This is a genomic window from Desulfovibrio sp. GTC20076, assembly GCF_055385905.1.
Genome location: NZ_AP039366.1, coordinates 1,032,501 through 1,088,504, shown reverse-complemented (window position 1 = coordinate 1,088,504; position 56,004 = coordinate 1,032,501). Strand labels below are relative to the sequence as shown.

55 protein-coding genes, 2 tRNA genes, 2 rRNA genes, 1 other RNA gene and 2 pseudogenes (2 of these 62 running past the window's edge) are annotated in these 56,004 nt (G+C 53.1%); 45 read left to right on the top strand and 17 right to left on the bottom strand.

All coding sequences use genetic code 11. The annotated features are described in order from the left end of the window. Window positions 1-684: the 3' portion of an AAA family ATPase gene (locus ACZ495_RS04780; protein WP_464262736.1), read on the top strand. Its footprint begins 3,381 nt before the window's first position; 684 of the gene's 4,065 nt are visible here — the last part of the coding sequence; its start codon lies beyond the left edge, outside the window; its stop codon occupies window positions 682-684. 242 nt (window positions 685-926) lie between these two features. Here the strand turns inward: ACZ495_RS04780 and ACZ495_RS04775 are convergent, their stop codons facing one another. Continuing rightward, window positions 927-1,370 (bottom strand): hypothetical protein, encoded by a 444-nt coding sequence (locus ACZ495_RS04775; RefSeq protein ID WP_464262735.1) that lies wholly within the window; start codon window positions 1,368-1,370, stop codon window positions 927-929. Window positions 1,371-1,534: 164 nt separating this feature from the next. On the opposite strand from ACZ495_RS04775, the gene ACZ495_RS04770 reads away from it, so the two are divergent. From ACZ495_RS04770 to ACZ495_RS04670, 21 genes are all read left to right on the top strand, one after another. Next, window positions 1,535-3,163: an outer membrane homotrimeric porin gene (locus ACZ495_RS04770; RefSeq protein WP_464262734.1), complete on the top strand. Its 1,629-nt coding sequence runs from the start codon at window positions 1,535-1,537 to the stop codon at window positions 3,161-3,163. Window positions 3,164-3,390: 227 nt separating this feature from the next. Beyond that, window positions 3,391-3,467, top strand: a tRNA-Arg gene (locus ACZ495_RS04765). Between the two features lie 584 nt (window positions 3,468-4,051). Further along, on the top strand, window positions 4,052-4,543 hold the full coding sequence (locus ACZ495_RS04760) for a nucleoside deaminase (RefSeq protein WP_296985581.1): 492 nt from the start codon (window positions 4,052-4,054) through the stop codon (window positions 4,541-4,543). Window positions 4,544-4,902: 359 nt separating this feature from the next. Then, entirely contained in the window at window positions 4,903-5,697 is a 795-nt protein-coding gene (locus ACZ495_RS04755) for a Nif3-like dinuclear metal center hexameric protein (protein WP_464262733.1), read from the top strand. Window positions 5,698-5,718: 21 nt separating this feature from the next. Further along, window positions 5,719-6,489 carry a zinc ribbon domain-containing protein gene (locus ACZ495_RS04750; RefSeq protein ID WP_012624879.1) on the top strand — a complete coding sequence of 257 codons (771 nt, stop codon included), beginning with the start codon at window positions 5,719-5,721 and terminating at the stop codon, window positions 6,487-6,489. Between the two features lie 94 nt (window positions 6,490-6,583). Beyond that, window positions 6,584-6,943: RNase P RNA component class A (rnpB, locus tag ACZ495_RS04745), an RNA gene on the top strand. 23 nt (window positions 6,944-6,966) lie between these two features. Further along, a complete protein-coding gene (ispD, locus tag ACZ495_RS04740; RefSeq protein WP_464262732.1) occupies window positions 6,967-8,229 on the top strand; it encodes a 2-C-methyl-D-erythritol 4-phosphate cytidylyltransferase in 1,263 nt (420 codons plus the stop codon). Between the two features lie 15 nt (window positions 8,230-8,244). Beyond that, window positions 8,245-10,002 carry a long-chain-fatty-acid--CoA ligase gene (locus ACZ495_RS04735; RefSeq protein WP_407844395.1) on the top strand — a complete coding sequence of 586 codons (1,758 nt, stop codon included), beginning with the start codon at window positions 8,245-8,247 and terminating at the stop codon, window positions 10,000-10,002. Continuing rightward, entirely contained in the window at window positions 10,002-10,484 is a 483-nt protein-coding gene (gene dtd / locus ACZ495_RS04730; RefSeq protein WP_012624882.1) for a D-aminoacyl-tRNA deacylase, read from the top strand. The genes ACZ495_RS04735 and dtd overlap by 1 nt, the downstream gene beginning before the upstream one ends. A 28-nt stretch (window positions 10,485-10,512) precedes the next feature. Next, complete coding sequence (locus tag ACZ495_RS04725) at window positions 10,513-10,866, top strand: STAS domain-containing protein (RefSeq protein ID WP_012624883.1); 354 nt, start codon at window positions 10,513-10,515, stop codon at window positions 10,864-10,866. A 43-nt stretch (window positions 10,867-10,909) separates the two neighbouring features. Beyond that, entirely contained in the window at window positions 10,910-12,046 is a 1,137-nt protein-coding gene (locus ACZ495_RS04720) for a FapA family protein (protein WP_012624884.1), read from the top strand. Further along, window positions 12,043-13,818 (top strand): CgeB family protein, encoded by a 1,776-nt coding sequence (locus tag ACZ495_RS04715; protein WP_464262731.1) that lies wholly within the window; start codon window positions 12,043-12,045, stop codon window positions 13,816-13,818. The genes ACZ495_RS04720 and ACZ495_RS04715 overlap by 4 nt, the downstream gene beginning before the upstream one ends. Next, a complete protein-coding gene (locus ACZ495_RS04710) occupies window positions 13,815-15,230 on the top strand; it encodes a glycosyltransferase family 9 protein (RefSeq protein ID WP_012624886.1) in 1,416 nt (471 codons plus the stop codon). The genes ACZ495_RS04715 and ACZ495_RS04710 overlap by 4 nt, the downstream gene beginning before the upstream one ends. Window positions 15,231-15,389: 159 nt before the next feature. Beyond that, a complete protein-coding gene (locus tag ACZ495_RS04705) occupies window positions 15,390-17,252 on the top strand; it encodes a flagellar hook-length control protein FliK (RefSeq protein WP_464262730.1) in 1,863 nt (620 codons plus the stop codon). A gap of 25 nt (window positions 17,253-17,277) precedes the next feature. Next, window positions 17,278-18,132: a flagellar hook assembly protein FlgD gene (locus ACZ495_RS04700; RefSeq protein WP_407844390.1), complete on the top strand. Its 855-nt coding sequence runs from the start codon at window positions 17,278-17,280 to the stop codon at window positions 18,130-18,132. A gap of 104 nt (window positions 18,133-18,236) precedes the next feature. Next, a complete protein-coding gene (locus ACZ495_RS04695; protein ID WP_464262729.1) occupies window positions 18,237-20,660 on the top strand; it encodes a flagellar hook-basal body complex protein in 2,424 nt (807 codons plus the stop codon). 397 nt (window positions 20,661-21,057) lie between these two features. Then, a tRNA-Glu gene (locus ACZ495_RS04690) sits at window positions 21,058-21,134 on the top strand. A 242-nt stretch (window positions 21,135-21,376) separates the two neighbouring features. After that, complete coding sequence (locus ACZ495_RS04685) at window positions 21,377-22,564, top strand: tyrosine-type recombinase/integrase (RefSeq protein ID WP_394027451.1); 1,188 nt, start codon at window positions 21,377-21,379, stop codon at window positions 22,562-22,564. A 38-nt stretch (window positions 22,565-22,602) separates the two neighbouring features. Further along, window positions 22,603-22,881: a BrnT family toxin gene (locus tag ACZ495_RS04680; RefSeq protein ID WP_291435802.1), complete on the top strand. Its 279-nt coding sequence runs from the start codon at window positions 22,603-22,605 to the stop codon at window positions 22,879-22,881. Further along, window positions 22,862-23,209: a BrnA antitoxin family protein gene (locus tag ACZ495_RS04675; RefSeq protein WP_394027450.1), complete on the top strand. Its 348-nt coding sequence runs from the start codon at window positions 22,862-22,864 to the stop codon at window positions 23,207-23,209. Before ACZ495_RS04680 ends, ACZ495_RS04675 begins: the two co-directional genes overlap by 20 nt. Window positions 23,210-23,477: 268 nt before the next feature. Then, window positions 23,478-23,684, top strand: a complete 207-nt coding sequence (locus tag ACZ495_RS04670) for a helix-turn-helix transcriptional regulator (RefSeq protein WP_394027449.1) — start codon at window positions 23,478-23,480, stop codon at window positions 23,682-23,684. A gap of 133 nt (window positions 23,685-23,817) precedes the next feature. On the opposite strand, the gene ACZ495_RS04665 is transcribed toward ACZ495_RS04670, so the two are convergent. The 6 genes from ACZ495_RS04665 to ACZ495_RS04640 all read right to left on the bottom strand — a co-directional run bounded on the left by ACZ495_RS04665 (window position 23,818) and on the right by ACZ495_RS04640 (window position 30,336). Next, window positions 23,818-25,686, bottom strand: a complete 1,869-nt coding sequence (locus ACZ495_RS04665) for a hypothetical protein (protein ID WP_464262728.1) — start codon at window positions 25,684-25,686, stop codon at window positions 23,818-23,820. Beyond that, a complete protein-coding gene (locus tag ACZ495_RS04660) occupies window positions 25,680-27,629 on the bottom strand; it encodes a hypothetical protein (RefSeq protein WP_464262727.1) in 1,950 nt (649 codons plus the stop codon). Before ACZ495_RS04660 ends, ACZ495_RS04665 begins: the two co-directional genes overlap by 7 nt. A gap of 15 nt (window positions 27,630-27,644) precedes the next feature. Beyond that, window positions 27,645-28,256 (bottom strand): hypothetical protein, encoded by a 612-nt coding sequence (locus ACZ495_RS04655; protein ID WP_464262726.1) that lies wholly within the window; start codon window positions 28,254-28,256, stop codon window positions 27,645-27,647. A gap of 217 nt (window positions 28,257-28,473) precedes the next feature. Next, window positions 28,474-29,637, bottom strand: coding sequence for a DUF3800 domain-containing protein (locus ACZ495_RS04650; protein WP_464262725.1), 1,164 nt, complete (start codon window positions 29,635-29,637; stop codon window positions 28,474-28,476). 31 nt (window positions 29,638-29,668) lie between these two features. After that, entirely contained in the window at window positions 29,669-29,968 is a 300-nt protein-coding gene (locus ACZ495_RS04645) for a helix-turn-helix domain-containing protein (protein WP_464262724.1), read from the bottom strand. Between the two features lie 68 nt (window positions 29,969-30,036). Continuing rightward, window positions 30,037-30,336, bottom strand: coding sequence for an immunity protein (locus tag ACZ495_RS04640; RefSeq protein ID WP_464262723.1), 300 nt, complete (start codon window positions 30,334-30,336; stop codon window positions 30,037-30,039). Between the two features lie 147 nt (window positions 30,337-30,483). On the opposite strand from ACZ495_RS04640, the gene ACZ495_RS04635 reads away from it, so the two are divergent. The 18 genes from ACZ495_RS04635 to ACZ495_RS04550 all read left to right on the top strand — a co-directional run bounded on the left by ACZ495_RS04635 (window position 30,484) and on the right by ACZ495_RS04550 (window position 43,433). Then, a complete protein-coding gene (locus ACZ495_RS04635) occupies window positions 30,484-30,915 on the top strand; it encodes a hypothetical protein (protein ID WP_464262722.1) in 432 nt (143 codons plus the stop codon). An 18-nt stretch (window positions 30,916-30,933) separates the two neighbouring features. Further along, window positions 30,934-31,659: a nucleotide-binding protein gene (locus ACZ495_RS04630; RefSeq protein ID WP_464262721.1), complete on the top strand. Its 726-nt coding sequence runs from the start codon at window positions 30,934-30,936 to the stop codon at window positions 31,657-31,659. Between the two features lie 9 nt (window positions 31,660-31,668). Beyond that, on the top strand, window positions 31,669-32,130 hold the full coding sequence (locus ACZ495_RS04625; protein ID WP_464262720.1) for a hypothetical protein: 462 nt from the start codon (window positions 31,669-31,671) through the stop codon (window positions 32,128-32,130). Continuing rightward, window positions 32,130-33,107, top strand: a complete 978-nt coding sequence (trbB, locus tag ACZ495_RS04620) for a P-type conjugative transfer ATPase TrbB (protein ID WP_464262719.1) — start codon at window positions 32,130-32,132, stop codon at window positions 33,105-33,107. The genes ACZ495_RS04625 and trbB overlap by 1 nt, the downstream gene beginning before the upstream one ends. Window positions 33,108-33,125: 18 nt before the next feature. Further along, window positions 33,126-33,338, top strand: coding sequence for a Com family DNA-binding transcriptional regulator (locus ACZ495_RS04615; protein WP_464262718.1), 213 nt, complete (start codon window positions 33,126-33,128; stop codon window positions 33,336-33,338). Then, window positions 33,307-33,660, top strand: coding sequence for a TrbC/VirB2 family type IV secretion system protein (locus ACZ495_RS04610; protein WP_464262717.1), 354 nt, complete (start codon window positions 33,307-33,309; stop codon window positions 33,658-33,660). The genes ACZ495_RS04615 and ACZ495_RS04610 overlap by 32 nt, the downstream gene beginning before the upstream one ends. Further along, window positions 33,657-33,953, top strand: coding sequence for a conjugal transfer protein TrbD (trbD, locus tag ACZ495_RS04605; RefSeq protein WP_464262716.1), 297 nt, complete (start codon window positions 33,657-33,659; stop codon window positions 33,951-33,953). Before ACZ495_RS04610 ends, trbD begins: the two co-directional genes overlap by 4 nt. Next, on the top strand, window positions 33,947-36,361 hold the full coding sequence (locus tag ACZ495_RS04600; RefSeq protein WP_464262715.1) for a VirB4 family type IV secretion/conjugal transfer ATPase: 2,415 nt from the start codon (window positions 33,947-33,949) through the stop codon (window positions 36,359-36,361). Before trbD ends, ACZ495_RS04600 begins: the two co-directional genes overlap by 7 nt. 49 nt (window positions 36,362-36,410) lie before the next feature. Then, window positions 36,411-37,211, top strand: a complete 801-nt coding sequence (gene trbJ / locus ACZ495_RS04595) for a P-type conjugative transfer protein TrbJ (protein WP_464262714.1) — start codon at window positions 36,411-36,413, stop codon at window positions 37,209-37,211. A 9-nt stretch (window positions 37,212-37,220) separates the two neighbouring features. Next, entirely contained in the window at window positions 37,221-38,354 is a 1,134-nt protein-coding gene (gene trbL / locus ACZ495_RS04590; protein ID WP_464262713.1) for a P-type conjugative transfer protein TrbL, read from the top strand. Window positions 38,355-38,369: 15 nt separating this feature from the next. Then, window positions 38,370-39,110 carry a VirB8/TrbF family protein gene (locus tag ACZ495_RS04585; protein ID WP_464262712.1) on the top strand — a complete coding sequence of 247 codons (741 nt, stop codon included), beginning with the start codon at window positions 38,370-38,372 and terminating at the stop codon, window positions 39,108-39,110. An 8-nt stretch (window positions 39,111-39,118) separates the two neighbouring features. Then, on the top strand, window positions 39,119-40,048 hold the full coding sequence (trbG, locus tag ACZ495_RS04580; RefSeq protein ID WP_464262711.1) for a P-type conjugative transfer protein TrbG: 930 nt from the start codon (window positions 39,119-39,121) through the stop codon (window positions 40,046-40,048). Beyond that, window positions 40,048-40,551, top strand: coding sequence for a hypothetical protein (locus ACZ495_RS04575; protein WP_464262710.1), 504 nt, complete (start codon window positions 40,048-40,050; stop codon window positions 40,549-40,551). Before trbG ends, ACZ495_RS04575 begins: the two co-directional genes overlap by 1 nt. A gap of 9 nt (window positions 40,552-40,560) precedes the next feature. Further along, complete coding sequence (locus ACZ495_RS04570) at window positions 40,561-41,790, top strand: TrbI/VirB10 family protein (protein ID WP_464262709.1); 1,230 nt, start codon at window positions 40,561-40,563, stop codon at window positions 41,788-41,790. Continuing rightward, window positions 41,781-42,185, top strand: a complete 405-nt coding sequence (gene thpR / locus ACZ495_RS04565; RefSeq protein WP_464262708.1) for an RNA 2',3'-cyclic phosphodiesterase — start codon at window positions 41,781-41,783, stop codon at window positions 42,183-42,185. The genes ACZ495_RS04570 and thpR overlap by 10 nt, the downstream gene beginning before the upstream one ends. A 1-nt stretch (window position 42,186) precedes the next feature. Further along, on the top strand, window positions 42,187-42,612 hold the full coding sequence (locus ACZ495_RS04560; RefSeq protein ID WP_464262707.1) for a GNAT family N-acetyltransferase: 426 nt from the start codon (window positions 42,187-42,189) through the stop codon (window positions 42,610-42,612). A 109-nt stretch (window positions 42,613-42,721) separates the two neighbouring features. Beyond that, the gene (locus ACZ495_RS04555; RefSeq protein ID WP_464262706.1) at window positions 42,722-43,087 is read left to right on the top strand and encodes an N-acetyltransferase family protein; all 366 of its coding nucleotides are present in this window, start codon (window positions 42,722-42,724) and stop codon (window positions 43,085-43,087) included. 13 nt (window positions 43,088-43,100) lie between these two features. After that, entirely contained in the window at window positions 43,101-43,433 is a 333-nt protein-coding gene (locus ACZ495_RS04550) for a YnfA family protein (protein ID WP_464262705.1), read from the top strand. A 187-nt stretch (window positions 43,434-43,620) separates the two neighbouring features. On the opposite strand, the gene ACZ495_RS04545 is transcribed toward ACZ495_RS04550, so the two are convergent. Together ACZ495_RS04545 and ACZ495_RS04540 are read right to left on the bottom strand one after the other, a co-directional pair. Beyond that, window positions 43,621-44,418 (bottom strand): hypothetical protein, encoded by a 798-nt coding sequence (locus ACZ495_RS04545; RefSeq protein ID WP_464262704.1) that lies wholly within the window; start codon window positions 44,416-44,418, stop codon window positions 43,621-43,623. 6 nt (window positions 44,419-44,424) lie between these two features. Further along, complete coding sequence (locus ACZ495_RS04540) at window positions 44,425-44,643, bottom strand: helix-turn-helix domain-containing protein (protein ID WP_464262703.1); 219 nt, start codon at window positions 44,641-44,643, stop codon at window positions 44,425-44,427. 251 nt (window positions 44,644-44,894) lie between these two features. Here ACZ495_RS04540 and ACZ495_RS04535 point away from each other — a divergent pair, with 251 nt between their 5' ends. Further along, entirely contained in the window at window positions 44,895-46,172 is a 1,278-nt protein-coding gene (locus tag ACZ495_RS04535; protein ID WP_464262702.1) for an ATP-binding protein, read from the top strand. Beyond that, window positions 46,172-46,525 carry a nuclear transport factor 2 family protein gene (locus ACZ495_RS04530; RefSeq protein ID WP_464262701.1) on the top strand — a complete coding sequence of 118 codons (354 nt, stop codon included), beginning with the start codon at window positions 46,172-46,174 and terminating at the stop codon, window positions 46,523-46,525. Before ACZ495_RS04535 ends, ACZ495_RS04530 begins: the two co-directional genes overlap by 1 nt. A gap of 184 nt (window positions 46,526-46,709) precedes the next feature. On the opposite strand, the gene ACZ495_RS04525 is transcribed toward ACZ495_RS04530, so the two are convergent. The 4 genes from ACZ495_RS04525 to ACZ495_RS04510 form a co-directional block, all read right to left on the bottom strand. Then, window positions 46,710-47,903, bottom strand: a complete 1,194-nt coding sequence (locus tag ACZ495_RS04525) for a type II toxin-antitoxin system HipA family toxin (RefSeq protein WP_464262700.1) — start codon at window positions 47,901-47,903, stop codon at window positions 46,710-46,712. Beyond that, entirely contained in the window at window positions 47,884-48,204 is a 321-nt protein-coding gene (locus tag ACZ495_RS04520) for a helix-turn-helix domain-containing protein (RefSeq protein WP_464262699.1), read from the bottom strand. The genes ACZ495_RS04525 and ACZ495_RS04520 overlap by 20 nt, the downstream gene beginning before the upstream one ends. Window positions 48,205-48,385: 181 nt before the next feature. After that, window positions 48,386-48,733: a DUF3024 domain-containing protein gene (locus ACZ495_RS04515; RefSeq protein WP_464262698.1), complete on the bottom strand. Its 348-nt coding sequence runs from the start codon at window positions 48,731-48,733 to the stop codon at window positions 48,386-48,388. Beyond that, window positions 48,733-50,091 carry an ATP-binding protein gene (locus ACZ495_RS04510; protein ID WP_464262697.1) on the bottom strand — a complete coding sequence of 453 codons (1,359 nt, stop codon included), beginning with the start codon at window positions 50,089-50,091 and terminating at the stop codon, window positions 48,733-48,735. The genes ACZ495_RS04515 and ACZ495_RS04510 overlap by 1 nt, the downstream gene beginning before the upstream one ends. Window positions 50,092-50,954: 863 nt before the next feature. On the opposite strand from ACZ495_RS04510, the pseudogene ACZ495_RS04505 reads away from it, so the two are divergent. After that, a pseudogene (locus ACZ495_RS04505) lies at window positions 50,955-51,334 on the top strand (transposase family protein); the annotation flags it as partial. A 23-nt stretch (window positions 51,335-51,357) separates the two neighbouring features. Here ACZ495_RS04505 and ACZ495_RS04500 read toward each other — a convergent pair. After that, window positions 51,358-52,272, bottom strand: coding sequence for an IS481 family transposase (locus ACZ495_RS04500; protein ID WP_096152641.1), 915 nt, complete (start codon window positions 52,270-52,272; stop codon window positions 51,358-51,360). Between the two features lie 101 nt (window positions 52,273-52,373). Between ACZ495_RS04500 and ACZ495_RS04495 the strand changes: the two are divergent. Next, a pseudogene (locus ACZ495_RS04495) lies at window positions 52,374-52,517 on the top strand (IS481 family transposase); the annotation flags it as partial. Between the two features lie 90 nt (window positions 52,518-52,607). On the opposite strand, the gene ACZ495_RS04490 reads toward ACZ495_RS04495, so the two are convergent. Next, window positions 52,608-52,817 (bottom strand): tautomerase family protein, encoded by a 210-nt coding sequence (locus ACZ495_RS04490; RefSeq protein ID WP_464262696.1) that lies wholly within the window; start codon window positions 52,815-52,817, stop codon window positions 52,608-52,610. 599 nt (window positions 52,818-53,416) lie between these two features. Between ACZ495_RS04490 and ACZ495_RS04485 the strand changes: the two genes are divergently transcribed. Further along, window positions 53,417-53,704: a transposase gene (locus ACZ495_RS04485; protein WP_464262695.1), complete on the top strand. Its 288-nt coding sequence runs from the start codon at window positions 53,417-53,419 to the stop codon at window positions 53,702-53,704. 615 nt (window positions 53,705-54,319) lie between these two features. On the opposite strand, the gene rrf is transcribed toward ACZ495_RS04485, so the two are convergent. Then, window positions 54,320-54,434, bottom strand: a 5S ribosomal RNA gene (rrf, locus tag ACZ495_RS04480). 45 nt (window positions 54,435-54,479) lie between these two features. Then, window positions 54,480-56,004 (bottom strand): 23S ribosomal RNA (locus ACZ495_RS04475) (it continues 1,408 nt past the right edge of the window).

The following is a 56,004-nucleotide window of genomic DNA, read 5'->3' as shown; positions in this document are numbered from 1 at the left end:
GAAAACCGTTGCGCCGAAATTACGGCGGAACTTGCCCAACTTCAGGAAAAAGAACAGGAACTGGCCGACCGAGTCAGCAGTTTACGCGCCAGGGTGGAAACCCTGTCGCATGATGACGAGCTGGCAAGGTTGCAGCAACAGGCTGCCACGCTTGAGGAAAGCATGCAACGCATGGCGTATGAATGGAGCCGTAGGGCGCTTGCCCGCGGTATTCTTGAGGCCGCTAAAAATACCTTTGAGCGCGAACGCCAGCCAGAGGTCATTCGCCTTGCATCGGAAATATTTGCGCGTATTACTGGGCGTAGATGGAAGGCCATCAATGCCTCTCTTGAGGACAAAACTTTAAGCATTCTGCCAGCTCAAGGCGAAGCACTTGCTCCTGAAAATCTCAGTAGAGGTGCGCGCGAGCAGGCATATCTGGCCCTGCGGCTGGCCTACATCAAAAACCATGCGGCCCATGCCACTCCCTTGCCTGTCATTATGGATGATGTGCTGGTCAACTTCGACCCACAGAGGGCCGAACGCACAGCCCGCGCTTTTGTAGACCTGACTACTGAAGGAAACGGCAAGGGACATCAGATACTTTACTTCACCTGCCAGCCTCATATGGTTGACCTGCTGCGCAAGGCAGACCCTGCTGCCGCGCTTTTTCATGTGGAACACGGAGATATCAGAGCAGCCTGACCTCACCTTTTACATTGCGCAAAACCAGAATGCCGTCGTCCTTTGTGGACGACGGCATTCTGGTTTTGCTGCGTCAGAAACGGAATCCAGCCAGAACGTGCCTCCTTGCATTATAACGTACCGGCGCAGAACCATACCTCCTTTACGTAGATATGCATTATTTGCTTTTAGCCGACCTGCCTGATTGTTCGCCGTAAAGTTTTTTGAAAAAGAATTTCAATTCTATTGACATCACTTTTCAACTATGCAAAGGTGCGCCAAGCAATCACGTACAGCGGAGGCAAAGCATGGTTTATAATGGTGATTCTGCACCGGTTTCTGACGTTACCCACCGCTTCAGTCAAGATAATCTTCACATTTGCCTCAATGACCAATTCGGCCCGCACCAGGCTGATGCTGTCATTGATCTTTTGCGCATCAATCATATGAACTGCAAACGTATTTTTATTGACGTGCGCCAGGTGAACCAACCTGTCCCTTCGGCCATCAGCACATTTAAGGATTCGCTGATCCTTGGTGGTCTCGGCACAGAGCGAGTTATTTTTAAAGGAAAAGCCGGTTTTGTTATGGCGGTTGACGGCAATCGTGTGCTTATCCAGCAAGAGAAAAAGCACATCTGCAAAGGCAACTGTGCCAACTGCAAGTGCGGGCACCATAAGAAGGAACACACGCACGATCACGAGCATGAGCACCATAATTAAATAGTTCGCGTATGCTACGCAATAAGTGAATGTTCTTAATGGTTGCGGCATTGCTCACCCCTGCCTGAACGATATCGTTATGCAGCCCATAACGCGGAAGTGCAGAAATATTTCTGCGTAAACCGCGCAAACCATATGGAGGAAAAGGTATGAGCATCAAGGAAAGGAAGCTTCTGCAACGCTTCAAAAAAAGCTGCATGGTGGCGCTGCTTGCTGCCGGCATGCTGATGGGTGCGGCCGGGGGGACCAAAGCCATCGAATTTAAGGCACAGGGCGAATGGCTCATGGGCTTCGGCGTGGCTGACGCCCCCTTGGCGTCCCATGCGCGGACCCCGCAGGGCGGTTACGCAAAGGAAAAAGTTAACGACAACGATATGTTCGGCGCTGCGCAGCGTCTGCGTCTGCAGTTGGACGCCGTTGCTTCCGAAAATCTGTCCGGTACTGTTTTCTTTGAAATCGGCACCCAGAACTGGGGCAAAGCCGATGAAGGCGGCGCTCTTGGTGCGGACGGCAGTAACGTCATCAAACTGAAAAACGCCTACCTTGACTGGATCATCCCCCAGACTGATGCCCGCGTCCGTATGGGTATCCAGGGCTTGGCCCTGCCTGACATGGCTGGCGGCTCTGCCGTGCTCGACGGTGACGTCGCTGCTATTGTCGGCAACTACAAATTTAATGAAAATGTCGGCCTGACCGCTTTCTGGGCGCGTCCGGTCAATGACAACTTTGATGCGGGAAAATACGGCAGCGGCGATCACAAGGCGAAGAACAACTATCTGGATAACATTGATCTTTTTGCCATAACCGTGCCTGTAACCTTTGATGGCGTGGAAGTAACGCCCTGGGCCATGTACGGCATGCTGGGCCGTAACGCCCTGCGCGGCCTGAGTGAAATTAATGATAACGAACCCTGGGAAACCAGCGACGGTATCCTTGGGCAGAGCCTGCCCGGCCTGACCGAAGGATTCAACTTTGCTGGTGCTACTCCGCTTGATTCCCGTGCAACCAGCAAGCAGTACGGCAACATGTTCTGGGTCGGTCTGCCCATCGGCATTACCATGTTCGACCCGCTCAATATCGAATTCGACATCAACTACGGCTATGTGGAAAGCATGGGCCGCTACGATGTGGTGAAGCGCGGCAACGATAGTGATGTGGTTCGCGGCAGTACCGAACGCCAGGGTTTTGTTGCCAAGGCTCTGGTAGAATACAAGATGGACTGGGCCACCCCCGGCATCTTTGGTTGGTACGGCTCCGGTGACGATGGCGACATCAAGAACGGCTCCAAGCGCATGCCCTCCATTGCAGGTGCGGGCAATTTCACTTCTTTTGTGGGTGACGGCAACCTTGCCTGGGGTGCCGGTCCGGGCGACATCTGCGACTGGAATATGACGTATGCCGGTACCTGGGGTATTGGCGGCCAGTTGAAAGACATGAGCTTCATGGAAGATCTCAAACATACACTGCGCGTGGCCTACTGGGGAGGCACCAACGCTCCCTCCATGGTCAAGTATATGGAATCTGCCTCTTCCTGGAACAGTGGCTTCGGCGTGGATGGTCCTTACCTGACCACCAACGATGGCTTGCTGGAATTCAACCTGATCAACCAGTGGCAGATCTACGAAAATCTGGAAGCCAACTTTGAACTGGGCTATGTTGTCAATATGATTGATAAGGATACCTGGAAGAAGGACGGCTACTACAGCGGCAGCGGCAACGGCTCGTTTGAAAAGCAGGACGCCTGGAAAGCGCAGCTCGTTTTTGCCTACAGCTTCTAATTTCTGTTGAACAGACCGGGGCCTGAATCAGGCCCCGGCTAGTAAGGCCCACAACCGCGCGCGTCCCCTTCCCGTGCGCGTATTGATCCGCTGTCTTCAACAGAAGACGGCGGATTTTACCATAGCTTTCCCTTTCGGGATGATAGGGTCACTTCCGAAAACCAAAGCCGCAACGACTTCAAACGACTTGACACTGTATGAAAGGATAAATATAACAACAAGATTGCGCGCTCGTAGCTCAGTTGGATAGAGCGACAGCCTCCTAAGCTGTAGGCCACAAGTTCGATTCTTGTCGGGCGCACCATTATATTTCAAAGGGATACGTGATTTACTCACGCATCCCTTTTGTCGTTTTTGCTTGAATTTTGAACTTGGTTGCCACCCGCCTTACTTAGGGGAAAAAATTTTTCCCGGGGGGACTGCGTAATACTTACCAGCGACGGCTGCTTTCTTTTTTGGGTACATGCTCTGCGGGTACGTCAAAGCATGTTAAGCCACAAGCAGTTAAGCGTGAAAAAAAATAAAATACATATGAGTTGCTGGTAGATGATTTTTGCAAATATCGAGCTATACCCTACGTTCTCCAGGCCTGCTATATTTGTCTTTCAGGCATGTATCCTTTTTTGCGCCTTCTGCATCAAGCTGGGCAGACGAAGCAAGTTTTTCTGCTTGTTTTTCGTTAAACTGGCAGGCCCCGATACATCGGATACCCCCGCAATGAGGACACGCATTCCTCGGTTGAGGCAAAAAAAGATCTCGAAAAATCCCCAAAAAAGTTTTTATGTTCATAACAAAATCCTACGTTGCATATACAGTTGCCGCAACAGGACTCGCGAGCCGCTCCATTGGTTGCCGTCTTTTGTGTAAACGGATAAGAACAATACAAGCATGAAAAATAATTCGGGAGTCGGCATGGAAAGCAGGCGTTTTATGGAAAGGGCCATTGAACTCTCCAAACAAAGCATGGCAGCCGGAGGGGGACCGTTTGGAGCGGTGATCGTGCGGGACGGGAAAATCATAGGTGAGGGGACAAATAACGTTACCCCCCATAACGATCCTACAGCACATGCCGAAGTGGAGGCCATCCGGAATGCCTGTCGTGCGCTTGAAACGTTCGACCTCTCAGGCTCTGCAATATTTACAAGTTGCGAGCCTTGTCCTATGTGTCTCAGCGCCATATGGTGGGCGCGCATTGGGAAAATATACTTTTCCAATACTAAAGAAGACGCTGCTGATGCCGGTTTTGACGATGCAGCCATATATTGTGAAATCTCCAAAAAACTGAATGAGCGCACACTGCCTATCGAACAGCTTTATTGCAAAACCAGTTCCGAAGTTTTCCGGCAGTGGCAGTCTTGCGAAGGGAAAACAGCGTACTGAGTCGCGAAAGTCCCCACCGTGGACCTTTTTCACGTTGTGCTGCAAAAATATTTTGCCTGGTCGCCCCGCTGTCTTTCCCAATATACCTGGACGGCAGAGGCCCGCTCTGCATGATTGGCATTGGTAGTGAACTTTTTCTTCTGTGGCCTGGATCTTGACAATATCCTTTATGCCAGCTATGAAATCCAGATTCATAACCTGAGGCGCAGTTTGTTTTCGCGCAGAGTCAATGCGACGCGCCAATAGAGTAGGTACAAAAACATCTTGTTGGTATCGATCAATTTTCTTTTCACGCCGGTGTTTTTAGGCGCTTTCTCTGCAGAGCAAGAAAGTGCCTTTTTTTATGGTGAGGAGCATTCATGCAACTAGCTGAATTAATTAAATCCATAGAAGAAATCGCTCCTCTGCAGACTGCAGCCTCGTGGGACATTTCCGGCCCTCAGGTAGCGGCTCTGCGTCAGGACATCAGCAGTATTGCCGTCTGCCTTGATCCTACGCCCGAATCTGTCAGGCAGGCTCTTGACCTTGGCGCACAATTTGTTCTGAGCCATCACCCGCTTTCCCTCAAACCTGCCCTGCCATCGCAACTTGACACATACCATGAAGTTTTGCGTTTGCTCATACGCGCAGATGTTCCCCTCTACGCCGCCCATACTTCGCTGGATGTGAACCCTCAAGGTCCCGCAGGATGGCTCGCTGCAGATCTTGGCCTTGCAAACACAACAGTGCTTGAGCCGGTAAGCCAGCAGCAGACTGATAGAAAACCAATGCTCGGCTATGGCCTCATCGGCGACCTGCCGCAAGCTCTGGCTATCAGCGATATTATTCACGTCCTTGAAAGCGTGCTTGACCTTTCCACAGCGACCCTCAGTGGGCCGCCTCCCGGAAAAATCCACCGGCTGGCCTATTGCACCGGCTCCGGTTCATCATTGCTGTCTGCGGCCCACAAGGCCGGGGCGCAACTGTTTATTACCGGCGATGTAAAATACCATACTGCGCTTGAGGCGGAAATCCCCCTGCTGGACGTGGGTCACCACAGTCTTGAAGAGGAAATGATGCGCCGCATGTGCCGTTTGCTCCAGCAACAGCTTCAGGGTGTTGCCGTTCACTTCGTGCCCTCGGCATCGCCTTTTCGCGCTGTTGCCCTGTCATGACTATCAGGAGGTCTTTTTATAATGAGTAATGCCGTTTACTTTGATCAGATAAAGCAGCTTGTGGAGCTGCAAAAGGTTGATGACGCCATTTATGCGGTACGGCAGGACATGGAGCGTGCCCCCAATGAGCTGAACTCGCTTGAGCAGCGTTTCAATGCCAGCGAGACGCAGCGTAACTATATTGTGGACAAGCTGACCCATCTTCAGGAACAGCAAAAACGCCTTTCACTTGAAATCGATGATGATGCCGCCCGTATTAAAAAGAGCAAAAACAAGCTCATGCAGGTAGAAAATACACGTGAGTATCATGCAATGATGCGCGAAATGGACGGCATGGAAAAAGTGAACCGCTCCCGTGAAGAGGAAAAAATGACTCTCATGGAAGAGCTGCAGTTCCAAAAAGACGCTTTGGCCGAACTTGATCTTACGCACTCTGCCGTCAAGGCCGAACTTGAAGTCAAACGCGACGGTCTTGAAGAAAAACTGCAAAAATGTACTGCCGCCCTTGCGGAACTCAATGCAAAACGGGCCCAGGTCAGCAAGCACATCCCCCAGCCTGTGTTCATGCGCTATGAGTTTATCCGCGAACGGCTGGAGCACCCGGTTATCGTGGCTGTCAGGGAAGGTATCTGCTCGGGCTGCCACATTGCCGTTCCGCCGCAGTCTTTTATCGAACTGCAGCGCGGCCAGCAGATTTTAAGTTGCCCCAACTGCCAGCGCCTCATATTCTGGTGCGAACATTTCACCGTTGCTGAGGCGCCTCAGTGTGCGCCCAAGCCGCTGACTGATTAATACTTTTTGGTGCATGAAAAAAGGCCGGACCGCATTGAAAAACACGCGGCCCGGTCTTGTGTGACGTGCTTCACCCATGTGCCTCCATATTGCGGGAGTCGGACGGATCGTCGCCGCGGGGGCAACTCCGGGGAGGAAAGTCCGGGCTCCAAAGGGCAGAACGCTGGATAACATCCAGGGAGGGCAACCTCCGGACAGCGCCACAGAAAGCAAACCGCCCGGCCTCGGCCGGGTAAGGGTGAAACGGTGGTGTAAGAGACCACCAGATGCCGTGGTGACACGGCATGCTCGGCATACCCCGTTCGGAGCAAGACCAAATAGGGAAGGCGGCCGGCCCGGCCGAAGCCTTCCGGGTAGGTTGCTTGAGGGTGTGGGCAACCGCACTCCTAGAGGAATGACGGTCACACGCGGGCAACCGTGTGGACAGAACCCGGCTTACAGTCCGACTCCCGCATACTGTCAGCCAGAGGCCTAGCCATGCCAGAAACTTCCGTGCCCCCCAGAGGGCAGCCCGTAAAGCCATGGGCCATACTGCTGGCCGCCGGACAGGGCCGTCGCCTTGCCGCCGCCACGGGCGGGCTTGCCAAGCAGTTTCTGCACTGGCAGGGAATGCCCCTGTATTGGCACGCCGCCAAAGCCATGAGCCGCAGCGCGGCGGTGGCGGGCATTGTTTTTGTTTTTCCCCCTGCCGATTATGACGCACATGCAGAAAATCTGCGCGCTCTTTATGCTGCTGGTGATTTGGGGTTGCCCTGCCTTACAGCAGTCGGCGGAGCACTGCGCCAGGACTCCGTACGTCACGGGCTGGCCGCTTTGCCCGCAGATGTGCGCCATGTGCTTATTCATGATGCGGCCCGGCCTTTTGTCAGCCCGGCGTTGATACGCAAGATATGTGCGTCCCTTGAATCCGGTGTACCGGGAGCAATCCCGGCCCTGCCGGTAACAGATACCATAAAGACCGTGTCACATGACCTGGTTACAGGCACCTTGCCTCGCCATACGCTCAGGGCAGTCCAGACGCCTCAGGGCTTCCGTCTTGACCTTCTGCTTCAGGCCCATTGCCATGCGGAAAAACAGAAACTGAACGTCACTGACGATGCTTCCCTGCTGGAAGAGATGGGGTGTGAGATCCACGTGGTTGAAGGAGAAGCCGCCAACGTGAAAATTACCAACCCAGAGGATATGGATCTTTTGCGCCCCCCCCATGCCCTGCCCCGCCCTTGCACGGGCATGGGCTACGATGTTCATCGCTACGCTCCGGGCGGCCGCCCCATGCGGCTTGGCGGCGTGCTCATTCCCGCCGGGCCTGAGGTGGCCGCACATTCCGATGGCGATGTGCTGCTGCATGCTCTGACCGATGCAATACTCGGCTGTGCCGGTCTCGGCGATATAGGTCAGCACTTTTCTGATAAAGATCCCCGCTTTGATAATATTTCTTCAGCGCTCCTGCTGGACGAAGCTCTGGATATGGTACGCAAAAAAGGTGTGCAGTTGTGTCACGCCGACCTTACCCTAATTGCCCAGACGCCCCGTCTCGCGCCACACCGCGAAGAAATCAGAAAAAACATAGCCCGCCTGCTGGCTTTGCCCGCCAACTGCGTCAACCTTAAAGCCAGCACAGAGGAAGGGCTTGGATTCACAGGCCGCGCCGAAGGCATCAAGGCATACGCCGTTGTCACAGCGTGGGCAGGCGCCCGCGCCGCCTTTGCGCCGCCGTCTTTTTTGCAACGCGACATCTGATTCACAAGGATCGCCATGAACACAGAACTGTACCGTCCCTGGTTCGCTCACTACGATGCCTTTGTGCCGCGCATCACAGAAGCATGGGATAAACCCCTCTATGCCATGCTGGACGAAGCGGCGGACAAATACCCAAACCGCCCGGCGGTCATCTTTCAGAACACCCGTATTTCTTACAAAAAACTGCGTGAAAAGGCAGAACTCTTCGCTGGAGCGCTCAAACGCCTCGGCGTCAAGACTGGGCAGCGCGTGGCACTCATGATGCCCAACATGCCTCAGACCGTGGTGGCCTTCTGGGGCATCATCAAGGCAGGCGGCGTGGTTGTCATGACCAACCCCCTGTATATGGAAAAAGAGATCATTGCCAACATGCAGGATTCCGGGGCAGAACATATTGTCATGCTCGACCTGCTCTGGCCCCGCGTATCTGCTCTGCGTGACCGCCTGCCGTTGCGCAGTTTCATCGTCACTGGTGCGGCGGACGCGTTATCTTTTCCGCTTAACTTGCTGTATCGGCTTAAAAAGTCCCGTGGCAAAAAAACTTCCATACCGTATGACGGCAAAAGCGTTTTTGAATGGAAAAAGGTATTCAAGGGTGCAGAGCGGTATTCTGCCCCCATTGCCGATCCTCACACTGCCCCCATCATGCTCCAGTACACGGGCGGCACTACGGGCTTGCCCAAGGGCGTCACGCTGACGCATACCAACCTTGGCACCAACTGCCGCCAGGTTCTCGACATTATCAATGTCAAGGCGGAAGATCACCACACCTTCATCTCGATTCTGCCTTTTTTTCACGTGTATGGCCTCACTACCGGCCTGATTATTCCTATCGCGCTGGCTGCCACTACCCTGCCTTTGCCGCGCTATGTTCCCCAGGACGTGCTGCGCCTGATCGGCAAACATAAGCCGAGCATCTTTCCCGGCGCGCCTTCGGTGTATATTTCGCTTTTGCAGCAAAAAAATCTTGCCCAGTATGACCTGCGCTGCATCAAGATATGCGTTTCAGGCTCAGCTCCCCTGCCGCGAGAAATTTTCCGGCAGTTTCAGGACACCACGGGCGCTTCCATTCTCGAAGGTTACGGCCTTACCGAAGCCTCGCCGATTACCCACTGCAACCCATTGGGCAAACAGGGACAAAAACCCAACTCCATCGGCATGCCTCTGCCCGGAACTGATGCCCGCATTGTGGATATGGAAGGAGGCTCCCTCACCCTGCCGCCAGGCAAGATGGGCGAACTTATCGTTTCCGGCCCGCAGGTCATGAGTGGCTACTGGCGGCGCCCGGACGAGTCTGCCAGTGCGCTGCGCAACGGCTGGCTGTACACCGGCGATCTGGCCACAATGGATGAAGACGGTTATTTTTATATTGTGGACAGAAAAAAAGACATGGTGATTGTCAACGGCTACAACGTCTACCCGCGTGAGGTGGATGAAGTGCTGCTGGAGCATCCCAAGGTACAGGAAGCCGTGAGTGTGGGCATTCGTGATGACGTGCGCGGCGAAGTGCTCAAGGCTTACGTGGTCACCCAGGACGGCGAAGAACTCACCAAGGCCGACATCGTTGCCTGGTGTCGCCAAAAGCTGGCCGGATATAAAGTTCCGCGCCTTGTGGAATTTCGCAAAGAACTGCCCAAAACTATTGTAGGTAAGGTGCTTAGGCGCGCCCTGCGCGAAGAAGAAGAAAGCAAGGCCGCCAGTCGCAAGCAGCGCAAGGCAAAAAATGTGACGACTGCAGAAAACGGCCAGGAACAACCTCAAGAGAATGCCTGATGCGCATACTGGTGCAAAGAGTTACTGAAGCTTCCGTGAACGTCGATGGCCGTCAGGTGGCGGCCATCGGCCCCGGCATCATGGCTCTGGTGGGCTTCGGCCAGGAAGACGGCCCGGACTTTCACAACAGACCGGCTTTTCGGGGTATGGCCCAAAAACTGGCCGGTTTGCGGATTTTTCCCGGCCAGGGAGAACTTGCCAACAAATTTCATACATCACTTGAAGAGTTCGGCGGGCAGCTTTTACTCGTACCGCAGTTTACCCTGTATGCAGACTGCCGCAAGGGCCGCCGTCCGTCCTTTACAGATGCAGGTAATCCGGCATGGGCGGAACCAATGTTTGAACATTTCGTGAAGATAGTTGACGAATCTTGCAGCGTCAGCGTATCTTCAGGTATCTTCGGCGCCGACATGGCGGTGCGCCTTTGCAATTGGGGTCCTGTCACCATCTGGCTTGACTCGCTCAGCCTGTTCGGCAGTTGACGCCCGCCCACCCAGGAGGCCCGGCCCCGTGTTTACCCTGCAAGCGGAGTCTCATAAAAACGTTACAGTCCTGCGCTATCTGGGCGATATGCTGTTGCCTGATGTGCCTCAGTTCAGCCGCCAGCTCGAAGCCTATCTTCTGGCTCCGGGTATCAGACAGGTTGTGCTGGACCTGAGCCATGTAAACAGGGTGGACACATCCGGCCTTGGGGTGCTCGTCAGCGCCAGCACCAAAAGCCGGGGCCACGGCAGAAGGCTCGTGCTGCTCACACCGGCTCCACACGTTGTTGAGCTTTTGAAAAAAGTGGAAATCGAAGGTTTTTTTCCCACCTTTGACAGCGAAGAGGAATTGAAGGGTTTTATTCCCGACACTGCGGACTGACCACGCCTGACCGTTCAGTTGCGCAGGTCATTACGGATGGTGCATGGTGCAATACTATCTGCGGCATTACTTCAATCCCGATTTTGACTACCTCCACCTGAAGCCCGGTGGAGAGAATGGCTCTTCTGACGTTTACAGCCTGGGCTACGTACAGAACGCCATCAACGGGCAAGTGCTGGCCGAGATCATCCCACTGGAGGATGCGGGGCCGGAACCGGACCCGCGTTTTATATTGGATAAACCCCGTTTTCCTACCGGTTCAAACACGCGCATCGATCCCCATTATCCCAACTATCTGCTGGCCGCTGCCAACGGCTATGTTTTCTATCTCGACGGCAAGATTACGGTCAAATGCCTGCTCAATGTGCGGCAGGACGTAAGCTTTCAGACAGGAAACATTTTCTTTGTGGGCGATATGGCCATTCACGGCTCCGTGCGTGCAGGTTTTTCCGTACAGGCCAACAACGTGCGCATCATGGGCATGGTTGAGGGCGGCGTGGTACGCGCCCGGCGCAACCTGCTGATTGACGGCGGCGTACGCGGTGGCGCTGGGCAGCACAGCCTAGTAGACGCCGGAGGCAAGTTGTTGTCTCCTTTTCTTGAAAAGGTGGAAGCACGCGCCCGTGACAACATCGTTATAGAAAAAAGCTGTCTCTACTCCACTGTGTACGCCGGAGCCAGCATGGTAGTGCGGGAACAGGCCTACGGCGGCATTATCAATGCCTATGGCAGCATGTATGTGGGCAGGCAGCTCGGCAACAAGGCGGGTATCCCTACCAAGATATACCTTGGGTATGACCCGCTGAGCATACGCCAGCTTGAAAAGATTGACCATATCATTGCCCAGCAGTCGCAGACTATCACCCACCTCAACGCAGTAGCCGGACATCTGCCACCGGATACCAATGATGTGAGCCGAAAGCTGCAGGCCCTGCGGGAACAGCGTAAACAGCTGATCCGGCGGCGTGACGAGCTGTGGGCACGCCTGTCTATGGATGAAAGCTACATGCACAATTGCCGTCTTTTGGTTCCGGGCCGTATCTATCCCGGCGTAGAAATTTCCATTGGCCGGGCCTTCCTGACCATCGACCGTGTTTATGAAAAAATTACATGCCGCCTGGTGGAACACGATATAGTTATTGAGCACATGCAGCACTCGCATCTGGGCACTTCTCGATGACTCAGACACAACAGCCCGTCTTTCAAGCCGTCTTTTCTACAAAAACAGATTCCGGAAATGATGTCGCGCCGATTCTTTGCGACATTGAAGCCAGAATCAACGGTCGCCGCTTTGCCATGCTGGCCCCCGGCGGACCGGAAAGAGAAAAGGCGGTCATTACGGCTCTGCACAGCGACCAGTTAAACAGTTCCCTTCCTGTTCTTCTCGGTTGCGGCATGGGATACGCCTTGCGCCTTTTGCTGCAACGCTGCCCCGGGCCGATGGCTGTAGTGGAAAAAGAGCAGGAACTGCAGAAGATCAGTGGGGTTCTTGCAGGCTTGCCTGCTGAAGAACGTCAACGTATTCACCTGATCTTCGCAAAAGAAGCGGATGAAACCCTGAGACAGCTGACCCGCTGGCAGATGCGCCACAGTGGACTGCGCCTGCTGCCTGTGGCCCTGCCCTTTTATCTGCGGCTTGACCGTGCCTATTACGGCTCCCTGCAAAAAGAACTTATAGCCAGCACCCGCTTCGACTTCTGGGGTCGTGCCGCCGGCCCCCGCTTCACGGGTGGCCAACCGCGCGTCCTTCTGCTTACAAGCAAATATTTTCTTATGGGCGAACTGGAAGGAGCTTGCCGTAAACTCGGCATTGAACACAGGCTGGTTCGTATCGAAGATAATAGCGTTGCCTGTACAGATTTTGTGGAACAGCTGCTTGAGGCTGTTATTTCCTTCCGGCCGGACTGCTGCATAACGCTTAACCATATGGGCGTTGATGTGGAAGGCATCCTCATGGATCTTCTCGCACAGCTGCAATTGCCTCTGGCCTCTTGGTTTGTGGACAATCCCCACCTCATTATCCATCTCTATTCACGTTGCATCAGCCCCTGGACAGCCCTGTTCACCTGGGATGCGGACAATATTGAAAGCCTGCGTGACACAGGCTTCAAACATGTTTTTTATCTGCCCCTCGGTACGGACCCCGACCGTTTTCACCCCGGGCGCGGTGCAGAAGCCCCGGATTCGTGGCAGGCTGACATTTCTTTTGTGGGCAATTCCATGCTGTACAAAGTGGGCGGCCGCCTGAAGCACGGTCGTTTCCCCCGCCAGTTGCTGCTGCCTTTTCTTGAGGTATCCCACGCCTTCATGAAAAGCGACCAGCGCTCTGTAGCAGATTTTCTGCACGATTCTTTCCCTGCCGTTTTTGCACACTATCAGGCCCTGCCCGACAATGAGGCACGACTGGCCTACGAGACCGCCATTACATGGCAAGCCACACGCCTGTACCGTAATGGTTGTGTGCGCCGCCTGCTGCCCCTGCACCCGCTTATTGTGGGCGACAACGGCTGGCGGTCCGAATTCAGGCGCGAAGTTGTTCAGCCGCGCTATATGGACGCCCTGAGTTATTATACGGATTTGCCACGTTTTTATTGTCGCTCGAACATTAACTTCAACTGTACCAGCAAGCAGATGAAGGGAGCAGTAAACCAGAGAGTCTTCGATGTTCCCGCAGCCGGAGCCTTTGTGCTGACCGACTGGCGGCCACAGATGGAACAATTGTTCGATCCGGACGAAATGGTCTGCTACCGCGACCCGGATGAAGCTCCGGAACTGGCTCGTTATTATCTGGCCCATCCGCAAAAGCGCCGCCACATAGCCCAGCGGGCCAGGCGGCGTGTGCTGGCCTGCCATACCTGGGCCCACAGGCTGCAGAGCCTGCTTGAACAGATGCGCCAGGTCTATGGAACACCCGTGACAAAAAAAATCGCAGAGCGCGGACCAGACGCATGAGCGCGGACCCTGTTCTGGTTCTCCAGATGCACCGCATGGGAGACCTGATTCTCACCATGCCCCTGCTTCGCCTTCTTCTACGCCACTGGGCCGGACACGAGGTGTGGGTTGCGGCTGAACCGCACTTTTTTCAGGATATCATGCCACTGGCCCCCAATGTTGTTTTTTTTCCTCCTACCCACTGTCACGCCCTGGGACAACGCCATTATGAACTGGCACTGAACCTGAGCAGCCGTCCACAGGCCCTCATCTGCCAGGCAAAACTGAAGGCAAGGCACAAACTTGGTCCGGAAGCCATCTCAACCGGCACACTGCCGGGGCATCAACACATCAACGGTTACTGGCAACTCTACCGCGCCGCATTAACCCACAACAACCGTAACAATGCTTTTCACTGGTCCGACCTGTATATGCTGGACCTTTCGCCGCAACCCGATCTTACTGGTGTGCTCCGACCATTTCCCCGCCCGGCGGGAACAGGCCGTATCGGCATGGTTCTCGGGGCCAGCGAGTTTGCCAAACGCCCAGATGCGGACTTCTGGGCACGGCTGGCGCGGCGGCTGGCCGGCGAAGGAATGTTGCCGCTGTTTCTGGGTGGCCCGGCGGAACAGAGCCTGGGGCAGGAGGTCGCCCAAAAATCCGGGCTACCGGGGGCCAATCTTTGCGGGCGTCTCTCGCTCAAAGAGCTGGCTGCCCTCATGCGCACTTTGGACCTGTGCGTGACACCAGACACAGGTCCCATGCATCTAGCCGACTTTGTGGGGGTGCCAGTACTCAATCTTTCCATGGGGCCAGTTCATGCCAGGGAGACAGGGCCGTCCGCTCCCGGGCAGCATGTTCTGCGAGCAGCCATGAGTTGCGTGGGATGTTGGCAATGTCACCGTGGACGGCTTTACTGCAAGCAGGCATTTACAGCCTCTGGGGTTGCCAGGCTGATCCTGAGCCTTTTACACACGCCTGACCACCCGATAGTGCCATCGGGCCTGCGGCTATACCGTACCGGGCGCGATGCTCTGGGACTGTATACCCTCGAGCATGTGGGCTGCAGAGCAGATACAAGCTGCCGTCCTCTGATTGAGGGCCTCTGGCAGGCCGTTTTTCTCTTTTTTTACAGCCCTGTGCAGCGCCCCTTGCTGATCAGCAGACTGGAAGGCCTGCGCGTGGCTTTTCCCCACATGGCTGAAAGTGTGGCGGCCGGACTTGCCGCGCTTTGTGCCAGTTTTTCACGCTATCTCAGGCAGGGCGCGCGCATGTTGCCTGATGACTTCTGGCGCTCCCAGCCCCCCGTAATCCGCCTTTTCAGCGGATATTTGCACATGCACATGCAAAATGACGATTACTCCCCGAAAGCATGGAGCATGGCGCTTGAGCGTCTGGAAGAAATCAGCGCCCTGTTCATGAACCATTCCTGATTTTTCGCTCCCCCATTTCCTTTGTCTGCTCCCAGTCTCCCTTATTGTATCCCCCGGCAATACTTGCCTTACTGTTTTCAGTCGATGTTTTAACCTATTAAAATAAATAGATTTTATTTTTTGGAACACTCTTTGTATTAGACCGGGTGCAAGGAGTGCATGATGCAGATTATTCCCACAAGCGCGGCCTCGTTCGACGCCCTCTTTACCAGCAGCAAGGATAACTCATCCTTTGCCGATTTTTTCTCTGCCGTTCACGATGCTATCGACAGCGTGGAACGGGGGGAGCATGTTTCTGCAAGTTCGGCCATGCAGCAGCCCACGACAACACCTGAAGCACCTCGTGTGCAGAGTCCATACAGTCGGACCACTACCAACGGTGTCACGTACACGCTTGACGAAGTCTGCTTCACCAAGCAGGAGATAGCTGAACTCCGGCGCGACCTTATCAAGGCGGGCGCTCCGCTTGATGCCCTGAAAAAATTTGACGCCCTGGCAGACCAGCCGGACGGCGCAACTCTTGCCCAGATTATGGCCAGTTTGCAATGCCTCGGCGGCAGCCCCATTCTTAGCGATGACGACAAGACACACATCAGCGCCCTGCTCAAAAAAATAGATCCTTCCGGTGTGCTCGAAACACGTGTGCAGCAGCTCATGGGCGAAGGCAAGGGCGAGGCGGCCCTTGACACCATCTATTCTTTCATCGCGCATCTTGATCCTACTGCGGCGATTGATGTGGAAGCTGCCGAAGCGCTGGCACTGGGCCGTGGAATCGGACTGGATACGGCGAGCCTGCAAACCCTGCTCAAGAGTTTTGGCGGCAACGACGGCATGAGCCTGTTCATGGGACAGTTTTCTTCCCTCATGGCTCCGGCGGCCCATCATTTTACCGCGCAAAAAACTGCACAAAAGCAGTTGGATACAGCCTTGCAGCAAACATTGCAGCCTCTTGTAAGCAAGGCTCGCGCCCGCACTGAAAAAGAGCTTCAGGCCAGTGCTTTACGCAACAAAGAGGCACAGCAAAGCAAGATACTTATAGACCAAACCGTCCAGAAAAATACCCGGCATATGCTGGAAGAAACGCTCACCGCCCCAGGCCAGGATGGGCAGAAGACCCAGGACCTCGAAAATCCCGAACACCAGAGCCGCGCCATAAGCAGAAAGCTTGACGGCAGTCAGAGTGCGGGAGTGGGGCATGCTGGCGTGCAGGGCAGCAAGATCGAAACGACCTTTACCCGCGTTTCGGCCAATACGGAGCAAGCGTCCAACCAACAGAGCACAGCACAACAGCATGCTGAAGCCCCCACGCCAAGCGGAAAACAGAATGACGGCAGCAAGGGGGGGCAAGCCGGGCACCAGACGTTCGGGGAAGATGGGGCAAACAACAATAAAGATACCGGGCGTGATGCCTCGTGGGGGGAAATGACCCGCAAGGTGGAAGCGCAGCCGCTCTTCAGGCAGGACAATCAGGCGGCAGCCGCTGTGCTGCAAACACCGGATGTCGTCAATCAGGCATCTCCCGAAGTTTTGCGCCCTGCTCACATACCCCGTTATGTGGCACAGCAGGTGGAACAGGGCCTGCTCTCCAGCTTCAGGAATGGCACTACCCGGCTGGATCTGCAACTGCATCCGCAGGAGCTTGGGGCCATAACGCTCAGCCTTAGCCTGCGTAACGGCGAAGTCAGTGCCACGATCCGTTCTGAAAAGACCGAAACTGCCGAAATGGTTACCCGTCAGCTGGAAGCAATCCGTACCAATCTGGAACAGCAGGGACTCAAGGTGGACAAGGTTGAAGTGCAGCTCAATGCGCGACAACAGGACGAAAATGCCTGGCAGAACCTGAACCAGCACAACTCCCGGCAGGAAGAAGATGCCCGGCGTGAAGAACTTTCACGGCTAAAAAATCTTTCAACTATGCGTAATACAAAAGTTAATTCTGAAGAAACAACGTTGGAACAGCCTGTGCATTCCCATACGCATGCGGCAAGATATGCCACCCGCTCTTTGCATGTGGTGGCGTAAAAACAGCCCGGCGTGAGGAGTAGCCATGTCCAGCATTACACAGTCACTGAACAGAACCAATAATGAATTCAATACCGCCCTGAGCAAGCAAAAGGGCAGTAATCTGGACAAGGATTCCTTCATGCTGCTGCTGGTTACGCAGTTCAAGTACCAGGACCCGCTCAATCCGATGGAAGACAAGGAATTTATTGCCCAGATGGCGCAATTCTCCAGTCTTGAGCAGCTCATGAATCTCAATACGAGCATGAAAGGCCTTACAAACGCCACCAATAACCAGCAGATGATCAATGCCACGTCTTACATAGGCAAGCAGGTTACTGTCAGTGGTAATACCATCGGCAAGGTCACCGACGAAACCACCAAGGAATCTACCATTACGCGCTTCCGGTACGCCCCTGCGGACAATACCGTGGGCGGAACCATCACAGTACGCGATGCCGGCAATAACGTCGTATACGTTGAAGAAGTCAGCCCCAAAAATAAGGGAACCACATACGATTTTTTGTGGAACGGCAAGGCTACTGACGGAACTGTTGCGGGCGATGGCGTCTATACGGTCAACCTTGTGTTGCGCGATTCCAATGGCGATGCGGTTCTTTCTGACCAGGTAGTGGACGCCAAGGTTACCGGCGTGGTCAACGACGGCGGCGTGGTCTATCTCGGTCTTGAGGGCGGCCAGCTCATGCCGCTTGCCAATGTGCGGCAGGTTGCTGAACCTGCCACCGTTGCCGCCAAGCCGGACGACAAGGACAAGGAAGAAGGCGAAGACAAGGAATCTGAAGACGACAAGGATGAGGAACAGCCCGAATCCCGTGCAAGCGCGATGAGTATTGGTGATGTCAATATCAGCAACATCAACTTTAGCGGCAGACTTTTTTAAACAACGCAATACGAATGCCTGACGACAAAAGGAGCCAGGGCTGCGCCAGTAGCGCGTCCTCTCTGAAAATAGATATCCCCCTATCCCGATACACGGAGGAAATTATGGGTCTTTCAGCAAGTATGTGGACAAGCGTTTCAGGCTTGCTCAGCCACGGTCAGAAGATGAACGTTGTCGGCAACAATATCGCCAACGTGAGTACGCTGGGTTTTAAAAGTCAGCGTATGGACTTCAATGACTACCTGTACCGGGGCATCGGGACCACCAGTGGTCCCAGCCAGATCGGTGCCGGCGCCAGCGTCTATGCCATATTGGGCGACTTTTCCCAAGGTTCGCTTGAGAGCACCAACTCGGTGACGGACCTTGCCATTGACGGCAACGGTTTTTTTCAGGTGCGCAAGCCCAACAGCAAGCAGATGTATTACACGCGCGCAGGTGACTTTTATTTCAACAAGGACCGCGAACTTCAGAACCCTGAGGGCTATCTGCTGCAGGGCTGGAAGGTGAACAACGAAAAAAAGCTCACCTTTAACAGCGGCGCAACTAACCTGGGCAATACCGACCTCAGCAAATCCGCCTATGTCGGTTCGGGTACGCCCACTGACATTGTGCTGGACAGCTGGAATATCATTCCCCAGCAGACTACCAATGTCACCTTTACCATGGGGCTTACCAACGACGGCAAGGGGGACCGCACCACCAGCAACACCAGCCCCATGACCGCCCTCTTCGACCTGTGGGATGCCAGCAGCAAGCCGCCCCTGGCGGATACGGCCTATGCCACGCAGTCCAGCATTGACGTCTATGATGAAGGCGGTGGTACGCACACCCTGACGGTCTACTATGATCAGGTTGATGCAAGAAAGACCGACAGCAACGGTAACACCATCTATGACATCAAGGGACTGCCCGCCGGATACACCATATATGAATATCTGGTAACCATCCCGCCCTCTGAAGACAGACGTAGCTATGGTGGCGAAGGTTATAACGCTGCCACCAATACGTGGACCAAAGAACCCACCAAATTTTATGACGACCCCATCACGGGGACCAACAAGCAGGCTGGCGTGCTCATGAGCGGCGTCATGATCTTTGACGCCAGCGGGCAGCTCGTCAACCAGACTGCGTACAGCTACGGCGCGACGGAAACACCGACAGCAAATAACCAGGTGGCTGTCAATCCGTCCGAAAAATCTTCGTGGCAGCCCACCAGAACGTCCAGCAACGGTCTGCCTGTTTTTTCGGCAAACTTCAGCGGACAGCCTCTGGCAAACAGCGTGAGCGAAACCATGCAGACCAGCGTGGGCGGCACTCCTGTGAGCCAGGTGCAAAACTACATTACCGAACTGGATTTCGGCCTCAAAAACATCGGCAACCCGGCATGGAACAACCCCACCGCCACCGCCGTGAAGACGAACAGCCTTGGACAACCCGTTGATACCGGCGGCAATGCCCTGGGTATGGACAAATACGGCTACTACTACCTCGGTGCCCCCGAGCCGGGTTCTTACGGAACCGCAAAACCAGTCGGTGGCGGCACGGCCCTCCCGGTATATGCCGATTCCACAGGTTATTACTATAAAAAGGGTGGCAATAAAGTTTATGGTTCCGCCTCTGTTAAAGGGACAACGGTTGAAGCGATGAGCAACGGCAGCAGTTATTACTTTATCGACGCTGCAAACGGCGACGCCAAATGCTACTATACAACAGTTGTCGGCGGCAACACAGTACCTGCCTACCAGGACAGCTATGGCTATTACCATATCGGCGCAACCGGTCCGGTATATGGGCAGACTCCTGGCGGTGTTGACGTGCTGCACGATAGCGGTGGCTATTATCTGTCCGGTAGTGCCCCGCACACCTACATCACCACCAGTGACTTTACGGCCATAACGGCTACGGCCTTCAAGCCCACAGCCTACACGGCTCCCACGGATGCCTCGCGCCCCGTTGCGGACACAGAAACAGCCAACAGCAGCCTGGCCAGCCTGACAACCATGTCTCGGGTCAGTGGCACTTCGCCTACGGGCGTGCCGGTGTTTGAAAACGTCATCAACTACGGCACAACCATCCCAACCATGACGGCCGTGGAACGCCAGGAATATGCCAGTGTGGCCAATACGACCTCTTATACAGTACAAAACCGCACGCAGGACGGATATGCCTCCGGAACACTGAGCAACGTGAACATTGATAACGGTGGCGTAGTTTACGGTATATACTCCAACGGCAAGACCATTCCGCTCTATCAAATCGCCTTGTATGATTTCCAGAACCATCAGGGGCTGTATCGCGAAGGTGGCAACCTTTTCTCTGCCACCAACGACTCGGGCGAACCCCAGTTGGGCGTGGCGGGCGATAATGGCTTCGGCAAAACCAAGGCGTATAACATCGAGCAATCAAACGTAGATATGACCACGGAATTCGTGCAGATGATTTCGACACAGCGCGGATTCCAGGCAAACTCCAAGGGCATAACCACGGTGGATACCATGCTTGAAACTGTTATCGGCATGAAGAGATAACAAAAATTGTAATCTGAAAGGCCGGAGAGCCGGACCCGGGCGTGAGCGACGGTCCGGCCCCCTCCACAGCGTTGGGGATAGCGCTGCACCTTTCTCTCCGTGCAAGGCGTCGGCCGTGTGGCTGACGCCTTTTCGCATTTGAAGCATAGGCTGTGGGGTACGACGCCTCTGTCAGTATTTTGTGTTGCTCCGTGCTTCAGGGGCTATCGCCCCTGAGTGGATCGTGCAGAATCTGTCAGAAATAACCACCTGAAAAATACCGTTCTTCATATGCCATAAGCGGACAAATCGTCGTAGATGCACACAAGCAACATAACTTCCTTGTACTAATTAAAAAAACTTAAAAATCTTCTTGACAACTCACCCACTTTTCACATAAAAGATCACTTCACAGAGCGTCCCCATCGTCTAGCCGGCCCAGGACAACGGCCTTTCACGCCGTCGACAGGGGTTCAAATCCCCTTGGGGACGCCAATTTTTGGATATTAGAGAGCGGCAAGGTACAAAATACCTTGCCGCTCTTGCTTTTTAGCGATTCGTTCAAATCCCCGAATCCATCCAAATCCGGGCTCATCCAATAGGAAACCGGACATTTTCCCGGACATCGAAATGCGGTAGCAATCCGATGTCCGGTTTTTCTTTTAATGCTCTGAAATCAAAAGCATTATTGTCCAATCGGATATCCTTAAATCCACCCTAAACCAAGGAGAACCGAGATGGCATTAACGGACATTCAGATCAAAAATTTGAAGTACCCCGGCAGGCCCACAAAAGTTGCGGATGGAGGCGGACTATATTTGTATCTGTCCGAGTCCGGCAAAAAACTCTGGCGCATAAGCTACTACTTTGAGCGCAGGCAGAGAGTGCTCAGTTTTGGCGAATACCCGGTAGTCACCCTGCAAAGGGCGCGGGAAAAGCGCATGGAGGTCAAACAGCTCCTGGCCGAAGGCATTGACCCTGCCGCACTGAAAAAGGCCGCAAAGGAGGAACAGGTTTCAGAGGTAAAGGATATGTTCCAGAGCATCGCTCTGGAGTGGTTCGAGGCCCGGACAGCCGACTTCACGGAAAAACACCGGGGCACGGTCATGTACCGTCTGGAGAAGTATATTTTTCCGGTCATAGGCAAGGAACATATCGCCCGCATGGAGCCCCAGGACATCCTGAAGGTTGTCCTGCCCATTGAGAAGAAAGGCCAGAATGAAACTGCCCGCCGTCTGCTGCAAATCATCGGGCAGATATACCGCTACGCCGTGATCACGGGCCGGGCCAAGCGGAATCCCGTAACAGACCTGCACGGCGCGATACGCCCCAGAAGCGTCACGCACAGAGCGGCCATCACCGAGCCGAAAAAGGTAGCCCAACTCCTGCGCAATATTGATGGCTATGAGGGATATTTTCCCATCGTATGCGTCCTCAAGCTGGGGCCGTTGGTCTTTGTCCGCCCGACCGAACTTCGGGCCGCAGAATGGACGGAGTTCGATTTCGAGACCAATGAGTGGCGCATTCCGGCCACGCGCATGAAGATGAAGCAGATGCACATTGTGCCGCTCTCCAGGCAGGCGGTGAAAATCCTGAAAGAGCTGCAAGAGTTCTCCGGCAGCGGCAAACTTCTCTTCCCTTCAATCCGCACGGCAACACGCCCGCTCTCCGATGCCACCGTACTCAATGCCATACGCCGCATGGGCTACGCCAAGGATGAAATGAGCACGCATGGCTTCCGTTCCCTCGCGTCCACCTTGCTCAACGAACTCGGCTACAACCGGGACTGGATCGAGCGCCAGCTTGCCCACGGCGAGCGCAACGATGTGCGGGCGGCGTACAACTATGCGGAGTATTTGCCGCAACGCACTAAAATGATGCAGGAATGGGCTGATTATCTGGACAAATTGAAAGCGGAAAAATAACTCGTCCCAAATTGACGTAGCTACAAAATGGAGTTACTATGAATATGGAATTCGAATGGGACGAGGCCAAGCGCCGGAGCAATCTGGCCAAGCATGGCGTCGATTTCACCGATGCCGCGCAGGTACTGGCTGACGCCCGGCTTATCCTGGAAGATACCCGGCGTGATTATGGAGAACAACGCTGCCTTGCCTTTGGAGAGATGAACGGCCTGCTTTTTGTCGTGGCCTTCACTCTCCGCGACGGAGCCTTTCGCATCATCTCCGCCCGCCGCGCCAACTCCCGAGAAAGGAGGTTTTATGAATCGCAAACCGCATAAGAAGTCGCCTACGCGCATGACTTTGCGTGAAGCCCAGGACCCCGGTTCACAGACGGACTGGCAACGCCTGCGCGAGATGCCGGACGAGGCTGTCACCAGCGCTGCCGAAACCGATCCGGATAACCTGCCCCTGGATGACCCGTTTTTTGAGACGGCCCGCCGTCTGCCTCCTTCCGCCCTGCTCAAGGAGGCCAAGCAGCAGATAACCCTGCGCATAGACGCGGATGTGCTGGAATGGTTCCGCGCTTCCGGCTCCGGCTATCAAAGCCGCATGAACGCGGTACTAAAAGCCTACGTCCAGACGCATAGCGGGCACGGCCAGATATAGAAAAGTAATACCTCAACATCGAGGCGGCGCATTGCTATCAAGTGATGCGCCGCTTTTTTTGTAACCGATTTTGTAACCCCTTGAGCCATCCAAAAGTAATGAAGCCAGGGATTTTCCAAACCCTGTCAACAAAAAATGTGTCAACGCGGTACCACACAATGCAATCCAATAATCCCTCAGCCCACAGTTTTCCGCGCACAAAACGGCTCGTCAAAAAAGCCATGATACGCTTCCAGCAAAAGTCAAAGACACATCAGGAGGTGTAATTATGACTGCTATGACGAACATACCCAAGGTTGGCTTCCTTCGACTCCCCCAAGTCCTGCAACTCGTACCCATCAGCAAAAGCGCCTGGTGGGAAGGCTGCAAAACAGGCCGTTTCCCCAAGCCGGTAAAGCTCGGTCCGCGCACAACCGTCTGGCGGGCGGAAGAGATTATGGAGTTTATTGAGCGGATTGGGGCACAGGTGGATTAAGATTTCTTTCCTCACAACATATGCAACAAAGAGTTATTATGTTTCTCATAACTCTTTGTTGCATATGGATTTCGGAGGCGACATACGGAGAGCAAGGTTGTAAACGTTCTTTCAAATTCTCATATGATTGGTATTACTTCCGCGAAAAGCTACTGGGGTATTGGCGATTTCCAGGGAGTTTCAAAATAATTACCAGACGTTTATCAACCTCTTCTTGTAGTTGAACTTCAGTTGCGTGGAACAGGTTTGTTATATGCGGAGATGGCTGATCGGAAGAAATACTCATATCAAGAACGGCAAGAAATCCAATGCGGATATTGGCAACTTGGTAAGAAATAGTTTGCTTAATATATTTGTAAGCAAGATTTTGAAAAGATGAATCAGACTCTTCTTTCTTCACCTCAATCACGACCCTGTCACTTCCCTGCATACAGGAAATATCCGTGCGGCCACCACCTATATTTGAAATTTCTATTTGGCTACCGCAAGTTCCATACAGCCAGCGGTAAATATCCATCTGAAAATCACTTTCCGTTACTTTTTCTTTTTTCTTTGCATATAAGTATATGGCGCTTGGTTCATGTTTCTTTGTAATATTCAATCTGTTTGCGACAAATTTTACAAGATTTAGAATTATAGCATTAATCATAATGCGTGAATTTTCATAGTCAGGATTTGCCGAAACAGCAGACAAAAGTGTTGTTAAAATCGTTTTTTCAGCAGAAGTTATATTTAGCAAAGTAAATTCAAGAGCATCTTTTAGCGCCAGTTCTACAAGATTGTTTTCAAATTTATGGTCACTACCAATGAGAAGTTTTGACTTGTTAAAAAGAGCAAGCGCTATGTGATATTTTGAATGCCACTTGTTATCTCTAAGCCATAGTTCTAGATGATGGATCAGCCCTGGCTTCGTGATAGAATCTTCCATATGTGGCTTGACTAAAAGCTCTATTCCGCTGTCATCATTAAGCCCAAGGATTGTTCTACTACACGAATATGCTGACAAAACATACGCTTCCAAAACTAGTGTTGCTTCGTTCCAGCTTGGTTCATCAATTTTTACAAACGTATTGGCGAGCACTTCTACAAGTTTCTTCCAAGCATGTAGTTCATTCCTTCGCACTACATCCAAGGAATAAGGGACATCCGGCTTTAACCAAGCTTCATATTCAAAAATAGCAACAGAGAGCTGCTCGTTATAGCTTGCGACGTTTATATGAAAATTCTTTTGATAAAATTCACATAAAAGCTCAGCAGCGAGGGCAAAGACTAATGCTTGTGGGTTGACTTCTGATTCTTGAGCAGACAACCGGAAGAATTGTGCGCTCTGCATGAAACTGTTATAGCAAGTCTCAGAATCTTCCCCCCTGATGCCTGCGTTCAAAAAAGTCATCGCATGCTCAAATAAAGCTTCCGAGCACGTCCTATCAATCTCAAGTATCTGAGCTATTTTCTCAACAAGTTCGGGCTCATTCCATTGGGCATGAGCGAATCCCATTATTTTTACAGTGTGAGCTAAAAAATCAGAAGACTCCGTATCTGTCTGAATCCCCAACAATGCATCAAGAATCCGAAATTGATACTGCCGCGACTGAGCAGCCCACTGTACAGCTGCTTGTAAAGAGGCTGTGCGAATGAGGTCTGCTGCGGATTTATCTTGCGCCCTTTGGATAAATACCTGCGTTAATGGCCCTGCAATCTCTTTAAAAAGAGCAGCGCGATTAATGAGTTTGTCAACAGAGTCAATAAACGAAATATCATGTGTACTTTTTCCGAGCAGAGTGAGCACTAATGCATTAGTAGCAAACCGTTCTTCCTCTGTTAGCGATGGAAAAGACGTAATAATCGCATCGAACAAAAGAGGAAGAAGTGGAGAGGAAGCAAGGGTATCGCAATGCAAATTAAGTTCAGCTATCCCTCCAAGGGCTTCAATTGATAAAGGAAATTCAAGCTTTGAAAGTTCTACAATTTTTCTTTCGATATGTGTCAACTCGGTTACCACAAATAAGTATCTCCAACTGCTTCCTTTCTATTGCTGGATGGTATCCGTGTAGCAAGCAAGTCAGAAGAACGTCCCGCAATAAAAATTTGCAAGAATGGCAAGTCAGTTGCAATCGATTCTATCCCCTCAATCAGCGCTTCAAAGTCAGAGTCTGCCATTTCCTGCGCGCGTGGAGAATCAACCATCAATAAACCTGGATGGCGGCCAACTCCTTCCTCCTCGGCAACACTGAGCATTGCGAGAACTGTTGCCACCTTGATGCGGAGCTTTTCGCCGTCGGTTAATTTGCTAAAAGAAGTCGCTATGCCACCACCTTTTTTTAGCTCTAAGCTGGCGTTACCCCTCAAACTTGCTTCTTCAATTTGCCCGATGCCAAAGCGTTGAGCATATTCAACAATTTTTGTGGATACTGAACTCAAAATATTATCTTGATATTCTTTTGCAAGGGCATCGCTAACATCAACAACGGCCTTAGCAATTTGCTTTTCTTTACGTGACACTTCTGGAGTTATGGGTAGGTTGTTTAATTCTTCAATCTTTCCCTTTATGATTTGAATCTCTGTTTCTAGCTGATTGCGGGTTTCAAATTTCCCCAAGAGCTGTTCCGCATTTTCAATTTCAGATTGAATTTTCTCACATGCTTGATCATTGGTGGTTAGATAATCTTGAATTTTCGAAATATGTTTCCTTTTTTCTGCTATAGCTTCCTGTGTCTTGCTGATGCTCAATTCAAGCCTATTTTTGATGGCTTCATTATCTGAGTCTTCAACATTAATACTGCCACAAAGAGAGCACTTACTCGACGGGCCTGTATGGGGCATAGGTGATTTCAGCGCACTATCACAACAGGGGCAACATGTCGGCTCAATAGCTCTAAAGATGGCACCTGCGGCAATCGAATCGAGATGCTTCCGCAAGGCTATCTTATCCTCTTTTAAGGCACTCTCCAAAGCGCCAAGTTCCCTTTGTGAAGCATTATTTTCTACCGAAAAAGCACGTTCTGCACGTTTTCTATGAGAATATTCCGCACTCTTTTCGGATATAGTTTTTCGTATAGAGGCATCATCTGGCATTTTAGCAAAGTCAGACTCTCTAGTTTTGAGATCATTTGTAAGAACGGCTATCCGTTCATCTCGCTGCCTTGAGGTCACACTCGCTTCGTTTGCTTGTGCGCTTTCTATCGAGAGAATTTGCTTTTGTGCCGTCTTGGCAGAAAATACCGTTGAAACCCATGGAATGCCAAGAAACATTTGCATCAAACGGGCGTTGATCCCAGCTCTGACCGGCATGTCTCCAAATAATGACTCATAGTTTGTACTTATAAACATCACGCTAGAAAGCGCGGGCCACCCATGCAAAACAGTCTTTCCTGCCTCAAGCTCATCCTTACTCTCTTTCCAATTGCTAATTCTAGCGATGCCAAGAGCGGTAAGGAAAAATTCCTCCATAGCTAACTCAAACGTTTCTTCTGAATCAAACAAGGCAATAGTTTTAGGCATGCCCTCGTCAATGCGTTCTAACCTTCCTGTTGGAGGTGCATTACTCATGACTGTTATTGAAAATGAATTACCATCCAGCAGAAAAGAAAGGCTTGCAGATTGAATCCATGAATACACGTCTTCTTGTAGGGCATTAGGACGCTTTCCGCGCAATAGCCACTTTACAATTTCAATAACGGTAGTTTTCCCACGAAGATTTTTTCCGCTTGTTATCGCCCAAACCCCACAAGCTAGGTCGCTCCAATCAAACTCAAAAGAGCCTGGCTGCGTGTTTCCTGTTCGTATCCCGGAAAAGCGTATTCTTAGAAGCCTAAGCCTATGTGGCACTCCCATCAATGGCGAAGCAAATATTTGATATTTCGACAAAAAGGCATCAACTTCTTCAAGAGAACTTTTCGATTTATGTACAATGGCTTCTTTCCAAGCCATATTTTGAACAGTCATACAGTCGCCCCCGAGCTAAGATTTTAACTCTACTGAACTTGATGCTTCTTGCAAGGTAGGGATGAAGTCCCCACGCTTCGTATCAGCGTATAAACGCTGCTCATACTGCCGCTTTTTTAAAGCGTCCCCTCCCCGGTCACCAGCCACTTTAGCAACTAAATTCGCTCGATCTTCATACCATTTCAGTACAGGCCAATCCTCAACCGCCCGCTTACATAGCGAGTACCCTTGGTGAGTGATAAAAAAATCTGTTTCGGAATGCCCATTTGGAAGCTTCTGTTTTTTTATCTGGAGTAGATTTCTGGACTTCAAGATAGCAAGAGCATTATCTGGCTTTTCATAAGCGCCAAATAAGTACCGTATCATCGGTATATGTCGCTCGTCAGGCTCAGAGTCAGCGATAATGCACTCCGCTTTTTCTTTGTAGAAAGCATCTCCAGTTTCTTCGTACTTCGCTTGTAGCTCATAAGCAAAATAATCAGGATATCTCACCCAAAAATCATATGCCATAAGCTTAGTTTCGCCTTTAAACACAGAGTAAAAAAGCAAATCATTTTTGAGAGGAGTACCTCCACCGCAAAAAATGAAAAGAATCCGAATCGCATCAAAAAAGTTGGAATTGCTCATATGGAGATTGCCCCTCCCAATGTTATTAGCTAGGAGATAAGAAACTATAGGCAATTCCTTGTAAAAGTTCCAGCACACTCGTGCAGCAAGCAAAAACAGTTGATTGTTGTACAGGACATGCAGCAAATTCTCAGACAATAAGCGCAAGGCTGGATATATCGCCGTGTATAATGATGCACATTCAGACAAATAGGCACGGATTCATAATCCACCTCCTTCATTTTTTCTTTTTGCGACTTTTGCGCTTGCTTGTCTGTGGTGCAGGCGATGGAAGATGTGTCCGCATTAAATAAGTCTTCGCTGCCAGTCGGGCCAACGCAATATCTAAATCAATTCCGTGTAACAAATTATCTCCCCGCCGCGATCTATCAATAAGAGATTCAAGTATACACATATGACTCAACACTTCATGATTTGGCCGAGAGAATCGATCGTGGTCTGGAAAAATCGCATTTATAATTGTTGGGAATAAAATGTCGATCCACTTCTTTGCCTGAGGGCATATGTCTTTATTTTTTAGCATGTAACAGGTGGCAGAAGCCATAATGTCAGCTATTTGCAAGCCAGGCTCGTCAAAAGATGATGCAAAAGTAACCGGTTCGGTGAGATGTGGAATCATTGCCCATCGCTGCCCATTTAGCTCTTGCCAAAATTGATCTTTTCGCCCAACGAAAGTATCCAAAAGCTCCCTTGAAGAGGCGATCGGTTTTGACTCATCGCAGATCACACGGATATCACCAGCTTCTTCCGTCCAATGCGTAAGTATGGGGTAAAGATGGCTTATGCTATCATCAAGAATCCAGCGTTGAAGCACTCCAAGCCCGGAAAATTCTTCAAGTATTTTATCTCGATGGATAAATGCGAACTCCATCACCAATTCAACGATTTGAGCTGCTTCAGATTTTTTTGAAAAAAGCTGAGCATCATCGCTAAGTGTGCGCCCGCGCATGAAACTTTCAAAATCTTCAAGGAGCTCTTCCGCAGAAGAATCACTAAGGAATGTATGTGAATATATTGCATATGCAATGAAGAGGTGGAATCCGCACTGGTAAAACACACTATTGTTTTTTGCCAATAATGGTTCAAAAATATATTCAAAAAACTTGCAGGAAAGAGAAAATTTCTTAAGAGAACATGCCGTTTTTGTCTTTTTCTTGAAGTTTAAAAGCAACTCCGTTACCGCATCTCGCCCTTTTGGGCGTGACAATAACTTTTGAGCCTTTAGTTCACCTTGCTGTATTCTAAATTTATGCTTAAACCATCTTACATATTCTTCAGCTTCATCAGGCTCTATTTTTACACCGGTATATGCAAAAAATGGCTGTTCTCTATTTAGTAAGTTATTCCCTGTATATCCAGATTCATCACAATATATGGGCATTGAGTTTATTCCTTAAAAATATTGTCCAGCGCTACAGCATATTTTTTTTATTAATATATCTATCTATTGCGCTTTTTTTATATAAAATATTTCTCCCTATAGCTATATAATCTGGCCCTCCACCACGACTTCTTTGCGTCTTCAATGTGGCCGCTGACAACGAAAACAGCAACGCCGCCTCTTTCTCCGTCAAATATTCCTTCCGGCGGATACGCTCCATTTCGCAGATAGCCTCAGCAACTGGCGTAAGAATCTTCTCCAAGGTCTCCGCGATAATTTTTTCGAGGTCGATCTCCTGATCACCTATGAAAATTTGTTTGGGTGCTCTCATCAAAAGCCATCGATCCTTGAAAAGGAAAATACAGTAAAAACTCCAGGAAATTACTTCTTGGAGTTTTTTTATTTCTCCGGTTGCGTTCTGGCCTGCTCTTTGGCTACAGCCATCAGGTAGCTAAGGTCTTCTCCCAGCACGTCTGCCATAAGCTGTGCGTCTGAAATCAAGACGCCTTGCGGTTTCCCGGTGTTGGAGGCTTTACTGCGCATGGCCGTCCATCTGGCCGCTGCCGCTTTCGGCGTGTCGTTTGGCCATACTTTGGCCGCGAACTCGCCTTTTTTCCAGCCCTTCGCTTTCACCCTGCCTGCTACCAGCTCCACAAACGCCCGCTCCAAAGCAGTGGCGAAATTGTATTCTGTTGTCATGAGTTTCCTCCTGTTGGATTCAATATACCGGAAATTCCTTTGTTGTCTATCCAAAAATTCCTGCTAATAAATCGAAGAAATTCCTTGAATTCTATTAAAGGAGGTTACAGGAAATGCGCGATTATTGGCGAGATTTGAATAAGTCACATGCGGGAATTCGTAGTTTATCCGCACAGTTTGAAGCCGCTAGGCTTTACGAAGCAGGCTCTCAGAAAGGCGATGGCAAAGGGAACCGGTATGGAATCTGAGCAAAACCGTCTTCCAAACAACATGGCCGGGATTGAGTTTGTGGCGTGTCTGGAGGCTATCAAGGAATTTCTTGATAAAAGCTGGAAGCATTCCCAGATTCATCGCCATCTGAAGCAGGAAGGCAGGATCACCATGTCTTACGGGGCGTTTTGCTACCACATGCGCCGTCTTTCACTGGATAAACATCGTCCGGGTGAAGTACTGCCCAAAGCCAAACCGAAGGCTGCGGCGGTTCCACCTGTGCGCCCGCATAGCGGGCCGCGCCACATTGCAGCGCCCAGCAACCAATTCCCCAATCCACGGGATATGAATCCTGAAGACGCCATTTAACCAAAGGACATCAGTAATATGGCAACCATTCATTTCATTCAGCAGGGGAAAGGCGGCGTGGGCAAGTCCATGATTGCCGCCATCCTGTATCAGGTGCTGCGCCACCTGGGCAAAGAGGTCGTGGCTTTTGACACCGACCCGGTAAACGCCACGTTCAAGGGATTTCAAGAGTTTGAAGTTGTCCGCCTGGAGATTCTGAAAAACGGCGACATTGATCCGCGTGAATTTGACGGACTTATCAACAGGATCGCTGAACTGCCCGGCGAAACGCATGTGATCGTGGACAACGGCGCATCCTCCTTTCTCGCGCTCAACAGCTACATCAAGGAAAATGATGTACTGGGCATCCTCACGGAGAGCGGGCACAGAGTTTATTTTCATTCTGTCATCACGGGCGGACAGGCTGTTGCGGACACGGCGCTGGGCCTGCGCTCTCTGGCTCTCGGTTTTCCCGATTCCCCGATTGTTGTCTGGCTCAACCCCTATTTCGGGGAAATCCGCATGGATGACCGGCCCTTTGAGGAATTCAAGGTCTATCAGGAGTTCGGCAACCAGTTTTACGCCGTCATCACTATACCCCAAGGCAACAAGGCCACGCTGGGCAAGGACTTGGAAATTCTGTTCGCCAAGCGCCAGAGCTTTGCCACGGCCATAAACTCCAGCCAGTCCATTGTCATGCGTTCGCGCCTGTCCCGGTACTGGAATGAGCTTGTGTCCCTGGTGGAACAAGCCGCCATCGCATAGGGGGGAGCCATGTCTGACACAGAAAACATGGAACGGTCAGAAATCCCCGCTGTGCCTCCAAAGCCGGAAGACGCCGTGCCTGACGGCATCGGCCTTACCCTGGAGCAGGTACAAGGCCTGCTCGCCCAAACACATAAAAAGGTCGTGGATTACCACGATCCCATTCTCATGGTCGTGACCATGCTCAACGCGCACCTGGCCGAAGTGGAAAAACTCCACACCCGGCACAAGGAAGGTCTGGGCAGGTTGATGGCCGATAAGACGGACGCCTATGTGTCCGGCGTTCAGGCGGCGGTCGGGCAGCTCACGGACAGCCTTTCTTCCGCTTCGGTGGAAGGTGTCCGCAAAGTCTTTGACGATCACGCGGCCCGGCTCCAATCCTTCAAAAACAGCACAACCTGGCTCGCCGCCATTGTGGCGGTGTCGGCGCTGCTCAATGTGGCGGTGTTCGTGCTGGGAGGGCTGCGCTGATGCTCATGCGCCCCGGTGACGATCCGCGTCTGCTGGAAGGCCTGCGCCACGCCTGCGGCCCGCTTTTTATAGATGCGCTGGAAAATCCGGATGTGATCGAGATCATGCTCAATCCGGATGGCTCCCTGTGGATCGAAAAATACGGTCAGGATCATGAGCCCATCGGCGTTATTCCCATTGCGCAAAGCAGGCTCATACTCTCGCAGGTGGCCAGCGGCCTGAATCTGACGGTGAATGAAAAGAATCCCATTGTGGAGGGGGAATTTCCTCTGGATGGTTCCCGCTTTGAAGGCACGTTCCCGCCCATTGTCGGGCCTGGGCCGTCTTTCTCGCTGCGTAAGAAAGCCAGCCGGGTTTTCACCCTGGAGGAATACATGCTTTCCGGCTCCATCACGCCGGGAGCGGTAGCCCTCATTGAAGACGCCGTGCTGCACCGTGCGAATATCGTTGTGGTCGGCGGCACATCCAGCGGCAAAACCACCTTCGTGAACGCCGTCATTGACGCTGTTTCCCGGCTCACGCCCACGCATCGCCTGATCATTCTGGAGGATACGGCGGAACTGCAATCCAAAAGTCCCAACACCGTGTTTCTTCGCACGTCCGTTCTTGCGGAAGTCGATATGCGCAAGCTCGCAAAAGTCAGTATGCGCTACGCGCCCAAACGTATCTTGGTGGGCGAAGTGCGGGACGCCGCCGCGCTGGAAATGCTCAAGCTATGGAATACCGGCCATCCGGGCGGCATCAGCACCTTTCACGCGGACAGCGCGGAAGAGGCTCTGGAACGCCTGGAAGAACTGGTGGAGGAAGCCGGGCTCGGCCCCAAGCAGAAGCTGATCGGGCGGGCCGTGGATCTGGCCGTCTATATGGAAAAGACGCCGGACAATCGGCGGCAGATTTCCAGCATCATCAAAGTCAACAAGTTCAACCATAAGGAGGGATTGTATGAAACCGAAACCCTTTACACCGCAGCCGCATAAGGAGGACGAAAGAACTGTATGAAAGCGCCAGTAACAACCGCCCCGGAGATTCGCTGCCGGGACTGCAACCGACTGCTCGCACGGGGAGCCATTGAAGCCGGTGACATAGAGCTTCAGTGCCCTCGCTGCAAAACCCGCGTACACCTGCGGGCCTCGCGCCCCAGCTTCGCGCCGCATGACGGCCTCCACGGAGATCGTCATGACCGCGAAAACCCTTCTTCCCACCAATAGTTCCTTCCTTTCCCTGAAGGCCTTTGCCGTCTTCGGCTTCCTGGCGCTCTGCCTCTGCTTTCCGGACATCGCCGCTGCATCGGGCGGCATCACCGAATTTTCCAGCCCGCTGGAACGGGTGGTGAACACCATTACCGGGCCTGCCGGTAAATGGATCTCCATTGTGGCAATGGCGCTCTGCGGCATCATTTTTATCATGAACAAGGACGACATCAGCGGCGGTTTCAAGCTGCTCCTGTCCGTGGTGTTCGGTATTTCCTTCATCGCCTTTGCCGCCAGCATCGTGAACTCGGTGTTTTCTTTCTCCGGGGCGGTCATATGAGGCGATTCCTCCCCATTCATCAATCCTTGCACCGCCATGCCCATGTGCTTGGCGCGGAACGGGAACTGGTCATGACCAGCGCCCTGATCGCGCTGCTTGTGGGCGTGGGCGGGCTCACGGCGGTTTCCATCGTGTCGGCCATTGTGTTCTGGGTCGCGGCTGTGTTCGCGCTCCGGCGCATGGCCAAGGCCGATCCGATCATGAGCCGGGTCTGGCTGCGTCATGTCAAACAGCAGGAATTCTATTCGGCCAAGGCGGGCCGGTGGCGGGCGGCGGGAGGCTTCAAATGCTGAAACTCCTTGATTACCGCACCAAAACCAAAGGCCTGCCGGATCTGCTCCCCTATGCCGCGCTCATTGCGCCCGGCGTCATCTTGAATAAGGACGGCTCGTTTCTGGCTGGCTGGGAGATACGCGGTCAGGACACGGCCAGTTCCACGGAAAGCGATCTGGCCCTGGTGTCCAGTCGCTTCAATAACGCCGTGAAGCTCCTGGGGAGCGGCTGGATGTTGCACATGGATGCAATCCGCAGCTCCCACAAGGCTTACCCGGCTCCGGAAAAAGGACACTTTCCCGATCCGGTGACACGACTTATTGACGAAGAGCGCCGGGAACACTTCAGCGGCAACAGGTGCTTCAGCACCAGCGCCATCCTTATCGCCACCTATAAACCTAACTTCCAGGCGGCCAAACTGGCCGGAAAGGCGCAATCGGGGATTGCGTCTTCCGGCGCTCTGGAAAAGGCGCTGTCGTACTTCCAGGGGATGCTGGAGGAACTGGAAGACGCTCTTTCCGCTGTTCTCTCCATGCAGCGGCTGCTGGAATATCCGGTGGCAGACGCGGGCGATGCCGATTGGCTCCAGTCCGATCTGCTTTCCCATTTACAGTATTGCGTCAGCGGCGAACTCCAGCCCATGCGGGTGCCCCGCACTCCCATGTATCTGGATGCGCTTCTGGGGAGTGAAGATCTGGTGGGCGGCATCATCCCGCGCCTGGGCAACCGGCATCTGGCGGTGATCTCGCTGGACGGCCTGCCGCAGGAATCCTACCCGGCCATGCTTCGGGAGTTGGACGCCCTGGCTCTGGAATACCGCTTCTCCAGCCGCTTTATCTGCCTGGATCAATATGACGCCGCCAAGGAGATCAATTCCTACCGCAAAGGCTGGCGGCAACAGGTTTACCGCTTTCTGGATCAGTTCTTTAACACCCCCAATGCCCGCGCCAACCGAGATGCGCTGCTCATGGCCGAAGACGCGGAAACCGCGCTGACGGAAGTGCAAGGGGGATATGTCAGCGCGGGCTACCTGACTTCCTGCATTGTCCTGATGCACGAAGATCAGGAACGGTTGCAGGATTGGGCGCGGGACTTGCGCCGCACGGTGCAGACGCTGGGTTTCGGCTGCCGTATCGAGTCCATCAACGCCCTGGAGGCCTGGCTCGGTACGCATCCGGGCAACAGCTACGCCAATTTGCGGCGTCCGATGGTCAACACGCTGAACCTGGCGGATCTGCTGCCGCTCTCGTCGGTCTGGACGGGCTCTCCGGTCAACCCGTGCCCGTTTTATCCTCCGGACTCCAGGCCGCTGGCCGTGCTGATGACGGACAACTCCACGCCGTTCTGGTTCAACATCCACGCGGGCGATCTCGGTCATACGCTTATTTTCGGGCCGACCGGCGCGGGCAAGTCCACCTTGCTGGCGCTCATTGCCGCGCAGTTCCGTGGCTATGAAAACGCCCGCATCTTCGCCTTTGACAAGGGTTTGAGCCTGTTTCCGCTCTGCTTCGGGACGGGCGGCGATCACTTCAATATCGGCAATGCTGATGAACTGGCCTTCGCGCCGCTCCAGCGCATTGACTCAGAAGAGGAACGCGCCTGGGCGGAAGAATGGATCGCCTCCCTCATGGAGTTGCAGCAGTTCACGGTTATGCCCAGCCACCGCAACGCCATTCACACGGCAATGGAAACCCTGGCCGCAAGCCCGGAAAACCTGCGCACCCTGACGCATTTCTACCATGTGGTGCAGGACAGGGAAATCAAGGAAGCCATCCAGCACTACACCACGCAAGGCGCGATGGGGCGGCTGCTGGACGCGGACACGGACAGCCTGAACCTTTCCCGTTTCATGGTTTTCGAGATCGAAGACCTCATGAATCTGGGCGACAAAAACATGGTGCCGGTGCTGACCTATCTGTTCCGGCGCATTGAAAAGGCGCTGGACGGCTCGCCCACCATTCTGGTGCTGGATGAAGCCTGGATTATGCTGGGCCATCCGGTGTTCCGGGCCAAAATCCGTGAATGGCTCAAAGTCATGCGCAAGGCCAACTGCGCGGTGATTCTGGCAACACAAAGCCTTTCCGACGCCAGAAACTCCGGCATCCTGGACGTTCTCACCGAGTCCTGCCCGACAAAGATTTTCCTGCCCAACAGCGCCGCCGAAGACGCCGGGCAAAAGGAACTCTATGTGGGCATGGGCCTCAACGACAAACAGATCAACATCCTCAAAACCAGCGAGCCCAAGCGGGACTACTGCATTGTCAGCCTGCAGGGGCGGCGCAAGGTGCAACTCGCCCTGAAGAGCAAGGCGCTGGCCTTTGTCGGCGCGTCGGACAAGGAAAGTATCGCTCGTATCCGTGAACTGGCAGTGGAATACGGCCCGGATGCCTGGCAGGAGGCATGGCTGCGCGAGCGGAACGCGGCATAACCCAAACGCCGGGGGGCTTAGGCCTCCCGGCCTTACTCTTGGAGCCTTTATGAAAAAATACCTTTTGAGCCTGGCCGTGCTGGTGATGTTCGCCACGCCCGCCCACGCCCTGACCGTCACCTGCACGAATTGCAGTACCAACCTGATTCAGTTGCTGGATCGCATCACCAATGTGGAAGAGCTTTCCAACGCTATCAAACAGTACCAGGAGGCTGTGGAACAGACGCGCCAGCAGATCAACATGGTGCGGCAGAACATTGAGCAGTACGAAAACATGCTCCAGAACACGGCCATGCTCCCGGCCAACCTGGTCAATGAGCTGAAAAACAGCCTGACGCGCCTGGCCAGCCTTTCCAATACGCTCCGGACGCAACGCGGCGATATCGTTGCCCTTGGTGAGATTTTCACCAATCTGTTTCCGGAACAGGCGCTCTTCAGCACCCTGGCCGGAGCGAGCCCGGAACAGGTGGAGGAAGCCAACCGCCGCTACCGTGAGGAGTGGGATAAATGGTCTGACTCCGTTGATCAGGCTTCCCAGGCCACCTTCCAGCTCTCCGGCCAGCAGCTTGCCGACTTGCAGAGCGATCCGGAACGCTTTCAGCGGTATATCGACAATCTCCTTTCCACACCGGACGGCCAGCAAAAGGCCATCATGGCGGGAAACCAACTTTCCGCGCTCCAGGTGCAGGAAGCTCGGCAGTTGCGTGAGCTGATGGCCACGCAGGTGCAGTCCCAGCTTTCCAGCCAGATGAAGACGGAAAAAGAAAGTCAGATGTCCGAGGAAGCTTGGCGCGAAACCATCAAGACGGATCGGATCGGCAAGGCCAAGGCCAAGCCCGATCCGTTTTAGGCGGCGGCTATGAAAAAATACTTTTTGCTTTTGGCCGCGCTTTGCCTTCCGGCTTTGGCCCTCCTGCTTCTGCCGGAACAGGCTCTTGCCGCTGATGAAGATTTCGTGTCCCGGCTGGTAGGCGAGTTCTACAAGAAAACAAGCACTTGGGAGCCTATCTTGAAACGGTACGCTCTGACGGTGTTCCACTGGCTGGTCATTCTGGAAGTGTGCTTTCTCGGCATCAAGGCGGCGCTCAACCGCGACCAGATCCCCGACATCTTCAAGCAGTTTGTAATGCTGCTTTTGATGGCCGGTTTCTTCCTGGCCGTCATCAATTACTACCAGGAATGGTCTTGGGACCTGATCAACGGACTGGGCAGCATCGGCAGAGAACTGACGCCGGGCGGCTATTCTTCAGAATCGCCGTTCCTTACGGGAATGCAGCTCGTCAAACTGGTGCTGGACAAGCTCTCCATCTGGTCGCCGGGCAACTCCATCGCGTTGCTCATTGCCGCCCTGGTGATCATCGTCTGCTTCGCGCTCATTTCCGCGCAGGTCGTGTTCATCAAATGCGAAGCAATGGTGACCATGATGGCGGCGCTGATTCTGGTGGCTTTTGGTGGCAGCTCTTTTCTCAAAGATTATGCCGTCAACGCCATTCGCTATGTGCTGGCCGTGGCTTTCAAGCTCTTTGTCATGCAACTCGTCCTAGGCGTGGGCATCGCCTTCATCGAAGGCTTTTCCACCTCCACGGCGGAACTTCAGGACATCTTTGTGGTCATTGGCGCGTCAGTCGTGTTGCTGGCCCTGGTCAAATCCCTGCCGGACGTATGCGCGGGCATTATCAATGGTTCCCACGTTTCCAGCGGCGCGGCGCTCACCGCTTCCGCTGCCGCTGTGGGTGGTGCTGCCATCGGTGCGATGGTGGCCGGGTCGAACACCGTCCAAAACGTGAAGGACGCCGCCAAGGTGGCGGGCATGGAAGGCGGGAGCGGCCTGGGCAAAGCGGCCAGCGTGGCGAAATCCCTGTGGGGTGCCCGTCAGGACGCAAAAACGTCTGGGGAAAAAGACCTGAGTACCCGTACCCGCTCGGAAATGCAGGAACGTCTTGAACGCGCCCGCATGGGCAAAGGCAAACCGAATAACGGCGAAAACTCTTAACCTATGGTGGTATTTATGGCTTTTTTCAAGAAATCAAAACAAGAAACGCCGCCCCCGTCTTTGGAGAAATCCAGCGGTAATCCCTACCTGAACGGGCGGGAAGAATGGCTGGAACGGTACGGTTCCTATATCAGTCGAGCCGCTCAATGGCGCATGGTGGCCTTTATCTGCCTGCTGCTCACCGGCATTTCCATCACCGGCAACGTGATGCAGGCCAGCCAGGTGAAGACCGTTCCCTATATTATTGAAGTGGACAAGCTGGGCAAATCCAATGTGGTGGCGCGAGCTGACCGGGCCAGTTCCACGCCGCAACGCCTGATACAGGCGGAAATCGCGGCCTGCATCAGTTCGTGGCGCACGGTCACGGCGGACGTGGAACTCCAGCAAAAAATGATCGAGCGGCTGTCCTTTTTCATGGCCGGGAGCGCCAAAGGTGTTCTGCGTGAGTGGTACGAGGTCAACAACCCTTATGAAATCGCCAAATCCGGCAAGCTGGTGCATGTGGACATCAAAGGTCTGCCCCTGCCGGTCAGCTCCGATTCCTACCGGGTGGAATGGGTGGAAACCGTGCGTAGCTATGCGGGGGTTCTACTTGATTCCCATACCTACGAAGCCACGGTGACTATTCAGATCAACCCGCCGACTGTGGATGCGGTACTGCTCCGCAACCCCGGCGGCGTCTACATCACGTCCCTTTCGGCTGGCAAAGTCGTGGGCGCGTCCGCTCCGGCCAAACCCCAAAACAATCAGGAATGAGGTTTTCCATGAAAAAGATACTGTTTTTTGTCTGCGTTTTTACGCTTTTTGCCGTCCCGGCTTTCGCGGCCACGCCTGTGCCCGCCGGGTATCCCCCGGCTATCCAGCCGGATTCCGGCAGTCCCGCTACGGCTGTCACGCCGGAAATCGACTACCTGAACCCCAAGGTAGTGCCCCTTACCGACAAGGAAAAGAAGGCGCTGCGCCTTTCCGGCTCCTGGTCGCGTCAGGGCGTTGAGCCGGTTCTGACCGGCGGCGGCAAGGTGGTCTATGTGCATGGCGCAAGTCTCCCTACGATTGTGGCCGCTCCCATGCAGGTATGCGATGTGGAGCTTCAGGCCGGTGAAACCGTGCATGAAATCGTGGTTGGCGATTCCTCCCGCTGGATGGTGGATTCCGGCACAGCAGGTTCCGGCGCGGGCGCTACCGCGCATCTGTTCATCAAGCCCGTGGATTCTGGGCTGGAAAGTTCCGCTGTGGTCACGACTGACCGCCGCGTATATCATCTGCGCCTTGTTTCCCAGCGTTCCGGCCATACGCCGTATGTGAGATTTCTCTACTCGGAAGGTCTGAAGCAACAAGCCGCCTGGAGACAAGCCAGAGAAGCGAAAGAGCGCGAATGGGGTTCTACCAGCGTGGACGGAAAAACTACGGATTTATCGGCCCTGAACTTCAATTACGAAGTCAAGGGCAAGGCCAAATGGAAGCCGGAGCGCGTTTATGACGATGGTCAGCAAACCTTCATCCGGCTGCCGGAAAAATCCGCGTCCGGTGAAATGCCCGTGCTGCTGGTACGCAAGGGCAAGCAGGATGTGCTTGTAAACTACCGCGTCAAAGACTCGGCCATGATCGTGGATGGTCTGTTTGACCGCATCGCCCTGATTATCGGCGTGGGCGGCGATCAGGAGAAGGTGGAAGTCATAAGGGGGAACAAGTAATGCGTAAAACTCTTTTTGCCCTTTGCTTTGCTGTCTTGCTCGCCTCCGGCTGCGCCAAGCCCGGCCTAGTCGGTTCCTACTGCGGCCCGCTGCCGGAGCAAAACGCCATTTCAGCCATTGCCGTCGATGCGGTTGATTGCCTCACGGCCCTGTACCCGCCCGGTCACACGTCCCTGCACCTGCTTCAGGCCAAGGATGCGGCCAATGATTTTGCCGCCGCCTTTGAATCCGGCCTGCGTTCGGAAGGCTTCACCCTGGCCGCTACGGAATCCGCTGATGTCATTGTTGTCGCTTATACCTTGGATGCGCTGGATGAAAAATCCGCATGGTATCTGCAACTGCGGCTTTCGGACGGTAAAGCCATCGCCCGGTCATACACGGCGAATGGTCTGCCGGAAGCGGGCCAGAGCCGCACGGAGCAGGAGTTCCGGCGCTCTTTTGTTGACCGCACCACTGAAAAAGTCCGCCATGCCTGGGATACGGGCATGGACTCCATGAAATAGGGGGAAGGTATGAGCGACAATACCTCCAACAGCTTGGAGCCCGCAAAAAAGATCAACGTCACCCGCATGAGCCGCTGGCCGATCTACGCCGTGCTGCTTGTGGGCCTGTTTCTGCTCGGCATTCTGGTTTACAGCGTGAATTTCGCGCATAATCAGGAGGAAGAGCAGGCGGGAACGCCCAAGGTGGACATCAAAGAAGAGGAGCGCCCCTTGCTCATGAGCGAAGGCCGCGGCCTCGCCTTGGCCCCACCTGCCGGTTCTCCGGCCATTGCCGGGCCGGATCTGAAACCTGCGGATTCTGGGAAGCGCGAACCGTTGATTGTGGTTCAAGCGCAAAAGGAACAGCCTGACCAGTACCGTCAGGAACTGGAAAACCTGCGCCGCATGAAAGCGCAAGCCCAGCTCACGGCGCTATCCGCGCCGCTGGGTGTGAAAAAGGCGTCCGACGCTTCCGCAGGGCAACAGGTAGCAATGGTGCAACAGGATCAGCGCCGCGATCCCGCCCTGGATGTGAGCCGTGATTTATCATCCCTGCGAGAAAACGGCTATGATCCCGCCGCCGACAAAGATAAGGAAGCCTTTTTCGGGCGGGCTGAAAAGGATTCAAGCTGGATTCTGCCGCATACCCGCACAGCCGGTCAGCCCTTGGAACTTAAAACCGGCGCTGTGATTCCCGGCGTCATGGTCACGGGCATTAACTCCGATCTGCCGGGCAACATCACCGCGCAGGTTTCTCAAAACGTCTTTGACACGGCCACGGGGCGGCAACTGCTTATCCCGCAGGGCGCAAAGCTCTTCGGCGTTTACGACTCCCGCGTGATCTACGGTCAGGAACGTGTTCTGGTGGCCTGGAACCGCCTGATGTTTCCGGACGGCTCCGCCGTCACGCTGGGAGCCATGCCCGGTTTGGATATGGCGGGCAATGCCGGGTACACAGACAAGGTGAACAACCACTATCTGCGGATTTTCGGCTCGGCCATTCTCATGAGCATGATTACCGGCGGCATGTCCTTCAGCATGGATTCCCTGGACAGCGGCGGTGATAGCGACAACCCCACGCTCCAAGATGAAATGAGTGCTGCGCTGGCTTCGCAACTCGGCCAGGCCACGCTCCAGCTCCTGCAAAAGAACCTGAACATCAAGCCCACGCTGGAAATCCGGCCCGGATACCAGTTCAACGTCATTGTGACCAAAGATATTGTGTTTGAGCAGCCATACCGCAGCCAAAGGTGCCGGTAATCAAGGCGGGATTAAGAACGGTTTCGGGGAAGACCTTCTCACTCCAGGTCAAAGGCCTCAGCTATTTCGACAAACGCCCGCAAGCGGTTGTCTGGGCGGGAGTTGAAGAATCAGCACCTTTAGCGGTACTGAAAAAGCAGGTGGACGATGCGCTGGCTCTCCATGCGGGGATCAAAGCGCCTGACGGACTTTTTTCACCACACATCACTTTGGGTAGGGCAAAACAGGCAGACAGAGCGGCGCTGAAAATATTCACCGCCAAATACGGTAATATGACCACAGCCGCGTTCAGGGTGGAATCGTTCACCTTGTTCAGCAGCGTGCTGGCTCCGGGTGGGGCCGTGCATACCGTTGAAGAGCTGTATCCACTCGTTAATGGCATTGGGAAAATGTAAAATGATCGAAAAGGCACGGGAAAAGCATCTCGACAGCGTTATGGCAATCTGGCTGAACACCAATATTGCCGCACACCTCTTTATTCCTCAATCGTATTGGGAGGCTGCGTTTGCCCAGGTGAAAGAGGCCATGCCAGCAGCCGATGTGTTTGTTTACCAGGAAAACGATCAAGTAATGGGATTCATTGGAATTACCGATAGTGAGTATATCGCAGGGCTGTTTGTGGATGAAAAAGCGCAATCCCAAGGGATTGGCCGAAAGCTGCTTACCCATTGCAAACAACTCTATTCGCATCTGGAACTGGATGTATTTACGGAAAACCCTGGCGCTGTCCGCTTTTATGAAAAGAATGAATTTGAAATCGTCAGCACAAAGATAAGTCCCGATTTTAACCGCGAAGAACATCACATGATCTGGTCGGCATAAGCAATTGGCGGGTACAGAGGCATCAATGTTTAATATACAAATACGACCGGCAACGCCGGAAGATGTAGCAGCTATTTTCGACGTGCGCTGTTCGGTCAGGGAAAACCATATGTCCCGTGATGAACTGGCCGCGCTGGACATAACGCCGGAAACGGTGCGTGAGATGATCACCGGCGGCGACTACATTGTGCCTGTTGCCCTCATCGGTGGTGCAATCGCCGGATTCGCCATGTCCCAGATTTCGGAAGGCGATGTTTTCGCGCTGTTCGTATGTTCAGAGCATGAAGGCAAAGGACTGGGCCGCGCCCTTATGCGCGAGGTGGAATCCGGTCTTAAGGAACACGGCGTTGCCGATGCTTGGCTCTTCACCGGCGCGGAAGAAGGCATACGCGCTCCCGGCTTTTACCGGCATCTCGGTTGGGTTGAATCCGGACTCATGGAAGACGGGCAGATAAAATTTTGCAAACCACTATAGGAAAAGCCGCCGTATGATCATCAAAACATTGCTTCTCTTCATTGTGACCGCCATTGCGGAAATAGTGGGCTGCTATCTGCCTTATGTCTGGCTCCGTAAAGGTGGTTCGCCGTGGCTTCTGATCCCGGCCGCACTCAGTCTGGCAATTTTTGCATGGCTGCTGACAATGCATCCGGCTGCCAGCGGCAGAGTATACGCGGCCTATGGCTGCGTCTATGTGGTTACGGCGCTTTTATGGCTGAAAGTCGTGGACGGCGTTCCCTTGGCGACCACAGACCTGATAGGCGGAGCCGTTGCCATCGCCGGTATGTTGATCATTGTTTCCGGTTGGGGAAAAGTCGCCTGATACGCTTTCTTTAAATTTTTGCCTTTTGGGGATTTATGCGCGACACCTATGTCCCGACCTTGCGACACCTATTTTTATAACAACGCGATGGCAGCCGGAATATGGCCGGATGGCCCCCCAAAAAGCCGGATGAACCGGCAGATAGTTTTGTTTTTGCAGTGGCGGAACGCCTGAATCGAACTTTTTGCTATTTTCGACAATAGTCCTGACCAAGGCTGTAACCCGGTGGATAGCCCAAGACCTCATTTGTTCGCGCCTGTGCCTCTTCAGGCGCAATACCTTGAAGCACTAATTCTCCCCATGTCCGGTTCCAGGCAAGAGTGCGCTGCTCGCGTTCCTCTCTTTCCCGCGCTGACATCTGGCGAAAGCCGCGCTTGGCGGGAGTTTTGAACATATCCCGCATCCGGCCCATGAGATCGGACAGCTTTTTATTCATCTTCTGCGCTTTGCGGCGTAGGCGCTCCGAAGCCCGCGCCCGCTCCCGATGGAGCATTGGGCCAAGTCCCAGCGCCTCAAAGAGGGCTTCCGTGACAATACGGATCGCCCGGCAGCCGAAGTATGCGCCTTCCTCATTCTGGCGGCGTGGCTGCTTCACTCGTATGAACCCGGCTTCCTTGAGCAGAGCGATGGCGCGTTCACAGCGGCGCTGCCCGATGCCCGAATCTCCCACGACAGTTCTCATGTCAATGTCGATGAAACCGCTGGCCGGAGTGGGTGTGCCGAGGCACATGGAGGCCAGATCCAGATGTCGGAAAATGACTTCCAGCACGATCTGGCAGGCCTCCCGGCGCTCGCTGCGGATCTGCCTGCCCGTGCCATGCAGCGTCGGGCACTTTGCCGGATGGAAGTACCATGCTTTGGCCCGTTCCGCCGCCAGGGAGAGGATGCGCGGAAAGCCGCCTTTCCCTTTGGGTATGGGAACGGCGGCGTTCAAGCGCGGGGTATGTGGGTTGTGCCCGCAGCGGTTGCCGGATGGCTGCGGCATGGGCGGTCAGATCACTTCCAGAGATTCCAGGAAGGTATCCAGGGCATGCCGGTCATAGAGAATGCGTCCGCCGATGCGAGTAAAAGGAATATTCGGGATTTTTGTTGTTCGTGCTTTATTCAGAAAGTCCGTTGAAACACGCAGATATTGTGCAGCTTCCTCCACACGCATCCAGCGAAGTGGAATATGGACAGGATTTTCCTTCTTTTCTCTTTGATCGGCCATTGTATGCTCCTCCATGCTGCAACAAGGGTTTTGTCGTTTCTGTATGGAGCAACCGTATCACAGGTTTTTCGGGAAATTCCTTGAGCAGATGGTTTCGCAACCTTTGACAACCTGCTACAACTTGCAGCAACCTAAATTTTCTGAATATTCTGCTTGACGCATTTCAATAAACAAGGAAATTCCTCGTTTTGTGTAAACTCACTATAAAGGCCGCCTTGTAAAATCGCCCATCAGGTGGTAGATTTTACACTATGAATAAACGCACAATATATTCGCAGTTGATGGAAGCCTTGTCCGACACGCCTGTTGTTTTCCTGCGGGGAGCTAGACAAACCGGCAAAACGACTCTGGTAAAGCAACTGGCCGAAGCGCCTGCGGACGGCGGGGGCAGCCGCCAATACATCAGCCTTGATTCGGCCACTGCTCTGGCTGGGGCTCTGGATGATCCCACCGGATTTTTGCAGGGATTGAAAAAGCCGGTAATCATTGACGAAGCGCAACGTGCCACCGCCTTGATGCTGGCCATCAAGGAGGATGTGGATCGTGAACGTCATGCAGGGCGTTACCTGCTGACTGGTTCGGCCAACATCCTGACCTTGCCGGGTATTGCGGACTCTCTGGCCGGTCGCATGGAAGTGCTGACCCTGTATCCGCTTTCGCAGGGCGAGATAGCCGGGACGCAGGAAGACTTTATCAGTACGTTGTTTCAAAAAGATTTTCCGCCCAAAAGCGCGGGGGCAGCGTCATTGACCAAGGAAAAACTTCTGGAAGCCATGGTTCTCGGCGGTTATCCGGAAGTGCTGTCCAGAAGCAACGGGAAGCGCCGCGCCGCCTGGTTCGATTCCTACATTACCACGCTGGTGGAGCGGGATATCCGTGACATCTCCAACGTGCAGGACATCAGCGGGCTGATCCGACTGCTGCGCCTGCTCGGCGTTCGTTCCGGAACGCTGCATAACCAGGCCGAACTTTCGCGGAGCGTGGGTATGCCCGCCAGCACCCTCGGCAGATACATCCCGCTGCTGGAGGCACTGTTCCTGATTTGGTTCCTGCCCGCCTGGTCAAGCAACCTGGGCAAACGGCTGGTGAAATCACCCAAAATTCACGTCTGTGATTCCGGCCTGGCCTGCCATCTGTGCGGTGCGGACGCGGAACGCCTGGCCGATGATTCGATCATGGCCGGTCGGCTGCTGGAATCTTTTGTTGCCGGGGAACTGCTGAAGCAGAGCAGTTGGACGGAGCATCCGGTATCGCTCTATCATTACCGCTCGCAAAGCGGCGAGGAGGTGGACGTGGTGCTGGAAGACAGGGCTGGCCGGGTGGCTGCCGTGGAGGTGAAGCTTGCCGCCAGTGTAGCTTCACACGATATCAAAGGACTGGCGTCACTACGCGATGCGCTGGGCGATCGCTTTGTGCGGGGCGTGGTTGTCTATACCGGCCAAGAAGTTATGCCTATGGGCGACAGAATATTTGCCGTGCCGGTCGGGATGATGTTTGACGGAGATTCGGTCACAAAGGAGAGGACATAATGACTCCCAAAGAATTGCTGTGCCAGTGGATCGAGGCTTTCAACGCGGGAGACGCGGAACTCCTGGCGTCTTTTTATGATGACGATGCCGTAAACCATCAGGTTGCCAATGAGCCGGTTGTCGGCAAAGCCGCGATTCACGCCATGTTCCAAAAAGAATTCGCCACTGCGGAAATGACCTGCATTGTCGAAAACATCTTCACAAATGGGCAGTGGGCAATAATGGAGTGGAAAGATCCCTTGGGGCTGCGCGGCTGCGGGTTTTTCCAGGTCGCTAACGATAAAATTGTTTTCCAAAGGGGCTATTGGGATAAGCTGTCCTTTTTGAAAATGCACAACCTGCCGATCGAATAGTTTATAGGTAGTAATTGGGCCAATAGCGTTGGCCTAATTCTACTTCCCATTGAAACATCAGGGAAAAACAATTTGTGCCACCGGCGGTGGCACAAATGAACCCGTATGCTTGATCGCTTGCTTAGTCGTTACTTGGTCGGTTTTGCTGCCGCCCGTCACCGACACTCACAAATGCGCGATCAACTCATATAAGCGCCGCCTTCAACGCATCAAACCTGGAGAGGGCGTTCGCTGTTTGCTGAATAGCTTCGAGCGTTATTTTCTTCGGTATATCCACTACTGAAGCGGCCTGAATCAGGTCGGAATCCGAAATATCTTTCCCTTTGCCGTTGACCATGGCCGAATGTTCGCCATTAAAGCCCACGGATGGCGTAAGATCGTAAGCAGGCGCGAATTTCCACCGTCCAGCCGCATCCAGAAGGAATGAAAAGTTCTTGGAGTGGTCATCCCGGTTGCCGGACTTGACGTTGAACACCATCAACCGAACCATCTTTTCCACTTCCCGCACATCGCGCGTCAAAGCCTTGGTCAGGCGAAGCAGGTTTTCATAATCCAGTGTCGGCTGCCGGTGCGAGGCGTGCAGCAGACCGGCAGCGGTGTGAACATGTACTTTCTGGCTGTTCTCGCGGTCAAAGCGGCGGACGCCGAAAAAACCTGCCGTTGTATTCGAGGGAAAAAGCCTGGTCTCGGGCATTTCCACCCCGGCCTCACGCGCCATAAGGGAATATACGTACTCGATAAGTCCCTGATCCTGGCCCTCCTCACGAGCGTGGAACTTGATGAGCCACGGGGAGAAACCTTTACCGCCAGTACCGTCCGGCACGACTTTTGAGCCGTCATCCGACACGTCGGCCAGAATCTTTGGCCGTGCACCGCCGGAAGAACCGCCCAGTTTGAGCAGGTCGAACACTACTTCCAGTGAAGCGTCTCCCTCGGCCAAAATATTCCGGGCTTCTTCCGCCAGGCCGTCCAATTGCAGGGAGGAAGCATCAAGCGCGGTTTGCATTTCCCGACCGGGTATGTATTCCATGGCACCCATGCCTCCGGCCCCGACCATGGAGAGCCGCTGCAAAGGCGAAATTTCATGCAGACTTTCCCCCAGAGCGCGTAATGCTCTATCCAACAGGAGCAACCCCCAGCCGTCAGGCAGACTGTCGTTGAACACACCGGGCAGGCCGTCAAAGCCCCTTTCTTTGTCTTCAAAGACGCCCGATTGCAGTGGCAGCTTGAATGGAGAAAGTTCAATGCCTGAACCGATAAAATCCGAATCATATTCAAAGAGGATGGCCCGGTTCCGCTCGGCCAGTCTGCCGACATAGCGCCGTGTTCCGCGCAGGTTGCAAAAAACATCCAAAGTATCAATTCTTGATTGGCTCATTCTTTTTCCTGCTGCTGCGTTTGCGCTTTTTCGGTTCAGGGGTGAACAGGCTGGCTGAAAAAGTTTGCCCGGAGAACACGTTGTCGAAATCGCCAAGAGAGCCCAGCACCAAGGCGATTTCCAGCAGAGACTGGAACGAAACAAGGCCGCTGCTCTCAAAACGCTTTATGGAACCAAGACTGACGCCACTGCGTTCTGCCAGTTCCATTTGCGATATATTGAGAGCCAGGCGGCGCTCTTTGGCCTTGGCCGCGATTTCCTGACGGACTTCCGTGGGGGTTTTCAGATTAAAAGGCAACATACTATCCCTTTGCAAAGTGTTTTCGCAAATATAGCTAATATATTATCTGTAATCAATGAAAAATCAAATTGCTTCCAAATTTAGCATCCGTGAGTGGATTATCCCGGGCAGGAAACCATGCTTATGGGCGACAGGATCTTTGCCGTGCCGGTGGGGATGATGTTAGCGGGATAACCAAAAATCATCCGAAGAAGCAGCAGTCCGCATCCTCGTGGACTATCTGGAAAAATTTTTCCAAAGTACCAACTTCGGGGCGCGTAGAATAGCTGTTCCATTTGCCACTGGCCCGCATCCAGTAAATTTTCCACAAAGCGGTTGATTTGACAAAGGCGGCCTTTGCAATAGGGGTATGCGTCTTTTGAGTTGGATCATCCCAGCGGGGACGAATCTCATAAAGTTCGACACTCTGGCCTTCTATGCGGCATCCCCAGTCCACCTTGGAGCGAATTTCCGGCTTCGGCCCGTATGTTTCTCTGAACGTGGCAAAAACTTTCTTGTGACGTGCGATTTCCAGTTCACTGAAAGCCATTACGGATTCTCCTCATGCACAATTTCCCAGCGTCCGCCTTTTGCTCCGCCTATACGCCGCAATATTCCCTTCTTTTTAAGTTTAGCGGTATGGTATCGTACACCGTCTTCTGTCAAACCCATTTGAATGGCTATTTCCCTTTGTGAAATCGTTGATGTTTCAGCGATAATTTGCATTATAGCTTTTTCTTGTTTTGTCAGACTATACTGCTCTTCGGTAGTTTTTCCGGTAGTTTTCCCGGTAGTTTTTCCGGTAGTCGAAGGTTGCGCCTCAGCTTCATCAGCCTTCACCTCCGACCGCCCAAAAACAGTAATAAACATGCCAGCAAGTTCTTCAAACTGAGCGGTTGGCTCATTTTCTAAGATCAGAGACATACCACGCCCCCAAGCCTCCATCATGTGAATTCTGGTGAGGAGTTGCGCGATAAGCGGATTGCGGCGTCTGGACAATCGACCCTGGCGTAAAGCATCAAGGGTCAGCCCGCCGAACAGGGTGCCGGGGTTGCGGATTTCAACGCGATTTTTGAATACGGCCACCTGCACATGTTCGGGATCGCGGTAGTCTCGATGGCAAAAGGCGTTGATGATCGCCTCACGCAAGGCCGGAATCGCAATTTCGGGCACGTCCACCCGGTAAAGACCTTCCAGGCGCATACCGATGTGGATATTTTTAAGAATGTATTGTTGCGCTTCTTCGACAAGCTCAAGAATATCGCCTTCAAAATCGCGTCTGTCGATAATGAACGATGTTGTATCCGTGCCAAAAACCGCGCAACGGAGCTTCAGTGATGGCTTTGCTCCGAAAAATAGCGGAGCCGCGTTCACGAGCTGATCCCCTTTCAGGAGATCAAGATTCTCCAGCGCGACCGGTAGAGAATGCCACGACAACTCGGCACGCTCCACAAATGCGCGAACCTTCTCTTCGCTCAAGTCCGCAAAGGTGGCCTTGCAGGGTTCGGAGTCCCAATGTCCGGCTGAGTGGTTTCTCCTGGAAAAGAATTTTTCCAGTTCCTTGGCGCTCATTTGCCGGTCTTCATCGCCAACGCGCATGTATTGCCTGCCATAAGCGGCATAAGGCGTTTCCTGGCCAGCAAAAAGGACTTTAATGCACTGTATCCCCTCAACCATCTCGGTGGTGATTTCGGGGTAAATTTTTGGTTCAATATGCGCGGCAATGGCTTGGGAAATATCGCGGATTGTTTTTGCGCCAACATTGATGCCTACGGGGATACCGTCATCACGGATGCCGAACCACAGCGCACCTTCGCCATGCTTGTTCAGTATGGCGGCAATAGAAATGATTCCCTCTTTGAGCTGCCCAAGAGTTTTTTTGAGTTCGGTAGTTTCATTTTCACGCATGTATTTTCTCCAGAAAAGACAATGCCAGAGGCGGTGGCGTTCAGCAAGAGCCGCTAAGACTACCATCCATAAATTCATCCATTTTCACCCAATTGCTTGGGTATCCCCGGAAGAGAAAACAAAGACCTTGCTTCATTCACTGGTAAATTTGGCAACAGCTTGTTGCCAAATCAGGCAGCGCAAAGCGACGTTGCCAGCGACACTATCCAATACCGTCCAGCAACATTTTTTACAACATACCGTCTTTACAGATATTTTTCCGGATATTGACAAAAACGGAATCGGCAAATAGTATGTTATCTTCGATATTTGGGACGTACCTGTCCATCCCCTTGGGGACGCCAAATGATTCCAAGAGGTTATAATAAAAACCTCACCAGATACCCACAGGGGGTTAGTCCCGGGGGTTAGTTTTGAAAAAAGGCTGCATGAAAGTGCGGCCTTTTTTCGTTTTCAAAAACGAAGTTTGAAGCATGTTCTTCTACTCCGTACCTGTTGGGATGAGCTTGTCGGATGTTCGACCACAATTGCGGCGAACCACAACTGCCTTTGCCTCTCCCCCCTGCTTCTCTTCCTTTTTGCCTGCAAAGGATTCCTTTTTTGATAAAGGGAAGAAGGAGCAGGAAAGAGGATGTGACGATTTGCAGGACCACGACTTGCCAGTGCGCTCAGAGCATCCGAAACTTCCGAGAATGCTCCAAGGCTGTGCAGGTATCTGTCCGTGGTTGTCTGCTTTTCGTGTCGCAGGGCGTGCTAAATGGCAAAGAGGCTTTTGCCCTCTCGGGCCAGAATGGTAGCAGCCAGATGCCTGATGGCATGAAAACCGAAAGGTTTTACCCTGGCCTTGGCGCAAGCCTTTTCATTACGTGGGCTGCCAAGACGCCTTTTACGTCCACCATCAAGGGCGTGAGGCGCATTTACCAGAAACCTTCGTGGACACCGACTCTAAGTGGGTCACTGGCAAGTTGCACACGACCAAGACGCCCAACACCAGTGCTGACCTTTTGAACGACCGGGTTTGCCCTTCTTCTCATAGGAAATGGGCCTTATCCGAATCCTGACGGACAGGGACACGAAGTATTGCGGGAAGCTTGAACAGCATGATTATGAATTCTATCTTGGCGTGAACGGCATAGAGCACACCAAGCTCGTGCGCGGCATCCGGAGACGTAATGGTATCTGCGAGCTTTTTCATAAAACGGCGTTGCACGAATTTTATCAAGTTGCTTTCCGGCGCAAGCTAGATGTAGAGTGTCAACACGTTGTTCACCCTCCTAGCCTTGAAGCTGGAGGTTTTCTGCCAAGAGCCGAGTGTGGTCGCAAGAAATTATACCGATGCGTCCATATCGACAGATAAGCTGTTCTTTTCCATGAGTGGGTATACGTTTCGGCGTATGCCCACTCATTCAATGCTGTTCGAATGAAGCGTTCTGCCTTGCCGTTGGTTTGTGGTCTATAAGGCCGTGTGCGTTTATGCGTTATTCCAAACTCACGGCAAGCGTCTCGAAATTTCCAAGACCTATAGCAAGCGCCATTGTCCGTCAGAATTCGTTCTACTTTGATGCCGTGCGAAGCATACCACGCGATGGCAAACCACAAAAACTCTATGGCAGATTCCGCCGTTTCATCCGGCAGTACTGCCGTATACGCGGCCCTGGAAGCGTCATCCACACATACATGTAAATATTCCCAACCTGGTCGACGCCGACGGACTTGCCGTGTCCCCGTCTTCCTATGACCAACTCCATCAATCTTGCCGAGACGCTTGATGTCCAGATGAAGCATCTGCCCCGGCTTCGCCCATTGATAACGCTGTACCGGCTCTTTTTCTTCCAAAGAAGAAAGCCGGGAGCAGCCGAGTCTGCGCAAGGCACGAAACACAGTGCTGCGGCACAGGCCAAGGCGTAATGCGATTGCGTCGCCAGTCTGTCGCTTTTTCCGCAACTCAAAAATTCTGGAAACGTCCAGCTCCGTCAGCCGATTTCTGCAATGTCGAGGCCGGGAAGAGGCGTCTGCTAAAGAAGCAAGACCTCCTTCACGGTATCGCTTCATCCATTTTCTGGCGGTTCGCAGGCTTACTCCAAATCCTGCCGCCACCGTAGCGGCAGGATTGTCCAGCATCCGCTGTATCATTTCTTCTCGACCTCTTGCGGTCAGTTTGGCATTCTTATGGCTGTTCACCTTCTCCCTCGATCGGTTTGCTGTTGTCTGTTAACTCCAGCTTTACCGACTTGGGGGAGGGTGAACAACCTATTGGAACACTACAGCTAGATCACTCTTTTGACGAGCTACAGACCGACCTGGGCACTTGGATGGACAGCTACAATTCGGAAAGAACGCATCAAGGAAAAATGTGCTACAACAGAACGCCCATGCAGACACTCCTTGACGGAAAGAGGGACTGCATGGAAAAGTCGGACAACTGAACTAATCGGACAGGAAAGTCCATCAAAACGGAGTTCCACTCTTCTTTCAAGGGGCAATTGTCAGATCAAGTCGAGACTACCTCAAGTAAACTACATGGACTGCTTCCTACGCAGCATAACGCTCTGCCCTCCAATACCCCAGTTGTCAGTCTCCACTTCATCAATAATTACCATTGTGGTGGCAGGATTTTTATTCAGCACCCGAGCTAGAAGCTCTGTGACGCCACTAATAATTTCAGCTTTCTGTTCACTGGTTGGCGCTTCTTTTCCACCAGTGATCTTAATGTTCACGAATGGCATATAGTTCTCCGATTTTTTGTATTGGCCTAAAATCAGATATTCTGAAATAAACAATCAAGCAAAACTTCACCATTTGCCGCCCATATACAAAACAGTTTGTATAGTAATTTTGCCACAGAAACATGTCGTACAGCAAGGTTTCTTTTCTATACGCAGATAGCACACAATTACCTCCCCTAGAAAAATCCTCTTATGTTTTGAGCGTAAGAGGATTTTAACCCGCTCCTGGCCGAGGTTTGTATTCCCACATGATATCATGACATCCGTGGTCGTAAGCGGCACAGGAACCGCTAAAGAGCACGAAACCACAGCCGATGCCCCTCGGGGCTGTTTCTAAATAACGTCTCGACTTTTCGTCGGTTTACTACTTTTGTTTTTCCATGAGCAGACACGACATTTCCGACGAAAAGTGGGCCATAATCGGGCCTATGTTGGCGAAGACCGGTACTGAAACCAGAGGACGCAAGTAAAGACGACCGCAACGCTTCCTCAAATGGGCCAAGAGGCTGGAGGTCTGGAATGGCATCCTTCGCATGTTGTCCATAAATGCAGATCCTGAGCCATAATTATCGATGCCACCTTTATAAGGCTGCACCAGCATGGTACCGGCGCAAAAGGGGGCACTTCAACCGGAGGTCGGGCGCAGTAAAGGAGGATTAACCACCAAAGTTCACGCTGTTGTCGATGCGCTTGGCAACCCTTTACGCATCCACCTCACTACGGGCAATGTGAATGACATTGTTCCCGCATGCGACCTGATTGAAGGCTTACTGGCAGATAAGCTTCTCGCTGACAGAGCTTATGATGCCAACAAACTGCTCGCATTGGCAGAACGTCAAAACCACGAGGTGGTGATTCCGCCGGTCCGGGCAGGCTGGTTCAACTAGAGTATGATATTCACGCGTACAAAGAGCGCCACCTCGTTGAGTGTTTCTTCGCTAAGCTTAAATCATTCCGAAGAGTTGCAACCAGGTATGATAAGCTGGTCATAACATTTAAAGCGACAGTCATGCTTGCTGCATGCCTCGTTTGGCTGCAATGAACTATTTAGAAACAGCCCCTAGGTGTAGTGTTCCAATAGGTTGTTCACCCTCCCCCAAGTCGGTAAAGCTGGAGTTAACAGACAACAGCAAACCGATCGAGGGAGAAGGTGAACAACCTATTGGAACACTACACCTAGCGGATTCAATTTCGTCCAGAAGGCCTACGCCGTACAGCCATAAACCGCAAAAGCCCTTGGCGCCTGAGCAGCGAAGGGCTTTTTAAAGATCTTGGGGCGCGGCCCGTGGCAGGCCTTGGCCCTGAAAGCGCGGTGCTGCGGGCAGCGGGGATCCCGCATGAAGCTGCCCTGGCCGCGCAAAAGGATTGCAGAATGGCCATGCAGTCCCGCAGGCCGGGGCAGCAGGCCATGCAGCATACGGGCAGGGGCAGGGGCAGCGGATGATACCAGGGACAAAACAGCAAAGCTCCCCGCGCGAGATGCAGCGGGGAGCTTTAAAAGATGTTGGCAGCGGCCTACTTTCCCACATGACGTTATGCAGTATCATCGGCGATGGAGAGCTTAACTTCCAAGTTCGGAATGGGATTGGGTGTACCCTCTCCTCCATGGCTACCAACAAAGTTGTCAAATATATAATTGACAGGGAAGGAAGGAGTTTTTTTCAAAACAAGCCGCACGGGCTATTAGTACTGGTCAGCTCCGCGTCTCGCAACGCTTCCACCTCCAGCCTATCAACGAGGTAGTCTACCTCGGCCCTTCAGGGATTGCTCCTGGGAGAACTTATCTTAAGGCAGGCTTCCCGCTTAGATGCTTTCAGCGGTTATCCCTTCCGCACATAGCTACCCTGCTGTGCCGTTGGCACGACAACAGGTCCACCAGGGGTGCGTCCATCCCGGTCCTCTCGTACTAGGGACAGGCCCTTTCAATTCTCCAGCGCCCACAGAAGATAGGGACCAAACTGTCTCACGACGTTTTAAACCCAGCTCGCGTACCACTTTAAACGGCGAACAGCCGTACCCTTGGGACCTGCTTCAGCCCCAGGATGTGATGAGCCGACATCGAGGTGCCAAACCGCATCGTCGATGTGAACTCTTGGATGCGATCAGCCTGTTATCCCCGGCGTACCTTTTATCCAATGAGCGATGGCCCTTCCATTCGGGACCACCGGATCACTAACACCTACTTTCGTACCTGCTCGAGATGTCTCTCTTGCAGTCAAGCTCCCTTATGCGTTTGCACTCGACGGCTGGTTTCCAATCAGCCTGAGGGAACCTTTGCATGCCTCCGTTACAATTTAGGAGGCGACCGCCCCAGTCAAACTACCCACCAGACACTGTTCCCTCGCCGGATGACGGCTGAGGGTTAGGGACCTGAAAAAACAAGGGTGGTATTTCAACAATGACTCCCCCCATACTAGCGTACAGGGTTCACAGTCTCCCACCTATCCTACACATGCAGTTCCAAATCCCAATGTCAAGCTATAGTAAAGGTGCACAGGGTCTTTCCGTCTTTCTGCGGGTACACGGCATTTTCACCGCGACTTCAATTTCACCGAGTCTCTGGCCGAGACAGTGTGGAGATCGTTACGCCATTCGTGCAGGTCGGAACTTACCCGACAAGGAATTTCGCTACCTTAGGACCGTTATAGTTACGGCCGCCGTTTACCGGGGCTTCAATTCGGAGCTTCGCTTGCGCTGACCCCTCCTTTTAACCTTCCGGCACCGGGCAGGCGTCAGTCCGTATACGTCGTCTTTAGGACTTCGCACAGACCTATGTTTTTAGTAAACAGTCGCCACCACCATTTCACTGCGGCTCCCTCAGGCTCATTAAGTGAATCAATTTCACCCGAAGGAGCACCCCTTCTTCCGAAGGTACGGGGTTATTTTGCCGAGTTCCTTGGCCAGAGTTCTCTCGAGCGCCTTGGATTATTCATCCCACCCACCTGAGTTGGTTTTCGGTACGGTTTGCATGCACTATACTTAGGAGCTTTTCTAGGCAGTAGAGGCTCAACGGCTTCAGACCTTACGGTCACGGACTCGCGTCTCAGCGTAAAGAAGTGCGGATTTGCCTACACCTCACGCCTACCTGCTTGCACCGGGTAATCCAACACCCGGACCGTCTACCTTCCTGCGTCCCTCCATCGCGCGAACATACAAGTACGTGAATATTAACACGTTTCCCATCGAC

Excerpts from the sequence above, each read along its gene's own strand:
- ACZ495_RS04640 (WP_464262723.1), bottom strand. The coding sequence starts at position 30,336 with ATGACAACAGAATACAATTTCGCCACTGCTTTGGAGCGGGCGTTTGTG.
- trbB (WP_464262719.1), top strand. The coding sequence starts at position 32,130 with ATGCTCATGCGCCCCGGTGACGATCCGCGTCTGCTGGAAGGCCTGCGC.
- ACZ495_RS04510 (WP_464262697.1), bottom strand. The coding sequence starts at position 50,091 with ATGCGTGAAAATGAAACTACCGAACTCAAAAAAACTCTTGGGCAGCTC.
- ACZ495_RS04570 (WP_464262709.1), top strand. The coding sequence starts at position 40,561 with ATGAGCGACAATACCTCCAACAGCTTGGAGCCCGCAAAAAAGATCAAC.
- ACZ495_RS04560 (WP_464262707.1), top strand. The coding sequence starts at position 42,187 with ATGATCGAAAAGGCACGGGAAAAGCATCTCGACAGCGTTATGGCAATC.
- ACZ495_RS04660 (WP_464262727.1), bottom strand. The coding sequence starts at position 27,629 with ATGACTGTTCAAAATATGGCTTGGAAAGAAGCCATTGTACATAAATCG.
- ACZ495_RS04540 (WP_464262703.1), bottom strand. The coding sequence starts at position 44,643 with ATGGCCGATCAAAGAGAAAAGAAGGAAAATCCTGTCCATATTCCACTT.
- ACZ495_RS04720 (WP_012624884.1), top strand. The coding sequence starts at position 10,910 with ATGGTGCAATACTATCTGCGGCATTACTTCAATCCCGATTTTGACTAC.
- ACZ495_RS04770 (WP_464262734.1), top strand. The coding sequence starts at position 1,535 with ATGAGCATCAAGGAAAGGAAGCTTCTGCAACGCTTCAAAAAAAGCTGC.
- trbJ (WP_464262714.1), top strand. The coding sequence starts at position 36,411 with ATGAAAAAATACCTTTTGAGCCTGGCCGTGCTGGTGATGTTCGCCACG.
- dtd (WP_012624882.1), top strand. The coding sequence starts at position 10,002 with ATGCGCATACTGGTGCAAAGAGTTACTGAAGCTTCCGTGAACGTCGAT.
- ACZ495_RS04760 (WP_296985581.1), top strand. The coding sequence starts at position 4,052 with ATGAAAAATAATTCGGGAGTCGGCATGGAAAGCAGGCGTTTTATGGAA.
- ACZ495_RS04615 (WP_464262718.1), top strand. The coding sequence starts at position 33,126 with ATGAAAGCGCCAGTAACAACCGCCCCGGAGATTCGCTGCCGGGACTGC.
- ACZ495_RS04525 (WP_464262700.1), bottom strand. The coding sequence starts at position 47,903 with ATGAGCCAATCAAGAATTGATACTTTGGATGTTTTTTGCAACCTGCGC.
- ACZ495_RS04750 (WP_012624879.1), top strand. The coding sequence starts at position 5,719 with ATGAGTAATGCCGTTTACTTTGATCAGATAAAGCAGCTTGTGGAGCTG.
- ACZ495_RS04600 (WP_464262715.1), top strand. The coding sequence starts at position 33,947 with ATGCTGAAACTCCTTGATTACCGCACCAAAACCAAAGGCCTGCCGGAT.
- ACZ495_RS04655 (WP_464262726.1), bottom strand. The coding sequence starts at position 28,256 with ATGAGCAATTCCAACTTTTTTGATGCGATTCGGATTCTTTTCATTTTT.
- ispD (WP_464262732.1), top strand. The coding sequence starts at position 6,967 with ATGCCAGAAACTTCCGTGCCCCCCAGAGGGCAGCCCGTAAAGCCATGG.
- ACZ495_RS04515 (WP_464262698.1), bottom strand. The coding sequence starts at position 48,733 with ATGGCTTTCAGTGAACTGGAAATCGCACGTCACAAGAAAGTTTTTGCC.
- ACZ495_RS04715 (WP_464262731.1), top strand. The coding sequence starts at position 12,043 with ATGACTCAGACACAACAGCCCGTCTTTCAAGCCGTCTTTTCTACAAAA.
- trbD (WP_464262716.1), top strand. The coding sequence starts at position 33,657 with ATGAGGCGATTCCTCCCCATTCATCAATCCTTGCACCGCCATGCCCAT.
- ACZ495_RS04575 (WP_464262710.1), top strand. The coding sequence starts at position 40,048 with ATGCGTAAAACTCTTTTTGCCCTTTGCTTTGCTGTCTTGCTCGCCTCC.
- ACZ495_RS04695 (WP_464262729.1), top strand. The coding sequence starts at position 18,237 with ATGGGTCTTTCAGCAAGTATGTGGACAAGCGTTTCAGGCTTGCTCAGC.
- ACZ495_RS04675 (WP_394027450.1), top strand. The coding sequence starts at position 22,862 with ATGAATCGCAAACCGCATAAGAAGTCGCCTACGCGCATGACTTTGCGT.
- ACZ495_RS04705 (WP_464262730.1), top strand. The coding sequence starts at position 15,390 with ATGATGCAGATTATTCCCACAAGCGCGGCCTCGTTCGACGCCCTCTTT.
- ACZ495_RS04545 (WP_464262704.1), bottom strand. The coding sequence starts at position 44,418 with ATGCCGCAGCCATCCGGCAACCGCTGCGGGCACAACCCACATACCCCG.
- ACZ495_RS04635 (WP_464262722.1), top strand. The coding sequence starts at position 30,484 with ATGCGGGAATTCGTAGTTTATCCGCACAGTTTGAAGCCGCTAGGCTTT.
- ACZ495_RS04550 (WP_464262705.1), top strand. The coding sequence starts at position 43,101 with ATGATCATCAAAACATTGCTTCTCTTCATTGTGACCGCCATTGCGGAA.
- ACZ495_RS04710 (WP_012624886.1), top strand. The coding sequence starts at position 13,815 with ATGAGCGCGGACCCTGTTCTGGTTCTCCAGATGCACCGCATGGGAGAC.
- ACZ495_RS04625 (WP_464262720.1), top strand. The coding sequence starts at position 31,669 with ATGTCTGACACAGAAAACATGGAACGGTCAGAAATCCCCGCTGTGCCT.
- ACZ495_RS04670 (WP_394027449.1), top strand. The coding sequence starts at position 23,478 with ATGACTGCTATGACGAACATACCCAAGGTTGGCTTCCTTCGACTCCCC.
- ACZ495_RS04555 (WP_464262706.1), top strand. The coding sequence starts at position 42,722 with ATGTCCCGTGATGAACTGGCCGCGCTGGACATAACGCCGGAAACGGTG.
- ACZ495_RS04650 (WP_464262725.1), bottom strand. The coding sequence starts at position 29,637 with ATGCCCATATATTGTGATGAATCTGGATATACAGGGAATAACTTACTA.
- ACZ495_RS04735 (WP_407844395.1), top strand. The coding sequence starts at position 8,245 with ATGAACACAGAACTGTACCGTCCCTGGTTCGCTCACTACGATGCCTTT.
- ACZ495_RS04680 (WP_291435802.1), top strand. The coding sequence starts at position 22,603 with ATGAATATGGAATTCGAATGGGACGAGGCCAAGCGCCGGAGCAATCTG.
- ACZ495_RS04700 (WP_407844390.1), top strand. The coding sequence starts at position 17,278 with ATGTCCAGCATTACACAGTCACTGAACAGAACCAATAATGAATTCAAT.
- trbL (WP_464262713.1), top strand. The coding sequence starts at position 37,221 with ATGAAAAAATACTTTTTGCTTTTGGCCGCGCTTTGCCTTCCGGCTTTG.
- ACZ495_RS04485 (WP_464262695.1), top strand. The coding sequence starts at position 53,417 with ATGGTACCGGCGCAAAAGGGGGCACTTCAACCGGAGGTCGGGCGCAGT.
- ACZ495_RS04645 (WP_464262724.1), bottom strand. The coding sequence starts at position 29,968 with ATGAGAGCACCCAAACAAATTTTCATAGGTGATCAGGAGATCGACCTC.
- ACZ495_RS04530 (WP_464262701.1), top strand. The coding sequence starts at position 46,172 with ATGACTCCCAAAGAATTGCTGTGCCAGTGGATCGAGGCTTTCAACGCG.
- ACZ495_RS04755 (WP_464262733.1), top strand. The coding sequence starts at position 4,903 with ATGCAACTAGCTGAATTAATTAAATCCATAGAAGAAATCGCTCCTCTG.
- ACZ495_RS04535 (WP_464262702.1), top strand. The coding sequence starts at position 44,895 with ATGAATAAACGCACAATATATTCGCAGTTGATGGAAGCCTTGTCCGAC.
- ACZ495_RS04775 (WP_464262735.1), bottom strand. The coding sequence starts at position 1,370 with ATGCTCGTGATCGTGCGTGTGTTCCTTCTTATGGTGCCCGCACTTGCA.
- ACZ495_RS04685 (WP_394027451.1), top strand. The coding sequence starts at position 21,377 with ATGGCATTAACGGACATTCAGATCAAAAATTTGAAGTACCCCGGCAGG.
- ACZ495_RS04490 (WP_464262696.1), bottom strand. The coding sequence starts at position 52,817 with ATGCCATTCGTGAACATTAAGATCACTGGTGGAAAAGAAGCGCCAACC.
- ACZ495_RS04520 (WP_464262699.1), bottom strand. The coding sequence starts at position 48,204 with ATGTTGCCTTTTAATCTGAAAACCCCCACGGAAGTCCGTCAGGAAATC.
- ACZ495_RS04630 (WP_464262721.1), top strand. The coding sequence starts at position 30,934 with ATGGCAACCATTCATTTCATTCAGCAGGGGAAAGGCGGCGTGGGCAAG.
- ACZ495_RS04610 (WP_464262717.1), top strand. The coding sequence starts at position 33,307 with ATGACCGCGAAAACCCTTCTTCCCACCAATAGTTCCTTCCTTTCCCTG.
- ACZ495_RS04585 (WP_464262712.1), top strand. The coding sequence starts at position 38,370 with ATGGCTTTTTTCAAGAAATCAAAACAAGAAACGCCGCCCCCGTCTTTG.
- trbG (WP_464262711.1), top strand. The coding sequence starts at position 39,119 with ATGAAAAAGATACTGTTTTTTGTCTGCGTTTTTACGCTTTTTGCCGTC.